Source organism: Lacibacter cauensis, assembly GCF_007830055.1.
Lineage (GTDB): Bacteria > Bacteroidota > Bacteroidia > Chitinophagales > Chitinophagaceae > Lacibacter > Lacibacter cauensis.
The window spans coordinates 1-57,671 of the sequence record NZ_VLLE01000002.1 but is presented as its reverse complement, the minus strand read 5'-3'; the positions used below and the strand labels follow the sequence as shown (position 1 = coordinate 57,671).

Below are 57,671 nucleotides of genomic sequence, written 5' to 3'. Positions count from 1 at the left end.
CTTTTACGATTTTTTCATCATCACCAATTGTCTTTACAAGACTTTGATACCACTCGTACTGTTCTTTTACGGTTTTAAAATAAGTGTAAGGAACGTCTTTTGGTTGAGCCGATTTACAAAGCACAAGAATATGTGGTGCATAATAGGTCAAGCCGGGTGCCGATGATTCTTGTTTAAACTTGGGAATATTATTCATCAAAAAAGTATAAACAGTTTCGCCGCTTTCCTGCGATACAGATTTGCGGATGTTATACTTGCCGAAATGATATTCTTTTATGTCAAGACTAACCCAGGCGGGTACGTATAGTTTAATTTCCTGTTCATTAATAGCATAGCCTTCCGTGAAAAAAATATTCGTAAAATACCTAGGGTCTTTGATTGTCTTTTTGAGGGTTACTTCTGATTTATTGCCAATCTTTGAAACAGGCAATGTAAAGTAGCAAACCTGCTCATCGGAGTAGAAAATGCCATCACGATTGTAATACTCATAAGCTGGTACAATACCATGGCGTTTCGAACCATCAACACGTATATCTACCTCATCGATCGTTTCAATGATATTAAAGAGCTCTACCACGGGTACATCCGTACGATACTTGTTACAGGTAAACATACGGCTATGCTCCTCTTTAATAACTACAGGATTATCAACCGTGCCTTTTACAAACCTGAATGAACGTATTGATTTTACTATGGAAATATTATCATCCTCCGTTTCCTGTGCTGCAGCAGATAACTGAAACATCAGTAAACAGGCAACAAACAAAAAATGAACTCGCATATTCACAGGGAATTGTTGTTTAGATTAGAGTGGTTATCGTGTTTGATTTCACCACAGGCTTTTAATGGGCGGTCAACCATGGTTTCCTGTCAAATATATTCCCAACCGATAAATAAAAAAAGGGAGTAATTGAAATTAGGCGATTCGGATTTATAACCGTGCAGATATAACGATATCTGATGCAGGAACATAAAAAAAGTCCCTCCAAATGGAGGGACTTTTAAAAATATGATCTTACAAAAATTAAGCTCTGAAGTGTGCGAAAGCTTTATTCGCTTCAGCCATACGGTGTGTATCTTCTTTCTTTTTGAAAGCACCACCTTCACCCTTGCTTGCGCTTACGATTTCGTTAGCTAATTTATCAGCCATGCTGCGACCGTTACGCTCACGGCTGTAACGAACCAGCCATTTGATGCTTAAAGAGATCTTTCTGTCGGCACGAACCTCAGAAGGAATCTGGAAAGTAGCACCACCGATACGACGGCTGCGTACTTCTACCGCAGGGGTAACATTTGCAATTGCTTTTTTCCAAACTTCATAACCGTCTTCGCCGGTTGTTTTTGCAACCTTATCAATTGCATCGTAGAAGATGGTGAAAGCAGTGCTTTTTTTACCCTGCCACATCAGGTTGTTTACAAAACGTGTTACCAGTGCATCGTTAAACTTTGGATCTGGCGCCAGCGCTATCTTTTTAGGTTTCGTCTTCCTCATTGTACTGTTATTTTAAGACTCTTAAAAGAGCCGAAGGATTATTTTTTAGCTTTTTCTTTCTTAGTACCGTACTTAGAACGGCTCTTCTTACGGTCTTTTACACCGGCAGTATCGAGCGAACCACGAACGATATGGTAACGTACACCAGGAAGATCCTTAACACGACCGCCACGCACCAATACGATTGAGTGCTCCTGCAGGTTGTGCCCTTCACCCGGGATGTAGGCAATTACCTCCACTTTGTTGGTTAAACGCACTTTTGCTACTTTACGCAGAGCCGAGTTTGGCTTTTTAGGCGTAGTTGTGTACACACGTGTACAAACACCTCTGCGGAACGGGCATGCATCCAACGCACGGGATTTACTTTTTGCCCTGATGATTTCTCTTCCTTTTCTTACTAATTGTTGTATTGTAGGCATTCCTTACCTTATTATTTTTCGGACGGCAAAGGTAGGAGTACACAATTAAACTACAAAAAACTTTCGCAGTTTTCTGTTCACATAAATGTAAATAACTAAACTTTTTTTTGAGATATGATTCCTCATGGTTTTGCGTTTATGAATAAACGGGCGTAAAAATCAAAACTAAATTCACGACCTGATTATTATAAAATACTGAAAATGAAAGCTATATTTGTTAGTACATACAGCTTTACTCCCAATATCGCACATTTCGATCAGTAAAGGCCGAATATTATATGACAAAACTCAAGGCTGACGTAACACCACCAAATTCAGGTGCAATCAAGCGGTTTATTGCACTATTCCTGCTGATTGTATCGGCTGCAGTTCCGGCATGGAGTCAATTAACCACAGCATTTAAAGCCTCCCCTACCAGCGGCTGTGCTCCCTTGCTCGTAAATTTTACCGATGAATCTACCGGAGGGCCAACAGGATGGCGATGGGATTTAGGTAACGGAACCATTTCAACCCAACAAAACCCCTCCACTACTTATTTAACTCCGGGCATTTATACCGTAAAACTGATTATTACCAATGCGGCAGGCAAGGATTCGCTTGTAAAAACAAATTATATTAATGTTTTGCAACCGCCGCAGGTTGCTTTTTCAACTTCCACCAGTTCTGTTGGCTGTTTTCCACTAAGGGTGCAGTTTACTGATAACTCTGTGGCAACATCCGGTGGCACCATTACCTCGTGGGAATGGGACTTCGGTGATGGTACCACCAGCACCGCACAAAATCCTTATCATGTATATTATAACAGCGGTAATTATAATGTTGCGTTGAAAGTAACCAACAGTAATGGTTGTTTTTCCTTATTGGTCAAATCTTCCTTTATCAGGGTGACAACAGGCGTTAAGGCCGATTTCAGTGCCAGCTCGCCCGTTAATTGTAAACCGCCAGAGGCGATCACGTTCACCAACCTAACCACCGGTCCCGGTACTGTAACTTATAAATGGGATTTCGGTGATGGTGGTAACTCAACCAGCACAAACCCGGTTCATACATATAATACAGCAGGCACGTTTAATGTTCGGTTAATTGCCGAAAGTGATCAAGGTTGTATTGATACCATTACCAAGAATAACCAAATGAGTATTGGTAATTTCAACTCCAACTTCAGTTTCAGAGATAGTGTTTGTATTGGCGACACGGTAAAATTCACCAATCAGTCAATGCCCCTATCAAATGCTGTTACCTGGTATTTTGGAGATGGAACAACTTCCATTGCGGCTAACCCAATAAAAATCTTCAACACAACTGGCACCTACACCGTTAAGCTTGTTAATAATTACGGCAACTGTATTGACTCAGCGATCAAAACCATTAACATCATTAATAATCCGGTACCAACAATTACTGTTAATGATTCAGTTTCGTGTAAAGCACCTTTTACTGTTAACTTTTCGAACAATACTCCGGGCGTTAAACAATGGTTCTGGGATTTTGGCGACGGCACAACTTCTACCTTGCAAAACCCCAGTCATACCTATACAGCCGAAGGAAACTATACTGTTCGGTTAAACATTACTTTGTCTGCTGGTTGCAGCGGCTCTGTAACAAAAACAGATTTCATACGGATACAAAAACCGGTGGTAGCCATTGCCAATATGCCGGGCGGAGGTTGTTTCCCGTATACATTCAGGCCAACGCCCATTGTTACTTCAATTGATTCGGTTGTAGCGTGGTTGTGGGATTTTGGTGATGGTGGCACCTCCACACAACAGTTCCCCAGTCATCTTTATCCCAATCAAGGCAGTTATACCGTTCGCTTAACAATCACCACAAGTTCAGGTTGTACCGAAACCATCAGTTATGTGAATGGTGTGAAGACAGGTACCAAACCAACGGCAAATTTTTCTGCGGCACCGCTTTCGAGTTGTGCAGGCCAACCCATTGTATTTACCGACCAAAGCACCGGCTCACCCGACGAATGGCGATGGGATTTTGGCGATAATGGTACCAGTACACAGCAAAACCCATCTTACGCTTATACAAAAGCAGGCCCAATGACGGTGCGGCTGATTGCCATTAAAAACGGTTGCCCCGATACCATTACAAAAACAAGCTACATCAATATTCTTCCGCCTATTGCAAACTTTACCGTTAACTACGATTGTACCAGCAGCTCAAGCGTTTCGTTTGTAGACAACTCAAACGGTGCAGTAACATACGCATGGAACTTTGGCGATGGTAATACGTCAAATGCAAGTAACCCAACGCATACCTATGCCGCACCCGGTGTTTATACGGCAACACTTACCGTTACAAACGGAGCTTGTACAAATTCAACCAGCCAAGCGATCAACTTCTACAATCTTGCTCCCGTTATAACAACCGATCAGAATGCAAGATGCCGTTTGCAATCATTTAATTTTTCTGCAGGCAACATTAATCCTGCAAATGTATCTGCATGGTCGTGGGATCTTGGTGATGGTTCGGTAAGAACAACTGCATCGTTTAGTTATGCGTATACAGCAATCGGAAACTATACAGTTAAGCTCGTTGTTACGGATATCAATGGTTGTAAAGACAGTGTTACAAAAGTGCTGAATGTGTATGGTCCTACTCCATCCTTTACTGCATTACCTAATCCGCAATGCGTTGGCCAGGCAGTTAATTTTACCAGCACAAGCATAACCGATGGCCTGCACCCGATTACAAGTTATAACTGGCAGTTTGGCGATGGCAACACATTAACAAGCCCCACTTCTCCTGTTCAGCACACATATACCACAGCATCAACTTATTTCCCGAAATTGATTGTAACGGATTCGTACGGGTGTGTAGATAGTACTTTAGGCGGACCAATCCTCGACATATTTGAATCGAAGATTAATTTTTATGCGGTTGATACCTTGTCTTGTCCCAACGGATCTGTACAATTCATCAATACATCATCTGGCAACAACCTGAGCTATACCTGGGATTTTGGCGATGGTACTACTTCAACCGCTTTAAACCCAACACACAGTTATACAGCAACCGGTAAGTACACGGTTAAACTCATCGGCCGTGAAGCAATTGGTTGTGTTGATTCCATTGTCAAAACAAACTACATCACGGTTGATGTACCGAAAGCTGATTTCATTGCCAGCGATACGTTTACAATTTGTCCGCCGTTGCAGGTACAGTTTACCAATACATCCACATTTTATAAAACCGTACTATGGGATTTTGGCGATGGCAACACATCTACCGCAGCAAATCCATCTTACTCTTATGCAATCCCCAACGATTACATTGTTACATTAACCGTAACATCGGCCGGTGGTTGTATCGACAGAAAGCAAATGCGCATTCGTGTATTATCGAACACAGTTGCCAATCTTACCTACACTCCAATTACAGGTTGTTTCCCGATGCAGGTAAACTTTGCTGTAACATCCAATAACGAAGTAAAATATCTTTGGGATTTTGGCGATGGCAATACCTTGTTTTCAACCGATTCAATTGTTGCCTTCAATTATCAATACCCGGGCTTTTATGTACCGAAAGTTTTGTTGCAGGATACACAAGGTTGTTTAACACCATTGATCGGCGTTGATACCATTAAAATATTCGGTTCAAAACCGGACTTTAGTTTTGACAAAACTGTTTTGTGCGATAACGGTACAGTTCAATTCAGAGATTCATCTGTTACAGCAGATATAGTCAGCAGCTATCTCTGGAATTTCGGCGATGGTACTACCAGCAACTTGCGTAACCCATCGCACAATTACAGCAGTACAGGTGTGTACGATGTTACGTTAACCATTAATACAGTAAATGGTTGTACCAACACTATTACCAAACCGCAACTGATAAAAGTGGTTGCAACACCACAACCAATCATTACCGGTACAACCACCTACTGTAGCCCGGCATTGGTTAATCTCAATGGCAGTATTGCAAATCCGGATACCTCTGCTGTCAGTTGGATGTGGAAGATCGATAACAGAATTATTACCACACAAAACCTGTCGAACTTCTCTATAACGACAGCTGGCTCTTATCCGGCATGGTTCATTACAACCAACAGCAGCGGTTGTACCGACAGTACATCAACAACAGTTATCGTTAATCAAACACCAACCATCGATGCAGGTAAAGACACCACCATTTGTCTGGGCAGCAGCTTTGTGTTAAACCCATCCGGCGCATCAACCTACTTGTGGAGTCCCGGAACCGATTTAAGTTGTACCAACTGTACCAATCCGGTTTCAACACCAACCAACAATATTGTGTACCGTGTTACAGGTTCTACCCCGCAAGGTTGCAGCAACAGCGATTCCATAGTTATTCGTGTACGCAAGCCGTTTAACATCACAGTTAGTGCAGGCGATACATTGTGTGTGGGCGAAAGTATCAGACTTACAGCAACTGGTGCCGAACTTTATAATTGGACTCCTCTAGCCGGGTTAAGCAGTACCACTGCAGCAAATCCGTTGGCAACACCAACAACAACGACTACCTATACGGTCACTGGTGCCGATACTGATAATTGTTTCACCGACACCAAAACTGTCACAGTATATGTGTACAATTACCCAACGGTTAATGCAGGTAACGATACAGTAATATTGGGTGGCACATCGGCACAGCTACTTGCAATCGGTTCTTCTGATGTTATTTCGTACAACTGGTCGCCATCAAATACATTAAGCTGTACAACCTGCGCCAACCCTGTAGCCACACCAAAAAACAATACTACGTATGCTGTTGAAGTAAGCAATATTGCAGGCTGCAAATCGATTGATAGTGTAACGGTGTTGGTGGGTTGTTTGGCCGGACGAATTTATATTCCGAACTCGTTTACACCCAACAACGACGGACGTAATGACCGCTTCTTTGTAATGGGTGATGGTGTAGATAAAATAAGACGCATCATTGTATACGATCGCTGGGGTAAACCAGTTTATACAAGAGAAAATATTCAAGGTAACAATCCTGCTGTTGGCTGGGATGGAACCATGAATGGTTATGAGCAAGGCCCGGGCGTGTATACCTATATTACGGATGTTATTTGTGGCGATGGTGCCGTGTTTAGAATGCAGGGAACAATTACATTGATCAGATAAAATAAGAAAGGCGACTTAGCAGTCGCCTTTCTATTTTCACAACATTATAGCTACTTTCCCAGCAACATCTCTCCATGCTATTAATTGCAATTTTATTAACCAGTTTGGGGAGGACGTTGCGTGTAAGTATATAAACATTTTATAACTCATCCTAACTATAAACTTCTTCTTCGTAGTACGCAACGTCCCAACTATCATAATACAAACAATCGGCTGCATCTATTGGCATACGTTGCCGGGAAGAAGGATATCAATAATTTGAAGTGATCCACTTTATTGAATCTGGCATTTCTAAATTTATTTTACGCCACCAGTAAGGGGAAACTAGCAGAACATTATTTTCCGGATTTGTACTATCAATTAACACGGGAAATTTATTATTTAATAGCCTAGATCTTATTCTATAGGAAAGCCATGAATCTAAACCTCCGTATATTTTTTTCCGTTATAGTCAAAATAATATTTAATTACAATTTTCCGACCTTTTAAAGAGCCTCGGTTAACAAGGTAAATATGGGCGTTACCTATATAACCATGTTTTTCTAAAGAGTTCTCATCTGAAGTTCTAAAGAATATTAATATGATTACTGCCAAGCCAATTATAGAAATAAAGGTGATTCTTATGTTCCGATCCTTTTTTCTTTTGTTCAGTTTGACCATTTGCTACTGCATTTAATTGCTGATATCCGATAATAATAGTCGTTGATTATAGAAAATGTAAAGTACTAAAAAGCCAAAAACAAAAAAGCGGCTTCTTCCAAAGCCGCTTTTCTCTTTCTATTACAGTACTGTTTAAATTTTATATAACCACTCATGTGTATCAGCTGCTCTTCCTTCACGAATATCAGTTAAGCGCTTCTTCACTTCGGGAGAAATAGTCCAGCTATCCGTATCAAAAGTCATTACATTGTCTTTGTAACATAATTCTTTGATCATGGAAATAGTTGCCGCTGTACCTGTACCAAACACTTCTTTCAATGTACCGTTCTGGTAAGCGTCCACCACTTCGTGAATGCTGATGGGTCTTTCTTCAACTGTTAAACCAATCTCTTTTAAAATGGTAATCACCGTATCTCTTGTAACACCGGCAAGTATGGTTCCTTCATCTAAGTTTGGTGTAATGGCAGTATTACCAATAATCACAAATCCATTCATCATACCAAACTCCTGTAAGTATTTGTGCTCTACCGCATCTGTCCACAACACCTGGTCGTAGCCTTTTTTCTTGGCTTCGTTGGTGGGGTACATCGATGAACCGTAGTTACCCGCTGCTTTTGCAAAGCCAACACCACCGGGCACTGCACGTACAAAATGTTCTTCTACATAAATCTTCATCGGTACAGCATAATAAGGACCGGTAGGACAAAGAATAACCATGAACTTATACTTATCGCTCGGCTTCACACCAATTACATCATCGTTCGCAAACATAAACGGACGGATGTACAACGAATGATCTTTCTTGGCAGGAATCCAGTCTTTATCAATCTCAATCAACTTACGCATGCCTTCAATAAAAATTTCTTCAGGCACTGCAGGCATCTGCATACGTTCTGCCGATTTATTGAACCGCTTATAATTATCAAATGGACGGAAGATATATGCTTCACCATTTTCATGGCGGTATGCTTTAATACCCTCGAAAATACTTTGTCCGTAATGGATGGCAGCATTTGCCGGTGAAATCGTAATCGGTGCGTAAGGTTGAATGGATACGTTTTTCCACTCACCATTTTCATAATCGGCAACCAACATGTGATCGGTAAAATATTTTCCAAAAGGAATATTGGCCAGATCAAGCGTGCCGAGTTTACTTGTTTCAGATTTTGTTATTGAAATATCCAATGCGCCAACCATAACTCGTTATTTTTGTTGCGCAAAGAAACGAAAAAAATAAACAAGGGTTTTGTTGCAAGCGAACTATGTCTTTTCAACAGATTCAACTTACTGACGATCAATTAGCCGATTTATACGGCAAACAACTCGTTGTTCTTGAAAACGACCTGCCTGCAAAAACAACGGCTACAGTGTCCGTTCAAGCAGAACCAGCGCCTGCACCGGTACAAACCGCAACCGTTTCTACACAAGGCATCACCGGCAAAAACAAAAAACAGTTTGTGTGGCTGGTAGAAGAACACCACTACCCTTACCTGGCCGATGCCGATTTCCAGTTTTTAAGTGATGTGCTCACAGCCTGTAAAATGAACATGGAAGACATTGCGCTGGTAAACGTTGCCAACAACCGTTCCGGCTTTGAACAATTGGTACAACAACTGCAACCCAAATACGTTATCGCCGCAGCGGTGCAGATAGATGCACTGCCCATTCAAACCGCCGATTACAAAGTACTGCAGCAACAAAACTATCAGCTGTGCTATACCGAATCGCTGGAAGCAATCCGCTTAGACAAAACAAAAAAATCAAAACTCTGGCTGGCATTAAAACAGATGCTGGGTCTTTAAGCAACTATGCAACAACTTATTTTCGCCAGCGGCAACAGGCATAAAGCCGAAGAAATTGAAGCCGCTCTCCCCAACGGTTTCCGGATTACGATTATGAAGGATGCAGGTATTACCGAAGAGATACCTGAACCTTTCGATACACTGGAAGCCAACTCCCGGCACAAAGCCGATTTCCTGTTTACCCGTTTGCAGCAGGATTGCTTTGCAGAAGACACAGGGCTTGAAGTGGAAGCACTGCATGGAGAGCCGGGTGTAAAATCGGCCCGTTATGCAGGCGACGGAAGAGATTTTGAAGCCAATATTGATAAACTGCTTACCCATCTCCAAGGCATTCACAATCGCAGGGCACGCTTTCGTACTGTTTTCTCACTCATCCGTAACGGAAAACTTTACCAGTTTGAAGGCATTTGTAACGGCACGATTTTAGAAAAAAGAACAGGAACAGGGGGATTTGGCTACGACCCTGTATTTTTACCCGACGGAAGTAACCGGTCTTTTGCCGAAATGACGATGGAAGAAAAGAACCAGTTCAGCCACCGGAAAAAAGGGCTGGACCAAATGATTCAGTTCCTTCAGCAATAATCAAAGAGAATTAAGCATGCAAAGCAACCAAACGTTCACCGATGCCGACTTAATACAGGGATGCATTCAAGGCGACCGACGTATGCAGAAAGCGCTATACGACAAGTACGCAGGAAAAATGTATGCCGTTTGCCTGCGTTATATGGGCAATGCCGATGATGCACAGGACATTTTGCAGGATGGTTTTATTAAGGTGTACAAAAACCTGGAACGGTTCCGGGGCGAAGGCTCTTTCGAAGGTTGGGTTCGACGCATTTTTGTAAACACAGCCATTGAACAAATCCGCAAAAAGAAAAACGACCTGTCGCTGACGGAAAAAGAAGAAAGTATCGAGCTGAAATCTGTAACCGCCATTGAAAACATCAATGAAAAAGATCTGATGAAAGTCATCAAGGAACTTTCGCCTGGCTACCGGGCTGTTTTTAACCTGTACGTGGTTGAAGGTTACAGCCATAAAGAAATTGGCGAACTGCTGGGCATCAGCGAAGGCACCAGCAAATCGCAACTGGCAAGGGCCAGGATGATTTTACAGGAAAAAATTAAACGCTGATCTGGTTTAAATAATATGAACGATTCCAATCTTCAACAAACACTGCTCAACGCAGAAGTTACCCCGCCGCAAAGCGTGTGGGAGAAGATTGCTGTTTCCCTTGATGAACAGGAAACAGACGAGCCATTGCGCAGGCATCTGCTGGCAATGGAAGCCGAAGCACCGGCAAATGCATGGCAGCAGATTGAACCGGCATTGGATGATCTTGCTGTGCAGCAAAAACTCCTTGCTGTTGAAGAAACTGTTCCACCGGCAATATGGAATGCAATTGATGCCGAACTCTCTGTAGATGCATTTGATGCAAAGGTTGCTGAAACATTGCAACTGGCAGAAGAGATGCCTCCCCCATCAAACTGGAATGCTATTGAACAGCAGTTACAGGAAACAGTACCGGCTAAAGTTATTTCCATCAATAAGAATACACGCTTTGTACGGATTGCTGTTGCAGCTGCTATAACAGGCATTCTTGCGTTTGGTGGCTACCGCATGCTTAACCCTACTGCATCAGAACAGGAAAACATAGCTGTAGTAGCCGATGCTTCTGTGAAAAATGAACCATCAGCAACAACAAACAGTTCTAAAACCGATTCAAATATTGTTGCCGCAGCCGATGAAGAAACTGCAGATACAGAAATTGTACGCCGTGCAGCCATTAAAGAACGCATCAAACAACGGTCATCGTTAAAAGATGCAGTTGCTTATGTTGATGTACCCGATCATAACTTACAAAATGTAGTTGCTTACCAAGGCATTCATCATCAAACAACAGATGTTGCTGCAAACGCAACCGGCTTCTCCGAAAACCAATATTACCTGGTGTTGAATGAAAACGGCGAACTGGTACGTGTGTCGAAAAAAATCAACAACCTTAAATGCGCTGTTACCAACGGCAGCGCACAGGTAGATGCAGCTGCTGCATTACAATCGAAAGAGTGCACCGAGCAGATCAAAAAATGGCGTGAGAAAATGGCCTTTGCTGCTGCGATCTCCGCATCTGCAGGTGATATTGATTTAAGTGAATTGGTAAACAGCACCGAACAACAATAAACGCTAACGCTAACAGCTTTTATGTCCCGCATTAAAATTGCTTTCCCCGAAACCTTTTCCTTTATTGCAACGATACCCGTACGCATTACCGATCTTAATTATGGCAACCATGTTGGTAACGATGCGGTGTTATCCATTATACATGAAGCGAGGGTGCAGTTTCTGTCCCACAACGGTTATGCCGAATTAAACTGTGGCGGCGTTGGCTTAATTATGAGCGATGTTGGTATTGAGTTTAAGAAAGAAATTTTTTATGGCGATGTATTAGCTGTGCAGATAGCAGCCATTAATTTTTCTTCGGTTGGTTTCGATTTATTCTACCGTATACTCAACAAAGAAAACGTTGTAGTTGCACTTGCAAAAACAGGAATGATCTGTTACAATTATGAGGTAAAAAAGATTGCCGCTGTACCTGCAGAAGTAAAAGCAAAACTGTCGGGCGAATAATTAATTCATTTCTTTAATTCCCTTCAACAATTCCGGTGCGTACGTACTGTTCAGCTGAACAAGCTCGTTGTATTTTTGAACTGCTTCCTGCTTCTTTTGCTTCTTAACGAAACACAACCCTAAGTAATAAACAGTGGTTTCGAAACCTGCTTTCAAACTGTTTGCCCGTTGCAAATGCACAATGGCTTCATCGTACCGGTTCAAGGAAAAGAGTGTAAACCCGAGTTCGCTGTGCGAAAGATAATTCTGCTCTTCGAAACTGATGGCTTTTTGTAAATAAGGCAACGCTTCGGTAAAGCGGCCAAGATCGTTATAACACCAGCCAATCCGGTAGTGCAGTTTCTTTTCTGTACTGTCGATTGAAAAAGCTTTGAGAAAATCAGTTAATGCGGCGTTGGTGTTTTTTTGTGCATCCTTGTACAAATCGCCTCTTGCAATATAGGCCTTTGTAAACGAAGCATTCATTTGCAATACCCTGTTGAATTGCTGCAAAGCCACTTCTGTTTTTCCCAGTTTGTATTGTGCAAATCCCGATTCGTAGATGATGCGAAAGTTGGTGGGATCGAGCTTCAGTGCGTTTTCTAAAACCGGCAAAGCCTGGTCGTACTGCTTCATTTCGTTATAGCACCATCCTAATTCGTAGTAAGCGGCAGCAAGTGTAGGTTTTGCATCAATCACCTTTTTAAACAAAGGCAGTGCTTCGGCGCATTTTCCTTCTTTACGAAGCTTGCGGGCCGTTTGCAGATAGTCCTCTGCCTTATCGGCCTGTGCAAAAACAGTTGCGGATGCAACTGCAAGCAAAACGAAAAGAAAAAATTTTCTGCGCATCATGTATCTATTACAATGATAACTATAGTTCCACAATAATCGTTAACTGTTCCAGATTTTCCAGCTCTCTTCTGCCTGGATTACCAGCATATCTGCGCCGTTTTTAATTGTTGCTCCCTGCTTTTCTGCAGCTTCCAGAAAAGCGGTTTTAGCCGGGTTGTACACCAGGTCGTAAAAGAGAAAATCTTCCGTTACACATTCGTAGGGTAATGATGGTTTTGCAAGCACATTCGGTTGCATGCCCAGGGGGGTTGTATTTATCACCAGCGGATAATTCTTCAATACCGCTGCAGTTATCTCCTCGTAGCTTAAAATGCCCTCGGCTTTTTTGCGGGAAACATAGCTGTACGCAATACCCAGCTGCTTCAATACCCAAACCACAGCCTTGGCAGCGCCACCGGTACCCAGTACCAATGCATTGCGATGATGTGTTTTCAATAAAGGCTCTATCGATTGACGGAAACCAACCACATCAGTATTAAAACCCGTAAGCTTACCATTACTGATGCGGATGCAGTTACAGGCTCCTATTTCCTGTACTGCAGCCGATTGGTCGTGCAGGTAAGGCAATACGGATTCTTTGTAAGGGATGGTCACATTCAGCCCTTCCAGGCCCTGTACATTCTGCAATAAAGAAGGCAGCAGATCGATTGATTCAATTGCATACAATTCGTAGTTGCAGCCGCTGATGTTTTCTGCTGCAAACTTCTCTGTAAAATATTTTTTCGAGAACGAATGGCTCAACGGATACCCGATCAATCCAAATTGCCGCATTATGCTTTTTGTTTATCGAGGAACATGTGGAAGGTGTCGCCACGCAAACCAATACGCATTGCTTCTAACGGAATAACTTCTGTTGGCGCAATGTTGCCCAGGTTTACATTATGACCGATCAGTTCAATGAAGTATAGCTGTTGGGCTTTTTGCGGAGCTTCCCAGATAATTTTTTCTTCAGGAATCTGGGTTAAGATTTCCTGCACCAAACCTTCACGCACCTCTCCACTGCCCCGGTAAATACCTACATTTCCTGCTTCACGTGCTTCGGCAATTACATAGCTCGAACCGGCTTCCAGTTCGGCACGCATTAATTCAATCCATTTATAAGGAGGAATGATATGTGCAGCATCTTTACTACCCACTTCACTCAACACCGTTCCGTGCTTGGTTAATTTTTCAATGTAACCGCATTTCTCGGCATGAGGTATTTCAATGGAACCATCACTCACTTCCATGTATGTAACGCCGTATTCTTTACAAACGCTGATATAATCTTCGAATTGATTACGGATGAGAAACGCTTCAAACAAAGTACCACCAAAATAAACGGGGATATTGTAAGATGCATATACTTCCAGCTTCTCTCTGAGCTTAGGGGTAACGAACGAAGTTCCGAAACCAAGCTTCACCACATCTACATGCGGCTCGGCAATACTCATAAAATTTTTAGCTTCCTCTATACTCAGCCCTTTATCCATCACCATTGTAATACCATGTGTACGGGGCTTCTTGTTGCGTTCCGGAATTTGCGTAAGATTAAAGTTCATCCAATTGCTTTTTGTTGAATCGTGGCAAATTTAGGGATACAGCCGCAACCTGCAATTAGTGATTTACTGACATTCGTCAGACGACAGCATGAGTTACAAAGAGTTCGACCGTTTGTACCGGGTAACCAGCTCTACCACCTGCGGATGTTGCAATAAGCGGGGCTGCAACTCGATGAGTTTTTTTATCAGCTTTGGCGCCTTGCTCATGGCATACTCCAGCTGTGTTATCGCCTGCTTGGTTTTGCCTAATGCAAAAAAGATGGCCACCCTGTAAAAGAGGAATACAGGTTTATCGCCGGTGGCCTCGTAGGCTGCAATTGCATACTCATCGGCATTGTCGAGCATATCGGCCTTTAGCATACATTCGAGTATAGCACTCCAGCCTTTCACATTCTTCGGTCTTGCTTTAATAACATGGCTGTAGTGTTCAATTGCCGATTTGTACTCGCCGATTTCCACCAGCGCCATGCCCATTGCCAGATTGTATTCAGGTTGCGTACGATGAATACGCAATGCCTGCTGCAATTGCTTTATTCCGCTTTCGTATTGCGCTTCGTTAATGTAGGTGCAGGCTATTTTGTAATACAATTTACTGTCGTCGGGGTTCATGTGCGAAGCCTTGCGGTAATGAAACCTCGCCTGGGCATATTGCTGCATACGATCGTAACAATACCCGATCGCTTCATGAATAACTTCTTCAGGTCTGCTTAACTCCAGCACCTTTTCCAACATTTCAATTGCATCTTTGTACTTGCGCAGACGGATATACGCATCGCCGATATTGCGATACGCATAATCGAACTTTTCATCAATGGCAATGCAGTACATGTATGCATCAATGGCTTTTTCGTAAAGCTTCAACCCCTGGTAGGCTGCTCCAAGATTAAACCATGCAAGTTCGCTATAGGGATTTTCGTTGATGATGTTGAGATGCAGCTTAATTGACTCTTCATTTCTGCCGGTAAAATCGGTCCAGAAACAAATTTTATACAAGGCCTCTTCGTTGGTTGGTTCCTCCTCTAATATCAGCTTGAGACAATCAAATACCTTTTCAAATTCTTCGTAATCGTCATACACATCCGATAATTCGAAGAGTAGCTCCAAACGCTCCTCACCTGTAAACAACTGCAAAGCTTCTTCCAATAGTTCAACCGCTTTTTCCTGCTGGTCTAAAGCCAGGTAGGCATCGGTACGAAGGATATACAGGTTAATGTCGTTACTATCCAGCAACTCTGCTTGTTCCAATATTTCCAACGCAGCTTTGTATTGACGGGTTGCCAGCAACAAATCGGCCTTTTTCACCAGAAGAATAGATGAATACGGGTAAATTTCAATACCCAATTCCGCTGCCTGTAAAGCCTGTGGCAAATCCTCTTTATCATCAAAATAGTCGATCAACTTCTCAAAGCTCTCCTCTTCAAGGAAGGAATGCGAACGGCCGTTCTTGAGGTTTTCGTACAAACGAAGTAATTCTCTGATTTCTTCTTTGTCGTTTCTTGAGGGGTTTTGTTTCATGTAGTTGCGGGTGGGTTACTGTAATTTAACCCGTATTTCAGAGAATTTACGTGAGCCATGTAACATTTAGTTATCAACATGCGTTAATATAATTATAAAAAAATGATAGGCGGATAACAGAATCCCATTATTCATCGTTAAATTTGTTATCAAATGACAGCCAAAACAACATATCGCCAAAATTATCTGCGGAACGGTTTGATGTTTGTAAGCTGTTTTGCCATCTTCTTTACTGCTTCATCTGCCTCTTTCTTTTCTGGCGGTGGTGGTAAAAAGAAAAACGAAACAACACTTAACCTCAAAAGCAGTCCTTTAACACTACAAAACGGTTTCCGCTTTAAGAGTGGATTCAGCTTCTCTTCAAACACTAACAATAATCTTGTTTTTAGTGGTAACACTGTTACCTATCAGAAAGGCAATAACCTGTATGTGTTACCGGTGAAGAAAAAGGCTGTGTTCAGCAAGTTTAAAACTCCGCAAAAAGAGATTAAATAAATGAAAAGCCCCGATAAAATCGGGGCTTTCTTTTGCTGCTATCTTTTTAATTCTTTCTTACTTTTTTAATTTCTTCGTAAGTCATTTCACGGTAGCCTGTTTTCGGCACATCGAACATCGCAGAAGGAACAGGATCGAACGTTACTTTATCTGCAATACAGGTTACTTTCATTTTTCCCAACTCCGATTCATATTCTAACGGAAAGCCGGGCAGGTTTTTAAACTGAGCACCATAATCTTTATTCTGGAAAGCAAGTTCTGTAGTGTAGTACACCCGAAAAGTTGTACCATCTTTCAACTTAGCAATAGCCAGCTTACAGTTATAGCCCATGATCTTTTTTGTTTCGGGCATCAGTTCAAATTGTACACCTGCATATTTGCCATTTCGATCATCGTAATCATCTTTCGTCATACGTATCAATATCTTCTGCTCGCCATATTCATTCATTACAACAGCAGCACCTGTCTTCGAATCGTGCAGCGTTACTGTTTTACCCAGAATGCTGGAAAGCTCAGTACGTGTATTAACGCCCTTAAACCATATTTTTTGCGTAGCACCATCTAACAGATCGGCCGCTTTGGGCTCGTTGTTGCCGGTATTTACAACAATGTTATACGTAACCATGCCCTCGCTGTAGGTTTGTTGTGCCTTTGCGGCACCAACTACAGCTGTAAACAAAAACAAAAAACCGGCTTTCATCATTTGGTTCATAGTAGATTCAATTCTATACGGTTAAAGATATAAAAATAGTAAGCCAAGTTGCATCAACAGGCAATAAAAAGCCCCGGAGAACTTCCGGGGCCTGTTAAACTTTGTTAAGATTATTTCTTATTCTGTGTTTTCTTCTGCATATCCTGCAGTTTCTGGTTACTTGCCTGCATTTGCTCTAAACGCTCCTGCCACTTCGATTTCGAAACCGGCTTTTTCTTATTCTCCTGCAGTTTTGCATGCAGTTTCTCTTCGTTAATGATGAACTTCTGAATGATCAACTGCAAGCCCAATGTTACAACGTTTGATACCGTATAATACCAGGTTAATGCCGATGGTAAGCTGTTAAAGATGAACAACAGCATGATCGGGAAGAAATAGATCATGTACTTCATTACCGGGTTATCCTGCGTTGGCGTCATCGACTGATTGTAAACCGAGATGAGCAAACTGGTTATAGTTGCTGTAATGGTAAACAAACTCACATGATCGCCATAGAAAGGAATGGTGAACGGCAGATTAGCGATGGTATCGTAGGCCGACAGATCTTTCGCCCACAGGAACGTTTCACCACGTAACGCAATATTTGAGTTAAAGAAACTGTACAAAGCAAAGAAGATTGGAATCTGTAATACTGCAGGGATACAACCTCCTAATGGATTAACACCAGCCTGGCGGAACAACTTCATCTGCTCCATACTCATTGCCTGCTGATCGCTGCCGTATTTCTTCTTCAGCTCTTCAATTTCAGGACGAAGTACTTTCATTTTGGCACCACTCAAATAACTCGTATATGTGAGCGGAGAAATGATCAAACGGATAAAGAATGTAAGCAGGAGAATTACAATACCCATGCTGCCGATGTTCTTGTTAAAGAAATCGAACACAGGCATTACCACAAAACGGTTGATGTATTTTACGAAAGCGAAAATACCATACCCGAGCTGCACATGGCTTTCAAGCTTATTATCAAACGACTTGAGAATATGATAATCATTTGGACCGAAGTACAATTGCATGGGAATTGTTGCAGCCGAAACACCTGCAAGGTTAAAGCGAAGTGTAGACTTTACATCCATTACTTTGTGCAACGAATCTTCTTCTTTACCGGGTACTGTCCAGTTGGTTTCTGCAGCAGCGAAATTGTTTACCGCAACAAGTGAAGTGTTGAAAAACTGCTGCTTTACGCCAATCCATTTTGTTTTATCGCCAAACTTTTTGCTATCGCCTGTACCCGCAGCCGTAAAATCGTAATCGCCATCTTCAACATACCCGATATTACTTTGTCCTTTTTCGTATTTCAAATCCTTTTCCTGTTGATTCGCTGTAATATCCCAGTTAAGATTAAGGATACCTTGCGTTAAAAGTTTTTCTGCTCCTTTGAGTTGAACAGTCCAGTCAATGAGGTAACTGTTGTTTTTAATTTTATACGTATGTTCGATCGCTTGGCCGGCTGCATTTGCTACGCTGAAAGTAATGGCCTGTCCATCGGCAGTAGTTGTAATTGCACCTGCTGCAAACTGCAGATCGCTTGTTTTAGCCGACTTGTTCGTACCGGCGTTTACCTGGTACACTAACTGATGTGTATTGCCACCCAACAGTACTTGTTTGCCGTCGAAACGTTTGTAATTTTTAAGTTCTATTGATTTGGGGTAACCACCTTTGCTGGTAAAGCTCACCTTCATCACTTCGTTTTCAACAACAGTTATCTGTTCTGCACCTCCTGTTTGAAACTCATCGGCAGCAATGGGTGCCTGCGCAGCTGTATCGGCAGGCTTTTGTGCAGCCAACGCCTTTGCTTTTTCTTCTGCTGCTTTACGCTTTACTGCTTCTATTTGCGCTATTGAATCAGCAATGCGCTTTTTATCTGCTTCCAATGCTCCCTGCTGACGTTGGGTAAAAAAGATATAACCAAACAGCAGCACCATCATCGCCACAAAACCAATAATCGTATTCCGGTCAAAATTCATTTGTGTAATTATTTTGGAGCGGCAAAGGTAGGCATTTGGCTTGAAGTACGAGGTACGAAAGAAAAGGCTCAAGGTACAAGGAGACAAGGCACAAGATTTAAAACCCAATGCCCAAAAACCAATATTCAAACGGTTTCAAATAATCTCACGACTCTTGGGTTTTGTGCCTTGCGCCTTGGATTTTCTTTGCCCGGCTTTACCATTTCTTTTGCAATAACTATTTTTACTGCTCGTTTTACTTCCAGCTTTAACCACTTCGCTGTTCCCGCTTTAACCAAGCTTAACATTTAAATCATTATTATGAGCCAACCGATTACGCCCTTGTACGAAAGGGAAACGTATGCCCCTACCCAAACCGATGAATTGCTTTGGTGGCTGGCAACAGCAGAAAAAGAACTGATTAAAGACTGTGTGGTCGATCGTAACCGTTATCGCATAGTCGGCATGAGCGTTTTAGCTACCTGGATCTTTGCCACACTCGCATGGACTTACTTCTTCTCAACCGTTATTGACAATGTATTCCTATATGTTGGCAGCGGTGTGTTTATGGGCTTTGTGATACTTAGTATCGACAGAGCATTGATCAAAGGCATCAATCAATTCAATAAACGGAAATTCACGCCGCTACTTTTCCGTGGATTGCTAGCGTTGACCATTGGTACGTTTATGGCACAGCCGGCCATTCTGTACATGTTCGATAAAGAAATTAAAATGCAGGTGTCCTTGGATAATGAAAAACGCAAACTCACCAAACGTACCGAACTGGATCTGTTGTACAAAAACCGAAAAGATGAGTTACTGAAAGAAAAGGCCGCACTGCAAAAAGACCTTGCAACAAAATATGCATTGGTGAACAATGCCCGGGAAAAGTTTATTGCTGAAACCGATGGAAGCGGCGGCAGCGGTAAAGTGGGCATGAAAGATATCGCCATGGCGAAACGCAACGAATACCAAAAGCTGGATGAAGAATACAAAGCAGTACAAACGCAACAGCAGCCACGCATCGATGCCATTGATGAAGAACTGAAGACAATGGAAGAAACCATTAAGAAACAGGAAACGGAGTTTCTTGCTTATCTCAATACAGGTTTTTTAACCCGTATTGAAGCGATGAATAACCTGTTGAAAGAAAACGGTGCTTTGCAGTTTCGCTATTATCTCATTCTTGTTATTCTGATGTTGATTGAACTGATGCCGGTTATTGCAAAAACCTTGTTGCCTGTAGGCGTATACGACGAAAAAGTAAAACAGCGTGAAGCACTGGAAAAACAAATGGCCGAAGAAAGTGTAGACTATGAACGGGAAATGAAACGGCTCTACAATAAACTATCGATGCAGCAGGATACAGAAACGATGGAAGAATTTTTCCGGATGCAGAAAGAAGAACAAAAAGCCAAGCTTTCACATTTTGGAAAAGACTGGAAACGCAACGATGAAAATGTGCAGGGCTTCTGGGAAAAGATCAAACAACAGATGATTGGACGACCGGAGAACTAATCAAATTGTCTGATGTAGGAGTTCGGATGTATGATTTAAGGGATTCAACTAAATCAGAAATCATACATCCGAAATCAGACATCATTTTATATCATCTCACTTTCCAGCAAAGGGTTCTTCACCGACTGCTGTTTTTCTGAATATTCTTTAGCAGCTTTAATAAAATGTACAAACAAAGGAGCCGGGCTTTCTACCGTACTCTTCAGTTCGGGATGATACTGTACACCAATAAAGAACGGATGCTTGGGGTTTTCAATGATCTCCACCAATCCTGTTTCAGGATTCTTACCGCTCGGGATCATACCTGCTTGTTCAAACGCATCAAGGTATTTGTTGTTGAACTCATAACGATGGCGATGACGTTCGTTGATGTGTAAGCTGCCGTAAATCTTTTCAGCCAATGTTCCCGGTTTAATTTCGCAAGGATATGAACCTAAGCGCATGGTACCACCTTTGCTGGTGATTTTCTTCTGCTCTTCCATCATATCAATGACCGGATCAGGCGTATCAGCATTCATTTCAAACGAGTGTGCATCTTTCAGATTCAGTACGTTTCTTGCAAACTCAACACAAGCCATTTGCATACCTAAGCAGATTCCAAAGAATGGCAATCCGTTTTCACGTGCATATTTAATGGCTGTAATCTTTCCTTCAATACCACGGTTACCAAAGCCGGGAGCAACGAGCAAGCCATCTAAGCCGGCTAACTTTTCACCTACATTCTGATCAGTAATAAATTCACTGTGCACATTCACCACATTTACTTTACACTCATTAATTGCACCGGCATGAATAAAGCTTTCGAGAATAGATTTATAAGCATCCTGCAGTTCAATATACTTTCCAATCAACCCAATGTTAACCTGGCCTTTGGGGTATTTTAATTTGTCGATGAACTTTTTCCAGTTTTCTAAATCCGGTTCGGGGAAGATGGTCACGTTGAGCTTCTTCAAGCAAATCACATCCAGCTTTTCCTTCAACATAAACAACGGCACTTCGTAAATGGTAGAAGCATCACTTGCTTCAATTACGGCTTCCGGTTTTACATTACAGAACAACGCAATCTTACGACGGATCTCTGTACTTAACGGACGTTCTGTACGGCAAACAATAATATCCGGATGTACACCTTCCTGGCTCAGTAAACGAACGCTGTGCTGGGTTGGTTTTGTTTTTAATTCTTTTGCAGCTTTCAAATATGGAATCAATGTAAGATGTACCACCAGGCAATCTTCTTCGGGTAATTCCCATTGTATCTGACGCACTGCTTCAACAAACGGCAACGATTCAATATCACCTACTGTTCCGCCAATTTCTGTAATCACAATATCATACTTGCCATCCTTACCCAACAGCAACATTCTACGTTTGATCTCATCAGTGATATGCGGTACAACCTGTACCGTTTTGCCGAGGTAAGCTCCTTCTCTTTCTTTATTGATTACAGTTTGATAAATACGACCTGTTGTAACGTTATTCGCCTGCGAAGTATGAATGTTGAGGAAACGCTCGTAGTGACCGAGATCGAGATCTGTTTCTGCACCATCTTCCGTTACAAAACATTCACCATGTTCGTAAGGATTGAGTGTTCCCGGATCGACATTGATGTAGGGATCGAATTTCTGAATGGTTACTTTAAATCCACGAGACTGTAATAATTTGGCCAATGATGCCGCAATAATACCTTTACCCAATGATGATGTAACGCCACCGGTTACAAAAATGTACTTGGCCATAAAATAGTTTTTTCGAGTTTACAGACCTGCCGTAATGTAAAATGGAAATAAATAGTGGAGGTCATGCAAACCTACAATGATTTTTTGGATTGAAAAAAATCAGTTGGCCTGCCTGTGGAAAAAACAAGGAAAGAAGAATTTGGAACTATTTGCCGATGCTGTCGTAACTCGTTTTAATTCCTTTAATTAACGAAGAACTGAAGCCCATGTGCTCCATTTCATTAAGCCCCGCAATGGTACAGCCTCGAGGTGTTGTTACCTTGTCAATTTCAGCTTCAGGGTGCGACCCTTTCTGAATGAGTAATTCAGCAGCACCGTTTACCGTTTGTGCAGCAATCAATGTGGCTGTTTTAGCATCAAAGCCAATTTCAATACCACCTTGTATGCTCGCCCGGATGTAACGTAACGCATATGCAATACCACAGGCGCCTAATACCGTAGCGGCATCCATCAGTTTTTCATCGATCATGGCGACACGTCCCAGCTGCGAAAACAGGTCGTGTACATAATCGAGCTGTTCCTGTACAGTGTTGATAGAACTGATACAGGTCATGCTTTCCTGGATAGCAATGGCCGTGTTGGGCATTGCACGGATCACAGGCATATTACTGCCCACCCATTCCTGCATATCTTTAATGGTAATGCCGGTAATGACACTCACCAGCACATGCCTGTTAGCGCTAAGCTCTTCCTTCATATCCAGCAACACATCTTTTATCTGGAAAGGCTTTACTGCAAGTATTACAAGATCGGCATAGCGAACGGCTTCTTTATTATCGCTCGATACCAGCACACCTTTGCTCTCAATATCGCTGAGTGTTTTAATATTTCGTTTGGTAATGATGATGTGACTTGGCAAACAAAAACCGCTCTTGATCAATCCTTCTGCAATAGCTACACCAAGGTTTCCTCCTCCGATAATGGCAATCTTCTTATTCATAACTGCGTATTTGATAAATAAAATGCCACAGCGATTTTTTCACTGTGGCATGCTTTCGTTACAGCTATAAAATTAACTAATAATAACGATGAGGAACAAGATAATTTTGAACGTAGTCGGTAACACCTTCTTCTAACGAAAAGAACGGTTGTTTGTAACCGGCTGCACGCAACTTGTTCATGTTTGCTTCAGTGAAGTATTGGTATTTATCACGGATGTCTTCGGGCATATCAATGAACTGAATCTTTGTTTCAAGATGCTGTGCCCGAAAAGTTGCCGCCACCAAATCGTGAAAGCTTCTTGCCTTGCCTGTACCCAGGTTATAAATAGCAGATGCCGGTTGTTCCTGCATCAGCCAGGCAATTACCTGCACTACATCTTTCACATATACAAAATCACGCAACTGTTCGCCATCCTTAAAGCCTTCTTTGTGCGAACGGAAGAGTTTCATCTCTCCGTTTTGCTTTATTTGATTAAAGGCATGGAAGATAACACTGGCCATACGAGCCTTGTGGTATTCGTTTGGACCATATACATTGAAGAACTTCAACCCCGCCCAAAAAGGTGGATGATCGTTCTGATGCAGGACCCATTTATCAAATTCATTCTTGGAAACGCCGTAGGGATTCAATGGTTGTAACTGATGACTCAGTTCATGTGCATCATCATAACCTAATTCACCATCACCGTAAGTTGCTGCAGATGATGCATAGATCAACGGCACATTGTTTACCGTACAGTAGTTCCAGATGTGTTGCGAATATTCAACGTTGAGGTGCTGATGAATAGCGTAATTGAACTCAGTTGTGTCTGTTCTTGCGCCAAGGTGAATCACAAAATCAATCACCGGCTTTTCGTTATACAACCAGGTGAATAATTCTTCCCGTTCAACCTTACGCACAAACTGTTTACCTGTTAAGTTGGGCTCTTTATCTGCACGGTTAAATTCATCAACCAAAATAAGATTAGTATAACCCAGCTGATTGAGATAACTCACCATGCAGCTGCCGATAAAACCGGCAGCACCGGTAACAATTATTGCCGCTTCTTTTTTCATTATAAAGCCGTTAATGCATGCTCACTCTCATGACCAGCTAATAATGCTTCAATTGCAGTATCGTATTTTTCTTTCCAGCTGAGAATCGTACCCCAATCTGCTCCATCAACAGCAATACTGCCGTTTGTAACTGCACCCAATTCACTGTAAGGATGATTGCCTAACTCTTGCTTAAACGCTTCCACCTGTTCTTTCTTCACGGTTACCACCACACGGCTTTGTCCTTCGCCAAACCAATATGCATCTTTGCGGATAGTGTTATCAGCTGCTGTAACATCAAAACCAAGGTTACGGTTGAAGCCTGCTTCCGTTAAGGTTACAAACAAACCACCTTCGCTTACATCGTGTGCAGAAGCAATCAGTTTTTTACCAATGAGTGCTGCGATCTTTTGTTGTAATGCAAATTCTTCTTCCAGTTCAAAATGAGGAACAGGACTGAATTCCACACCATGTATTTTATGCAAATATTCACTTGAGCTGAAATTGTCTGTTGCTTTACCAACAAGGAAGATCACATCGCCTTCTTCTTTAAAGTCGAGTGTCATTTTATCTGCAATGTTTTCCAGCAAACCCACCATACCAATCGTTGGTGTTGGATAAACTGCACCATCCGGACTTTGGTTATAGAAACTTACGTTACCACCTGTTACTGGCGTATCAAACTTCACGCACGCTTCGCCCATACCTTTGATGGCATGTACAAACTGGTAATACACCTGCGGATCGTAAGGATTACCGAAGTTCAAACAGTTGGTTACACCTAATGGCAAACCACCACTACACACAATGTTACGTGCAGCTTCACTTACCGCAATCATTGCACCTTTATACGGATCGGCAAACACATATTTGCTGTTACAATCGGTTGTAACAGCAATACCTTTTGTGGTACCTTTTACATGTACTACTGCGGCATCGGTTGGAGCATTGGTGCTCGAGTTACCGGTTCCCACCATGCTGTCGTACTGGTGATAAACTGTACGTTTGCTGGCAATGTTGGGTAGTTGAATCAATTGCTCAGCTGTTGCTTTCAGATCTTCAGGAACTGCAATACTGCTGGCATCAAAAGCTTTGATTTTTTCGAAGTAAGCAGGTTCGCTGTACTCTCTTGTATATTGAGGGGCACCACCACCCAACACTAAATCATGTGCAGGAAGTTCGGCATCCAGCTCACCATGCATATAAAAACGAAGCATACCATCGCCGGTTACTTCACCAATTTCAGAACAAGGCAAATCCCATTTTTCAAACACATCCAACACCAGTTGCTCTTTTCCTTTTTCTACCACCATGAGCATACGTTCCTGGCTTTCGCTCAGCAACAGTTCCCATGTTTTCATATTCTGCTGGCGGGTTGGCACTTTATCCAGATCGATACGCATACCTACGCCACCTTTTGCACTCATTTCTGCAGTAGAACAGATAATGCCCGCTGCACCCATATCCTGCATACCCACAACTGCACCGGTTTGAATTACTTCAAGGCAAGCTTCCAGTAATTTCTTTTCCTGGAAAGGATCACCTACCTGTACTGCAGGTAATTCTTCTGCACTTTCCGCAGTAATATCAGCGCTCGCAAAACTTGCACCACCAATACCATCTTTACCCGTAGCACTACCAACAAAAAATACAGGGTTACCCAAACCTTCAGCTGTTGCCGAAACAGTTTCACCTGCTTTTACAATACCCACGCTCATAGCGTTCACAAGCGGGTTGGTATGATAACAGTTTTCAAAATAGATTTCGCCGCCAACAGTTGGTACGCCAAAACAATTGCCGTAATGACCAATGCCGTGTACCACTCCACCCAACAGATGTTGTGTTTTAGCTTCCTTCAGATTTCCGAAACGAAGTGAGTTGAGCGCAGCAATGGGGCGTGCACCCATGGTGAAAATATCACGATGAATACCACCTACACCGGTAGCTGCACCTTGAAACGGTTCAATGGCCGACGGGTGGTTATGACTTTCAATTTTAAATACCACACCCAGATTGTCACCAATATCCATTAAGCCGGCATTCTCCTCTCCGGCCTTAACTAACATACGTCCGCCTTCACGGGGTAATGTTTTTAACCACTTGATCGAGTTCTTATAACTGCAATGTTCGCTCCACATACCACTAAAGGCGCAGAGTTCATTAAAGTTGGGAGTTCGGCCAAGTTTCTGTTTGATGAGTTCAAATTCTTCTTCGGTTAAACGAAGCTGCTGTGCGGTTTTAACTGTTACTTCCATGATGTGTAAGAAAGCGCAAAAGTACAAATGCAGCAGCAATGGTTTGAAACTGTGAAAAGAAATATTTTAATTTGCTGCACTAACGCATGACTTATTTCCTTTTTGCCGTTTACCTGGCCTTATTTAGCTGGCTCGTTACCCGTATTCAATTTATACGAAAGACTGAATTATCCGGTACGTGGATAGCAGGCCTTTTTATATTAAAAGTGATGGCCGGGGTTGCCTATGGCTACTTTTTTACTACAATACCTAATTACCAACAATCGGCCGACAGCTGGAAATTCTTTTTTGATGCTGAAAAGGATACCAGGATTCTATATCAAAACCCTGCCCGTTATTTTTTGAGCATCTTCGATAATCCTTACGGTCATGAGTATCGCCATTTATTTTCAAGCGTCAATTCGTACTGGAACGATTTGAAGCACACGTATATGGTTAAGATCGTTTCGCTGTTCAATGTTTTCAGTGGTTCGAGATACTATGTGAATGTCATTTTCTATTCCTTTCTTACGTTCTTTGGACCTATTGCATTCATTCGTGTAATGAACGATGTTTTCCCAGGCAAAAAATTACTGATAACCTGCAGTACGTTTTTGTTTCCATCGTTTTTGTTTTGGTCGAGTGGGATTCATAAGGATGGCCTGGTATTTACCTATCTGTCGTTGATTGTATTTGTGATGTACTTTGCAGTAAAGAACAGGCAACTCAACTTTCGCAATATTGCCATTGTGCTGTTGTTGTTACTGGCTATTTTTCCTGTACGTAATCATGTTGTGCTAGCCTGCGTACCGGGATTGTTTGCCTGGTGGGTGGCTGAACGATTTTTTACGAAAAACAAATGGATTGCCTTTGCACTGGTTACTGTTATCGGCACTACAGTTTTCTTTTCGGCGAAATATGTTCATCCCAAACTCGACCTACCGGTTTCCATTACACTGCGCAATAAAGAATTTATTAAGCTGGGCGGTAATTCATTCTTACCACAACGGAAACTGCATGCTAACTTTTCAAGCTTCATGCAAAATGCACCACAGGCATTAAACCATGCACTTGTTCGTCCATACATTACCGAGTTTCAATCACCTTTTTATATCATCTGTGCAATTGAAATCTTATTCATCTGGCTGCTGGTTTCTGTTTGGTTCTTCCGTTACAATGCCAATCCGTATAAACATACGGTTGTGATGTTTCTCTTTCTTGTATCGATGGTGCTGCTGCTGCTTACAGGTTATATTGTACCACAATTAGGAGCAATTGTACGTTACCGTGCCATCTTCTTTCCCTTCATCCTTGTGCCTATCATTGCGACCATCGACTGGAAGAAAACAAATTAAAATAAATTACATATTTACTTTTCCACACTAACTAACGTTTTAATTGGGGAATTATCTGAAAATTTTTAGATTTTAAACATTTTCAATCGTAAATTAGCAGCGCAATTAGCAATATTTATTGTTTTTTCAAACTAAATCAAAGCGGTAAAAAATGTCAGCAGCAAAACTTGAGTACATCTGGCTCGATGGTTACAAACCAACACAAAGCCTTCGCAGCAAAACAAAAATTGAAAAAGACTTCAGCGGTAAGTTAGAAGATTGCCCCATGTGGAGTTTCGATGGTTCTTCTACAGAACAGGCTCCCGGTGGTTCATCTGATTGCTTGTTAAAACCGGTTTATATTATTACCGATCCTCAGCGTAAGAATGGATACCTGGTAATGTGTGAAGTATTGAATGCTGATGGTACTCCGCATGAATCAAATGGCCGTGCACATATTGATGATGATGATAATGATTTCTGGTTTGGTTTCGAACAGGAGTATTTCCTTTGGAACCCTGAAACAAACAAACCGCTTGGTTTCCCTGCAGGTGGCTATCCTGCACCACAAGGTCCTTACTACTGCTCTGTAGGTGCCAACAACGCTTACGGTCGTGATATCATCGAAGAACATTTGGATGCTTGCTTAGAGGCAGGTTTGAATGTTGAAGGTATCAATGCTGAAGTAGCAGCAGGCCAGTGGGAATTCCAGATTTTCGCTAAAGGTGCAAAAGAGGCTGGCGATCAAATCTGGTTAGGTCGTTACCTCCTCGAAAGAATTGGGGAGAAATATGGTGTATCCATCAACTGGCATTGTAAGCCTCTCGGCGCATTAGACTGGAACGGTAGTGGTATGCACGCCAACTTCTCTAACACATTATTACGTACTGCAGGCAGCAAAGAAATCTTCGATAAAGTTTGTGAAGCTTTCCGTCCTGTAGTAAAAGAACATATTGAAGTTTACGGTGCAGATAACCACCTGCGTTTAACAGGTAAGCACGAAACTGCAAGCATTCACGATTTCAGCTATGGCGTTTCTGACCGTGGTGCTTCTATCCGTATCCCTGTTGTAGTTCCAAAATGGGGCTGGAAGGGCTACCTGGAAGATCGTCGTCCAAACTCAGCTGCAGATCCTTACAAAGTTGCTGCACGCATCATTAAAACAGTTAAGAGCGTACAAGCCTAAATCAACTGCGATATCTGATAGAAATCCCTCCGCTTCTACGGGGGGATTTTTTTATACATTATTTTCGGTAAGAAAACAGAAATTCGCACAGCGGTTGGCAGACCGTTGATACAGCAAACAAAACTTGCCATCGGCAAATAACATTCAAACCTATTTTATGTCGTTACGCTACCAGGCCATTAAAAATTTTTCGAAACAAAGAAGTACAGAAGTAAGTTCTCCAACCAAGATTACTGCTATCTTTTGTCAGAACGTTTTTACTTTGAAAACTGCCCGTGAATACTTAAGTGATGAAGCCTATAAAAGTCTTGTCTCATCTATCAAAGGAAATAAAAAAATTGACCGTGTAAATGCCAACCAGATTGCTGCCGGTATCCGTCAATGGGCCGAGAGCAAAGGTGTAACGCATTACACACACTGGTTCCAACCGTTAACAGGTACAACTGCTGAAAAACACGATTCGTTCTTTACACTCAAAGGCGATGGTACTGCTATTGAAGAGTTTGATGGCGGTGCATTGATTCAGCAGGAGCCCGATGCATCATCGTTTCCAAGTGGTGGCATTCGTGCAACATTTGAAGCACGTGGTTACACCGCATGGGATCCCTCCTCGCCTGCGTTTATTATGGAAATTGGTGAAGGCAAAACGCTGTGCATTCCTACTGTATTTGTTTCCTATACCGGTGAACTGCTCGATTACAAAGGACCTGTACTGAAAGCATTGGAAGCTGTGAACAAAGCTGCACTCGATGTTTGTCATTACTTCGATAAAAACATTTCGAAAGTTACGCCTACCCTTGGCTGGGAACAGGAATATTTTGTGGTTGATGAAGCCTTGTTTAATGCACGTCCCGACCTAGTGCTGAGCGGACGCACCGTGTTTGGTCATCTTTCCGCAAAAGGTCAACAATTAGAAGATCATTATTTTGGTTCTATCCCTGAGCGCATTTATGCCTTTATGCGTGACTTTGAAAATGAATCGTACAAACTGGGTATTCCTTTACGTACACGCCACAACGAAGTTGCACCTGCACAGTTTGAGTGTGCACCAATTTTTGAAGAAGTGGCTGTTGCCATTGATCACAACTCGTTGTTGATGGATATTATGGATCGTGTAGCACGCAGGCATAAGTTGCGTGTATTACTGCACGAAAAACCATTTGCCGGCATTAACGGAAGTGGCAAGCATAATAACTGGAGTTTATCTACCGATACAGGTGTGAACCTGCTTGCACCCGGTAAAACTCCCAAGACGAACTTAATGTTCCTTACCTTCTTTACCAATGTGATCCGTGCAGTAGATCAGTATGCCGATCTGTTGCGTGCATCCATCGCAAGTGCAGGTAACGATTATCGTTTAGGTGCAAACGAAGCGCCACCTGCAATTATCTCGGTATTTGTTGGTAAATACTTAACCGAAGTACTGGAAGCCGTTGAAAAACGTGTAACCACAAAATTCGATGAGCAGGATGAAGCTATTTTGAAACTCGATCTGCATAAAAGTATTCCTGAATTATTCTTAGATAATACAGACCGTAACCGTACATCGCCTTTTGCATTTACCGGAAACAAATTCGAATTCCGTGCAGTAGGCTCAAGTGCCAACTGCTCCAATGCTATGACGGTGCTGAACGCTATTATGGCGCAGACGCTCATCACTTTTAAAGAAGAAGTAGATACGTTGATTGAGAAAGGTGAGAAAAAAGAAATCGCCATTATGCATGTGCTGCAGCGTTATGTAAGCGAAAGCAAAAAGGTATTGTTTGAAGGAGATGGTTACAGCGAAGCATGGGAGAAAGAAGCAGCCAAACGAGGATTGCCGAACGTAAAAACAACACCACTTGCACTCGATGCAATGGTTACTTCAAAAGCAAAAGCATTGTTTGAAAATACCGGCGTATTTACACATGCAGAGCTGGAAGCACGCCATGAAATTGAACTGGAAAACTATATTAAGCGTGTGCAGATAGAGGGCCGTGTAATGGGCGAGCTTTGCACAAGCCATGTATTGCCTGCTGCCATTAAATACCAGAACGTTCTTATCAACAACATTAAAGGCTTAAAAGAAATTGGTATTGGTAAAGAAGGTTACGAAAACCAGTTACAGATTCTTGAAAAAATCTCCCTGCACATCAACAAAGGAAGCGACCTTGTTGAGCAAATGATTGAAGCACGTAAAAAAGCAAATGCCATTACCGATACACGGGAAAAAGCCATTGCTTACTGCGATGATGTAAAAGGTAAATTTTTTGATGAGATCCGCTACCATGTTGATAAGCTTGAACTGCTGGTAGATGATGCGAGCTGGTATTTACCGAAGTACAGGGAGTTGTTGTTCCTGCGTTAATACAACATCAGCACATAAAAAGAAAAGGCCGGAAAAACCGGCCTTTTCTTTTTATACATAATGTGTATACATCTTACTTCATCTGGAACGTTTCCAAAAACTTGGTAGTGAAATTTCCTTTGCGGAAGTTTTCATCTTTCATGAGTTGCTGATGGAATGGAATCGTTGTTTTCACTCCTTCAATTACATATTCACTTAATGCACGGCTCATGGTGTTAATAGCTTCCTCACGTGTACGTGCAACTGCAATAATTTTTGCAATCATAGAATCGTAGTAAGGAGGAATCACATAACCGGCATACACATGCGAATCGATACGGATACCATGACCACCAGGCTGATGCAATGTAGTAATCTTACCGGGTGATGGACGGAAATCATTGTAAGGATCTTCTGCATTGATACGGCACTCAATGGCATGCATCTCAGGTTCGTAATCCAAACCGCTGATCTTTTCGCCCATGGCAATCAGAATCTGCTCTTTAATTAAATCGAAATTGGTTACTTCTTCTGTAACGCAATGTTCTACCTGGATACGTGTGTTCATTTCCATGAAGTAGAAGTTGCGGTGTTTGTCAACAAGAAACTCGATGGTACCTACGCTTTCGTAATTAATAGCAGACGCAGCTTTCTTCGCCGCATCACCCATTGCTTTACGCAGTTCGGGAGTCATAAACGGAGAAGGAGATTCTTCTACCAATTTCTGGTGACGACGTTGGATAGAACAATCACGCTCACTCAGGTGACAAACAGTTCCATAACGATCGCCGGCTACCTGGATTTCTATATGGCGGGGTTCTTCTACGAACTTCTCCATATAAATACCATCATTCTTAAATGAAGCAGCAGCTTCATTCTTCGCCATATCGTAGTTACGCTCCAGGTCTTCTTCGGCCCACACAACACGCATACCTTTACCACCACCACCTGCAGTTGCTTTTAAGATAATAGGGTAACCAATTTCTTTTGCAATACGCTTGGCTTCTTCGAGGCTCGGCAACAAACCTTGTCCACCAGGCACAACAGGAACACCTGCTTTGATCATGGTTTCCTTAGCTGTTACTTTATCACCCATTAAACGGATTTGCTCAGGAGTTGGACCAATGAACTTGATGCCGTTCTGTCCGCATATTTCAGCAAACTTTGCATTCTCAGCTAAAAAACCGTAGCCGGGATGAATTGCATCGGCATTGGTAATTTCAGCAGCAGCAATAATGTTGGGTACGTTGAGGTACGATTCTGCACCTGCAGGCTTACCAATACAAACTGCTTCATCGGCAAATTTTACATGAAGACTTTCACGATCTGCAGTTGAATAAACAGCAACCGTTTTGATGCCCATTTCACGGCAGGTACGTATAATACGTAACGCAATCTCACCACGGTTGGCAATTAATATCTTTTTAAACATGGAGTTAATTTGAAAATTTGAGAATTGAATAATTTGAAAATTGAAAACCTGAAAATGCCGGGCTGCTTTTACAGAAACGCCCTTTCCATTTTCAAATTTGCAAATTGAATCATTTTCAAATTAGCTGGGATCTACCAGGAATAAAGGCTGATCGTATTCAACAGGTGACTGATCTTCTACCAGAATCTTCACGATTTTACCTTTTACTTCACTTTCAATTTCGTTGAACAACTTCATGGCTTCGATAATGCAAACAACCTTGCCGGGTGTTACTTCTGTACCAACTTCAACAAACAATGGCTTGTCGGGTGCAGGTTTACGGTAGAAAGTACCGATCATCGGGCTCTTAATTGTTACATACTTGCTGGTATCTTCTCCGCCGCCGGCTTTAGGTGCTGCGGGAGCCGCACTTGCAGCAGCAGGAATTGCAGCTGGTGCCGTTGCAGTAGGCAGCGCCTGAGGTGCAGCCTGGAACTGTCCTGAAATAACAGTTTGCTGAATGATTTCGTCTTTTTGTTTTATAGTAACCTTAAAGTCTTTCTCTTCGATGGTGAGTTCACTGAGGTTGGATTTGTTAACCAATTTAATAAGTTCCTGAATTTGTTTAAAATCCATGATAGTGAGGTTTAAAAGTTGATAAATATTGGGCGGCTAAGATAAGGGAATAAACACCCAGAAAATTCATATTTAATAAAAAACGAGGTAAAAACACCCTTGTTTTGCCTAAAAACCCGCAAAAAACAATAAAAAAAGGCGATTTTTAAAGAATCGCCTTTTCGCAAAATATTTCCTTGATTATTCTTTTACACGCTCCACATAATCACCAGTTTTGGTGTTAATGCGGATCAATTCGCCTTCGTTTACAAACAAAGGCACCATTACAGTTGCACCTGTTTCAATGGTAGCTGCCTTTAACGTACGGGTAGCCGTATCGCCTTTTACACCAGGTTCGCTGTAAGTAACTTTCACCACAATTTTGTCGGGCAACTCAATGCTCATCGGCATTTCGGTTTCTGTATTGATGAGAGCCGATACGGTATCACCTTCTTTCAAAAACTGGGGAGCATCAATCACCGCTTCCTGAACAGCAATCTGCTCAAAGCTTTCATTGTTCATGAAGTTATAGCCGGTATCGTCTTTATACAAGAACTGGAAATCGTGGCGTTCTACACGAACCGGGTAAATGGTTTCACCACTGTTCCATGTAACTTCTATGGAGCGATTATTATCAACACCTTTTAATTTAGCCCAAACTTTTGCGGCTGCACGGGCTGTTTTGTTTTCGCCAAACTCCACAATTTTATACAAGCTGCCGTCTTGCTTGATGATCATACCACGACTGATGTCTGATGTAGTTGCCATAAAAACTCGTTGAATATTAATTTAAGGCTGCAAATATAAGGTAACAGGTTGGCTCAGCAAACTTGCAGCAAAATACCTGTAAAGGCAGATTTTGCTAAATTGCAGGTATGAAAAAGTTCATCGTTGCTGCACTTGTTTTTTTATTTACATATCCCGTTACAGCCCAGGTTAAAGTTGATACCATTCCGTCGCACTTACAGAATCTGCGCCTCCCCGATTTTAAACTGTTACTTACCGACAGCAGCAGTAGCTTTTACACCGAACAGCTGAACAAAAAGAAAACCACCATTCTCATGAGCTTCAGCCCCGATTGCGATCATTGCAAAAACCAAACAAAGGAACTCATCGAAAATATTGAAAAGCTGAAATCGGTACAGATTGTAATGGCTACCACCTACCCTTTTGAAATGATGAAACAGTTTTACAACGACTACCAGATTTCAAAATACAAGAACATCATTATGGGACGGGATGTGTTGTATTTCTTTCCCAAATATTACCGCAACCACTACCTGCCACTGATTACCATTTACAGTAAGAAAGGTGAACTGCTGCACTATTTCGATGGAGGATTACCAACAGCACAATTAATACAACTGGCAACCAAATAAAAAAGCGAAACAAATTAATTGTTTCGCTGAGAATAAGGTTTAATAATAACGGTAACAGAATCCTAATCTGCACAACCGGTAGTTTCCGGCTGCAACGGACAGGCAGAAAAGCACACGTAGTTATTTCTTTTTTGTTTTAATGATAATTACTCCGTTCTTTCCTTTTTCACCATACAGTTTTACGGCATTATCATCTTTTAAAACAGAAATACTTTCAATGGTATTTGGATCAAGGCCATTGATATCCTCGGACGTTGCTTCTTTACCATCCAATATATACAAAACGTTATCAATACCTTTTTTAAGCTTTATGTTTCCAGACTCTTTGGTCGATTTGCCATAACCCACTACAGTAACCACACCCGGTTCTGCAGCTGTGGTGGTTTTAACATCGGTATCTATTGTGGCGGTACCTACTACTTTTTTATATCCGGTAACTGTTACTTCTTTTACAGGAGATGTTGCTTCTGTAACAGTAATCGTTGCAGGCTTGCCCTCTACAGTAATAGCTGCGGGAGAAGATACAGGTGATGGATAACCTACTACGGTTACCGGAGCAGATGGAGCCGGTGGTGGAGGGGGAGGAATTTCGCCATACTTCGCTTCGTATTTTGCTTCAGCTGCATTCCAGTCTGTTAACTTTAATGCCTCTATAATTTTTTTATTCTTGTCTTTTACAATTACTACACACTCACCCATATCATCGGCAATGCTTACATAATATCCTTTCTTGTTTAGCTTTACCGTTTCTTTTGCAGGCTTTACAGTTATAGCCAGGTTTTTATTGCCAGATGAATTTGTTGATGAAGAAGACCCAGCTGTACTAAATTTATATTTTGTACGCAATGTTTCTTTATCCTTTTCATTGTTTAAATCGAAGGTTTCTACAGTGCCGTTTTTTAAACGGATGCGGATAATGCCTTTACCGTTTGCTTTGGTCACATCTACCCTTTCTACTTCATCCGATTGAATGACTGCCGGGGGCGGTGGCGGAGGTGGCGCAAGTTGATCAACTTTGCCATACTTCTTTTCAAACGCTTCTTTTTGTTTCGGATCGTTCAGGTTATAGGTATCCGTTGTTCCGTTTTTTAGAATAATGGTAATTGTTTTTTCATCGCCATTCTTATTCACATTTACAGATGCAATTTCGCTGGCAGGTATGGTATCGCTCAACAGTAATTGCTGTTGAAAATCTTTACGCTGTTCTTTTTGTCTTACTTCTCTAAAGGCCAGTAACAATACTGCCACCAGCGGCAGTATAAACAAGAAACGAATGACCTGCACGCGGGCAGATTTGATTTGATTCATCATGATGATTCGGTTTTTAAGTGATGAGAAATTAAAGTTGGATGCAATGCTGTAATGATTGTAGCCTACTACTTTCAGCAATAGGTATTGGTATTGCTTTTTATCAACACCATCCTGTAATACTTTTTCGTCGGCAATAAATTCAAGGTTCTGACGGATTGCTTTACGGATAAGCCATGCTGCGGGATGAAACCATAACAGCATACACAGTAATTCGGCAAATAAAATATCAATGCTGTGCTTTTGTTTTACATGCACAAACTCGTGGCGGATGATCTCTTGCAGCTCAGCTTCTGTATGCAGTTTACTGTTAATGTAAATGCCATTGCTGAAAGAAAAGGGCATAATGTTATCCTCAACATCAAAGAGTCTGATGTCTCCTTCGTTCAGCAACTTTGCTTTCGCCTTCATCTTGCGCAAACTGAAAAACTGTAACAGCATACGCAGCCCCATCACCAACATACCGGCAAGTAAAATCACAATGGCAATATTCCAGCTGTTCCATTCAAAGCCTGCGCCCGTTGCAGTGAGATTTAAATGATAAACAGGCACCATTTGCACAAACTGTGCTTCATCCAGTTCGTGCTTGAACAGGAAATCGGTAATGTTCATAAAGGGTATCACAAAACTCAACACCGAATATCCGATCAGGTACCACCTGTTCCAGTTATAAAAAGTTAGCCTGCGCAGCACCAATTGATAAAATAAATACACCAGTGCAAGTGCAATCGAAACTTTCAGCAGGTATTCAATTAAAAAAGGCATCTTAATTTGAAAATTTGAAAATTTGGAAATTGAACATCAGTAACTCATCACTGATCATTCATTACTCATTATTCATTACTTCTTCCCTTCAATCATTTCTACAATTTCTTTCAGCTCTTTGGGCGATAACTTTTTCTGCTCCACAAAAAAATTCACCAGCTCCTTGTACGAGTTTTCGAAATACTCTTTTACAAAACCGCTCATAAACTTCTTCTTGTATTCTTCTTCTGTAATAGCCGGTTTATAGAGATACGCATTACCTACTAACCTGCTTTCGAGATAACCTTTCTTCTCCAGGTTTTTAATGGTAGATGCAAGTGTGGTGTACGGAATCTCTTCATCCAAAAATTCAAGAAAGGATTTAATATTCCCTTCGCCTTTTCGCCAAACGGCCTGCATGGCTTCTTCTTCCTGGTGTGTAAGTTTCTCTAACATCTCTACGAAATTTTCGTAAATCTACGAATTTATCGTAACCCTCCAAATTTATTTTACTCCTTTCCTGTTAAAAAAATAAAAAAGCCAGTCGGGCAGACTGGCTTGTAAAACAGATATTGTTATTGTTACTTCTCACACATTTCTTTCAGGTTCTGCAATCCTTCTTCAAACTGTTTGTTCAGCTGTTTGGTAATGGATGGCCCCATTAAACGAGCAACAGGAAACGCTAAAGCACCACTGTTGCGCCAAACCACTTTTGTTCCGCCTTCCACTTCTGTAAAATCCCACGCATCAATCGCTTCCGATTTAAACGGCTTTAAAAATACCAGGTCGAAGTTGATGGCTTTACTTGGCACAGCAGAACGTACTGTTAAGCTTCCCTCGCCTACCTTCTTTCCATTCCAGTAATACTTATGTCCCACATGCATCGGATCGCCGGTAATGGTTGATTGTGCATCAGGATCCATTCTAGCCCAAGGATTCCAATCACGGTAATGATGCAGATCTGCAATTTTGTTATACACTTCTGCCGAAGGCCGGCCAATGATCGTTGATTTTTCTACAAGGTATTTGCCGGGCATTACTGCGGCTGCCAGCAAAGCAAGTGCGATTATGCCGAGAAAGACATAAAGAATGATAAGAATCATGCGGTTTTAATTTTGGTATGACTAAAGATAGTAATTCCTTCTTTTGACTTTTCAGCTTTCCTCCAATACCTTTGCGGCACAATTTTCTTCACTTAAAAAATACGTTTGTCCATGAAAGTTACTGTAGTAGGTGCCGGTGCCGTTGGAGCTACCTGTGCTGATAATATTGCCCGCAAAGAACTGTGTTCTGAATTAGTGTTACTCGATATTAAAGAAGGTATTGCCGAAGGTAAGGCCCAGGATATGATGCAGACTGCTGCTCTCCTCGGTTTCGACACCAAAATTGTTGGCAGCACAAACGACTACAGCAAAACAGCCGACAGTGATGTAGTGGTAATTACTTCGGGCTTACCCCGCAAACCCGGCATGACCCGTGAAGAACTGATTGGTGTAAATGCAGGTATTGTAAAATCTGTTTGCGAAAACATTTTAAAATATTCTCCTAATGCCATCATCATCATCATCAGTAACCCGATGGATACGATGACTTACCTGGCATTAACTTCTACCGGCTTACCAAAGAACCGCATTATTGGTATGGGTGGTACACTCGACAGCAGCCGCTTTAAATATCAACTGAGCCAGCACTTAAATTGCTCACCTGCTGATTTGAATGCAGTAGTAGTTGGTGGCCACGGCGATACCACCATGATTCCTTTGATTCGTTTGGCTACCTGGAACAGTGTTCCTGTAACAAAATTCTTATCTGCTGAACAGCAAGAGCAGATTGTAAAAGATACCATGGTGGGTGGTGCTACGCTTACTGCGTTAATTGGTACTTCTGCATGGTATGCACCAGGTGCATCTGGAGCAGCTCTGGTAGAAAGCATTTTGCGTGATGAAAAGAAACTCTTTACTTGTTGCGTAGCGTTAGATGGCGAATACGGACAGAAAGATATTTGCTTAGGCGTTCCTGTAACAATTGGTCGCAATGGTTGGGAAAAAATCATCGACTTTGAATTGAATGCTGATGAGCAAGCTGCTTTCGATAAAAGTGCAGCAGCTGTACGCGGCATGAACGATGTGTTGAAAACATTGTAATTTGAAAAATTGAAAATCAGATAATTTGAAAATGAAAACGGTTGCAAATTTTGCAACCGTTTTTTATTACCGTAATTCTTTTGCCCAAGCTTGTGCAGTTGCTGCTATTGCTTCTACATCTTGCAGCTGCATACATTTGAAATGTTTTTTCGGGCATTTGTCATGACCGATTTTAGAACAAGGTCTGCAGCCAAGATCATCTACTTCGAATTGTACATGCCGCACTTGCTTATTGCCGTAATACGGCGTCATACCAAATGCAGGAACCGTGTTGCCCCATACGCTGATGATGGGTTTGTGTAAGGCAGCTGCAATATGCATTAAGCCGGTATCGTGTGTAATGATGAGTTTAGCTTTACGCACCAGGTCGGCACTTTCGTTAATTGAAAATTTACCGCAGGCATTGTAAATCTTCACCGGATCAACAGCTGCTATTTCATCACCGGTTGCTTTGTCTTCGGGTCCGCCCAGTAAGATGATGGGATGATGTAATAACGAACAGAGTTTCTTTAACTGTTGGGCAGGTAAGCGTTTGGTTGCATGTGCAGCACCAATCACTAAGCCAACATAACCTAAGTAATGCGAATGCGGCAGATCGCTTTGTTTGGTTTCTTCTTCCTGCGGAATAAAATAATCCAATCCCTTACCATCGTTCTTGATGCCAAATGATTTTACTGTATCGAGATAACGATCCACAATATGCACAGCCGGCATACGGTTGATCTTTAAATTCGTAAGCAGCCACTTCTGCACATTCAGTTTGTTGAAAGCAAATGCTTTTACTTTCAACTCCCGTTTAATTTTTAAGGTGCGGATGTTGTTGTGCAGATCAATGATGTAGTCGTAGTTCTCTTCTTTCAATTCATGCATTAGCAGCTCCCAATCGTTGTTGAGATAATAACACTTATCGATGTACGGATTTGATGCAACTACTTTCTGAAAACTGAACTTGGTAAGAAAATGTACTTCAGCACCAATTCCCTGCTGTTTTAAACAACGCACAACAGGCGTGGTTAACACAATATCGCCGATGGAACTGAAACGGATGATTAGAAATTTCATGCGCTATAAAATTAGACGGAAAGTAGATAGTCGGGAAGTCCGAAAGTATGTTTCCGAAAGTGAAACAGGTTTATAATTTTCAGTGTCTTTCTTTCCGACTTGCGGACTTCGGTCCTGCCGACTATTAAGGAAACACCTCTTCTCCCTCCACATAATTCAAATCCTTATGGAAGGTTTCTTCGGTAAAGTACGCTGCAACAAGTGTAATAACCATTACAACAACACCGGTTACAATACCACTCTTGGTTAAACCCCAGCCCCAGCTTTTTTGAAACAGTCCGAGAAACATCATATTGATCAACGGCAATGCACCACGCACCATGTTGGGAATAGTGGTTGCGGCTGTTGCACGTAGGTTGGTGCCAAACTGCTCGGCACCCATTGTTACAAATATGGCCCAGAAACCGGTACTGAAACCCAGCCATGCACAAATGAGATACATGGCCGTATCGCTGTTGTTCAATGGTGAAAAGAAGATGAGTAAGCCAACTATTGTAAATGCGTAAAACAGGTACAATGCTTTTTTGCGGCTTTTAAAATACTGGCTGATGAGACCTACTGCAATATCGCCTGTAGCAATTGCAGCATAAGCAAACATAATGGCACGGCCACTGTCTACTTTGTTCTCACCATAAAAATCAGTAGCAAAACGGTTACTAAGGTTTACCAGAATACCAATGACATACCAGGTAGGTAAGCCAATTAAAATTGCCAGGACGTATTTTTTGAAGCGGTTGCCGCTGCTGAAAAACATAAAAAAATTACCACGACTTACCTTGGTTTCTTTTACTGTTTTAAACATACCGCTTTCGGCAACACTTACCCGCAACAACAGCAAGCCTATTCCTAAACCGCCACCAATTTTGTAACAAAGACGCCAGTCGTTGGTGAGTTTAAATGTAAAGTAGGCAAATACAGCTCCAAACAAACCAATACCCGCTACCAGCGAAGTACCAACACCCCGTTTATTTTTTGGAAGCAACTCACTTACTAATGTAATACCTGCACCTAACTCTCCTGCTAAGCCAAGCCCAGCTACAAAACGTGCATAGGCATAATGATCCACTGTTTGTACAAACCCTGTAACAAAATTGGCAACACTGTATAAAAGAATAGAACCAAACAATACACTTAAGCGTCCTTTCTTATCACCAATGGTGCCCCAAAGAATTCCACCAATCAACAACCCCACCATTTGCCAGTTGATGATTTTAGTACTGGCTGCAATCATTGCAGCTGTATCTGCTTTATCGATACCTACACCAACAATACTGGGTTCCCGTACAATGGTAAACAGCAGCAGATCATAAATATCAACAAAGTAACCAAGCGCTGCTACAATAACAGCAAGGGAAAAAATGGAATGTTCTTTTTGGTTGGTCATAAGCAAGATTAGTGAGTCGGATTACACATTTGGCTTTTCAGCTTTCTTACCAAAGATGAGCTTCCAGAAAACCGGTGCTGTCGTAACAGCGATAATGATGATTACAATCAACTCCAGTTTATCTTTCAGTTCAATACCAAACTGTTTCTTTACCCATATCTGTAAAAAGTGTCCGGCAAAAATCATACTCACTACCCAAGCCACACAGCCCACTACATTAAAGAAAACAAACTTCTTACGATCCATATCTACAATACCTGCAATGATGGGTGCAAATGTGCGGATGAAAGGCAGGAAACGTGCAAACACAATCGCACCACCACCATGCTTCTCATAGAAATCATGTGCTTCGTGCAGATAGCGTTTTTTAAATAAGAGATTATCGTTCCAGTTATACATAGCCGGGCCAATTTTACGACCGGTCCAGTAACCAATCCAGTTACCCAATATACCTGCCAACGATATCAATGTGCAGAGCACCAATAACTCAAACCATTCGTTTTGTACGCCACCTAATCCGACTATTTTTAAGAACTCACGTGCAAGATTACCGCTGTAAATACCGGCAACAAATAACAAACTGTCGCCGGGTAAAAAGAAACCAAACAACAAACCCGTTTCTGCAAAAATGATGAAGAGCAGCAACCATAGTCCACCATATTTAATGTAGAACATGGGATTGAGCAGATCTTTCCAGGTAAACTGTTTATGTAATTCAACAGTAATACCTTCTTTTAAATCTGCAACTGCATACTTTTTTGCATCGTATTCGTTGCCGGCAAACGTAACAGAATCGGTTGCGTTAATGTTTATTGTAATGGTACCATCTTTTGTGGTGGCATATTCAACCCCATCTACTGTAAACTTATCGGCCGGTGCCTCGTATTGGTTAAACACCCGCACATTTACCTGCTTTTGTGCATGTAGCTGCGAAATACCCAACAGCATTACAACCATCAATACTATCTGAATCGATCTTTTCTTCATGTTCGTTATCCCGTTTAATCTATTATTCTTGTTCGTTTGAAATTATGCTGTATGCGAATGATCGTGATGTACATGATGGTGCCCATCACTCAACTCACCCTCCCACTTACTTACAACTGAAGTTGCCAATGCATTACCAACTACATTGGTTGCACTACGGAACATATCGCAGAAATGATCGATGGGCAGAATCAACGCCACACCTTCGGGCGGAATATTGAACATGGCACATGTTGCCAGAACAACCACCAACGATGCACGTGGTACACCGGCGATACCTTTACTTGTAAGCATCAACACCAGTAACATCACCAGCTGTGTTCCGAGGTCGAGATGGATACCATAAGCCTGTGCAATGGCTAAACTTGCAAAGGTCATATACATCATACTGCCATCGAGGTTAAACGAATAACCAAGCGGTAATACAAACGATACAATTCTGTCTCTGCAGCCAAAACGTTCCAGCTCTTCGGTAAGTTTGGGGAAAACGGCTTCACTGCTGGTTGTACTGAAAGCAATAAGTAATGGTCCGCCGATACGACGCAACAACACTTTCATTCTGCTGCCCAGTATCAAAAAGCCAATGCCGATTAAGATTATCCAGAGAACAGCAATGCCGATTAAGAAATAAATAAAGTAAACAAGATAGAACTGGAAAATACCCAAGCCTTTTGCTGCAACCACTGCTGCCAATGCACCAAATACACCAATGGGCGCAAAGTTCATCACATAGTTCACCATTTTAAGAATGATGTGTGAAACTACATCGAGCGCTTTGATCAATGGCTTGGTGTAATCGCCAATGGCTGCTGCAGCCACACCAAAGAAAATAGAGAAGATCACGATCTGCAGAATTTCGTTTGAAGCCATCGCTTCAAATAAGCTCTTCGGAATAATGTGCTCCACAAAATTCTGTAAAGAGAACGTGGATGTTTTATTCATCAGGTCTTTTACACCTTCTGTATCGGCCTGCGCTAAATTAATATGTGTACCCGGTTTAAACAGGTTCACCAACATCAAACCCAATAACAGGGAAATGAGTGAGGCCGTAACAAACCAAAGCAATGCTTTACCACCTACACGGCCTACTGCTTTTAAATCGCCCAGTTTGGCAATACCAACCACCAATGTTGAAAACACCAATGGAGCAATAATCATTTGTACCAAACGGATGAAAATATTGCTGAGCAGTTTAATATTTTTCGAAAAACTCTGGATGAACTCGGCGGGTGCACTTACATGAACAATGTATCCAACAATAATACCCAACGCCATGGCCAGCAAAATGTAAAGCGTTAACTTGTTTCCCTTACCCATGCTTTTTAATTATAGTGCCGCAATATACGGTATTCGGGTTGCACAGCATCTGCCCAAACCGTTAATAAATCTTTTGATGGTTATTTGCAATAAATCTCTATTTTTCCAGCTTATTATTGTTAGTAATCGTAAATCTATAACCAATCTAGTATGAGTTTATTTGCAAAGAAACCACTTGACCAGCTGCTTGCGCAGGCCGAAGGAAAAGGCTTGAAGCGTACCTTGGGAGCAGGCAACCTGGTGGCCTTAGGTATCGGGGCTATTATCGGTGCCGGTCTTTTTGTTAGAACTGCTGCGGCTGCCGGACAAGCTGCCGGTCCCGGTGTTACATTATCATTTATCGTTGCTGCTGTTGGCTGTGCATTTGCAGGTTTGTGTTATGCAGAATTTGCAGCTATGATTCCGATTGCAGGTAGTGCGTATGCCTACAGTTACACCACCATGGGCGAGTTAGTTGCATGGATTATTGGTTGGGCTTTAATTATGGAATATGCATTGGGTGCTGCCACTGTATCTATTGCATGGAGTGAATATTTAAACAAGCTGTTAGGAGGAGCCATTCCCTATGAGTGGAGCCACTCGCCGTTTGAAAGCTTTACCGATTCGGCAGGTGTGCATCATTCAGGTATAATGAATGCACCTGCACTCATCATTTTATTATTGCTCACCTTGCTGCTTATTAAAGGCACACAGGAAAGCGCTATTGTAAACATGGTGATTGTGTTTATTAAAGTAGGTATTGTATTACTGTTTATTGCATTAGGCTGGCAGTTTATTAAACCCGAAAATCATACACCTTACCTCATTCCTGAAGGAACAGCTCCGGTTGTTGACCAGGCAGGTAAAGTAATTGCCGATTACAGTGGCTGGAACAAACATGGTTTTGGTGGCGTACTGGGTGGTGCAGCGATTGTGTTCTTTGCATTTATTGGATTTGATGCCGTTAGTACAGCCGCACAGGAAGCAAAGAATCCGAAGCGTGATATGCCCATCGGTATTCTTGGTTCGCTCGTGGTTTGTACCATTCTTTACATTTTGTTCGGACATGTATTAACCGGTGTTGCCAACTGGAAAGATTTTGTTGATCCTGAAAAAGGTCGTGAAGCTTCTGTTGCTTATGCTATTTCGCAATACATGACGGGGTATGGCTGGTTAGCAACGGCGGTTACTGTTGCTATTCTTGCCGGTTTCTCGTCTGTAATCCTGGTGATGTTGATGGGCCAAAGCCGTATTTTCTATACCATGAGTAACGACGGGTTAATACCAAAAGCGTTTGGCGAATTGCACCCGAAATACAAAACGCCCTACAAAGCAAACTGGATATTATTCATATTCGTTGGTTTGTTTGCAGCGTTTGTACCTGGCCACGTGGCAGGCGATCTTACATCGTTTGGTACACTCTTCGCCTTTGTACTGGTAAGTGCCGGTGTTTGGATTTTGCGGGTGAAAGAACCGAACATTCAACGTCCGTTTAAAACACCTATCTATCCGGTTGTATCAACTTTAGGTGTTCTTATTTGTACGGCGATGATCATTGGTTTAGATGCACAAACACTAAAAGTTGCTTTTGCATGGATGGCCATTGGTTTAGTTGTTTACTTCCTTTACAGCCGTAAAAACAGTAAACTGCACAATCCATCTGAAATATTACCGCATGCCTCCGATTTTGAGCGGCATTAATGAATTGATCTTTTTTACACAAACCGTTCTGCAGCCTTGCAGAACGGTTTTTTGTTTACGGTCATTCCACTAAATTTGCGCCCTAATCAATATTTAAAATGGGACGGATTTTTGAAGTAAGAAAGAGTACCATGTTTGCCCGCTGGGATCGCATGGCCAAGCAGTTTACACGTATTGGTAAAGAGATTGCCATTGCTGTGAAAGCAGGTGGTCCCGATCCTTCTACCAACCCTGCCCTGCGTCGCTGTATGCAAAACGCCAAGAGCGTAAACATGCCGAAAGACCGTGTGGAAGCCGCTATTAAGCGTGCACAGGGTAAGGAAATGGAGAACTACGACGAAATCCTGTACGAAGGATATGCACCACACGGTGTTGCCATCCTGGTTGAAACAGCTACCGATAACCATGTACGTACTGTAGCCAATGTAAAAAGTCATTTCAACAAAGGTGGCGGTGCACTAGGCAATAGTGGTTCTGTAGCTTTTCAGTTTAAAAAAATGGGTGTGTTTAAATTAAACCCTGCCGGCTTAAATGCGGAAGACATGGAACTGGAGCTGATTGATTTTGGTCTTGAGGAATTGGGTGAAAGCACCGGTGAAAATGGAGAAGATATTTTAGTGGTGCGTTGTGCGTTTACCGATTTTGGGAACATGCAAAAAGCACTGGAAGATAAAGGCATTACTCCGTTAAGTGCCGAGCTGGAATGGATTCCTACTACGACCGTTCCTGTTACCGATGCGCAGGCTGAAGATGTAAGTAAATTAATTGAACGTTTGGAGCAGGATGATGATGTGCAGAAGGTGTTCCATAACATGGGATAAGCACAAGTACAGACTACGAAGTTGAAAGTACAAAGTATAAAAAATGAAAGGCTGCAAATTGCAGCCTTTCGTTTTTCAACAATCATCCAATATCTTTAAAGTATGGAACAACCCGACCGTTTGGTTTTGTTTGATGGTGTTTGCAACTTCTGCAATTTCTGGATTCAGTTTGCACTGAAAAGAGATAAAAAAGGCAAGTTGAAATTCGGTTCATTACAAGGAACTACTGCACAGGAAATTTTACCAAAGTACAATATTGATCCGACCGTTCTTACTTCGGTCATTTTTATTGAAGATGGAGTTGCCTATCGTGAATCTACAGCCGCACTCAAAGTATGCAGACATTTAGATGGTGGCTGGAAGTTATTATATGTACTCATCATCATCCCTGCATTCATCAGAGATGGTATTTATAAATGGGTTGGGCGTAACCGTTACAAATGGTTTGGTAAACAGGAAAGCTGTATGTTGCCTACACCCGAACAACGTGCACGATTTGTGGAGTGAGCAAGACGACGGACGATAGACCATAGTCGACGGCTCACTCACTACTCACAACTCACCATTCACTAAATCTCAAACTCCCCTTTCATATAAAACACGCATTCGCCTCCCATCATTACACGTTCGGCACTTTTTTGCTCGCACACTAAATCGCCGCCACGTTTACTTAGTTGTTTGGCAGTCATCCTTTTCTTATCGAGCTTTTCGCTCCAGAAAGGAATTAATTGCGAATGAGCAGATCCTGTTACAGGATCTTCATCAATACCTGCCGAAGGTGCGAAGAAGCGTGAAACAAAATCAACTGATTTTCCTTTGGCAGTGAGAATAAGCATTTCGCCGGTTTTCTTTAATGCTGTAAAATCGGGTTTGGCGTTGAGTACTTCTTCTTCTGTAGCAACTTCAATTAACAGATCACGATACTTGTAAGCACCGACTACTTCTTTTACACCAAGTATCTCTGCAATGCCATCGGGATAATCGGTGATGCGTTCTGGTTTCCATGAAGGAAAATCCATTTCGTAATTGAATCCGTTTTTTTCAACAGTCAGCAAGCCACTTTTTGAGTTGAATACGATTGAAGGTCTTGTAAATCCGAGTTGCGTATATAAAACAAAGGCACTGGCCAATGTAGCATGGCCACATAAGTTAATTTCCACTTCCGGCGTAAACCAACGGATGTCAAAATCGGCTCCTTCTTTTTCGGAAGGAACAAAGAAAACTGTTTCAGCAAGGTTGTTTTCCATAGCCAGCTGTTGCATCAATGCATCATCGATCCATTTCTCCAATGGTACAACTGCAGCCGGGTTACCTTTAAATAATGTTGATGTAAATGCATCTACCTGGCATAAATTGAGTTTCATCTGTTTTTAGTTTGAATGAAGTTAGGAAAGGAATAAACACCCTTCGTGTACACAAACATGTGATTTTTCAGGGAAGCCTCAATAAAACTTAGGCAAGGCAAGTTTATACCGCACAACAATTATGCGAAACACCACGATAAATAAAATAGAAATGATAGTAGCAAGATGCGATAACATATCTACCTGCAATAAGAACAGATACAATACTCCACCTAGAATTGAAACCGATGCGTAAATTTCCTTGCGAAATACCAACGGTACATTGTTGAGCAATACATCTCTTGTTACTCCGCCAAACGAACCGGTAATGGTTCCCAAGGCAACACAAATACCCGGACTCAATTGTAACTCCAAACCTTTTTCAACTCCAATCAATGTAAACAGCCCTAACCCAAAAGCATCGAACAAAAACAACGTACTCGTAAAGCGTTTAAGATATTTACCAAACAACATTGTGCCGATTGCTGCTACAATAATAACAATGGTTGTAGTACCATTGCGCAGCCAGGCAACAGGTGTATCACCAATCAATACATCACGCAACGTTCCTCCACCGATAGCAGTAACAAATGAGAGAATGATTACGCCAAACGGATCGAGTTTTTTCTCCATAGCAGAGAAAGCACCTGAAACAGCAAAAGCAAATGTGCCGAGTATGTCGATGATAGAAAGGAAAGACATTCTTGTTAAGCTGAATAGTCAATGTAAAATACGCAACGAGTTAAATGAATAGCACGCACCCGGATAATAAACGTTCTTGTTCACCATGCACAAACATCACTCTGCCATCATCTCCTGCAGTACAGTTACAATTTCTTCTGCATTCGGCTTACTGAAGTAATCTCCGTCGCTGCCGTAAGAAGGTCTGTGCGCTTTACCTGTAATGGTACGTGGAGCCACATCAAGATATCGATAGCCGCCCTGCTCTTCCATTACTTTATTAAACATGTAGCCTGCAGCACCACCCGGAACATCTTCATCAACAAATACGATGCGGTTTGTTTTCTTAAGCGATTCAAGAATAATATGGTTTACATCAAAAGGCAACAACGTCTGTACATCAATAATTTCACAACTGATATTCATTGCTTCCAGCGTTTGTGCAGCCTCCGCAATAATGCGCAAGGTAGAACCATACGAAACAACAGTGATATCGGTACCTTCTTTGATTACTTCAGGCACACCCATTGGAACAGTAAATTCTAAAAGATTTGTTGGCAGTTTTTCTTTTAAGCGATAGCCATTTAAACATTCAATCACCAATCCGGGTTCATTGCTCGCTAACAAAGTATTGTACATACCTGCAGCCTGTACCATGTTACGTGGCACACAAACATACATACCACGCAGGCTGTTAATGATCATGCCCATTGGAGAACCACTGTGCCAGATACCCTCTAAACGATGTCCTCGTGAACGTACAATAATTGGCGCACTTTGACGGCCTGCTGTACGGAACTGCAGTGTAGCAACATCATCGGTTAACGGTTGCAATCCGTAAACAAGATAGTCGAGGTATTGAATCTCAGCAATTGGTCGTAAGCCACGCATAGCTAAACCAACACCCTGCCCCATGATTGTTAATTCACGGATACCTGTATCAAAAATTCTGTTTTCACCATATTTCAATTGTAAACCCGCAAAGCCCTGGTTCACATCACCAATAAAACCTAAGTCTTCGCCAAAAGCCACAACTTTGGAGTTATGCGCAAATAACTGATCGAAGTAACGGTTCAATACTTCATAGCCATTAAGGATCACAGGTTCCTCGTTGTACTCTGCTTTTACTTCTTTAACAAGCATGGCACTACCTGCACCTTCGTTATAAAGATGCGAATTGTAAAGTGCCTTGTTTTCTTTTTGTAAACGATTGTATAAGGAATGAGCTGGCGATTGTTTCAAACCACTGATGGTGATTCCTTTAAACAAAGTGCTCATAATATCTCTACGGCTCGGCTCCCTGTTGGTGGCAAGCGCCTGCACCACTTCTTCCATTTCATCGGCTTTGGCTGTAGCTGCACCCGTATTACGTAAAGCCTCTGTTACTTCGTGTACCTGGATTTTTATCGGCTGTTCATACTCCGCCCAGGCAGCATTCTTTTCACTGCGAACAAAGTTTTTTACTTCACGTTCAACTTCAAGCAAATCATTTTCATCCCACAGATTATTTTCAATAATCCATTCTTTCATTTTCTTGTTACAATCCCATGCACGCTCCCATTGTAAACGCTCTGTTGTTTTATAACGTTCATGGCTACCCGAAGTTGAATGTCCTTGAGGTTGTGTAACTTCTTCCACATGAAATAAAGCCGGTGTATGTGTTTGACGGATCTTTTCAATACCCGCTTCAAACACTTCGCACATGCCGGCGTAATCCCATGCTTTTACTTTATAAATTTCAATACCATTTGTTCCGTCTTTCTTCTGAAATCCTTTTAACGCTTCCGATACAGAACCTTTAGTTGTTTGATATTTTTTAGGAACAGAAATACCATAACCATCGTCCCACACAAAAACAGCCAATGGAATTTGTTGTACGGCAGCGGCATTGATGGTTTCCCAAAAGTGGCCTTCACTGGTTGATGCGTCGCCGATAGTTGCAAAACAAACTTCATTTCCATTTTGGGAAAGACTGCCATATTCCTGCAAAACATCCGAATGCCGGAATAGCTTGGATGCTAATGCCAATCCTACAGAACGGGGCATCTGAGCAGCAGTTGGAGCCATACCGGATGTAAGATTCTTTCGGTTCACAAGGTCAAGAACCTGACCATCTTTATCTACAAAGGCTGATGCAAAGTGAGAATTCATCTGACGGCCTGCACTATGCGGATCGTTAGCTGTATCAGGATCGGCATACAGTTGAGCAAAGAACTCCTTTACTGTTGCCACACCAGTTGCAAACGCAAACGTCTGATCACGATAGTAACCACTGTAGAAATCACCTTTACGGAAAAACTTCGCCATGGCTATTTGCGGTATTTCCTTACCATCACCAAAAATGCCAAACTTAGCTTTACCGGTAAGTACTTCTTTACGTCCAAGCAAGCTGGCTTCACGGCTGATACATGCCATGCGGTAATCCTGCAACACCTCCCGTTTAAAATTCTCGAAGGAGAGTTCCTGCAGTTGGAGGCTTTCGTTAGTGGTAGATTCCATGCGGCAAAAATAACAGTTTTGTTCCCACATTAACACTTGTAAGCCCTATTTGGTGATAACAATAAAGCTGTTGTGAAAAACCGCAAAATTTGAGAAAAAACAAATACGCAGCTATCCTTAAGAAAAATTTATGAAAGGCAACCCTTAAAGGCTATTAACTGTCTGTAGTAATACTTACTTTTACGAAAGAATCTACTTTTTTATGAAAAAACAAATGATCACCCTTTTCGCTGCGACTCTTCTTACAATTGCAGGCTTTTCACAGAACCACGATAATCATAATCATGCCACAACCGGCAATACGACGCCTGTTGTTGTAACAGAAACAATCAAGTTTCCGGAAACAACCCACGATTTTGGAAAAATTCCTCAAGGTAAACCAGTTACGTACATTTTCACTTTTGAAAATACAGGCAAAGATTCGCTGAAGCTTGACAATGTGCAAGCCTCCTGCGGTTGTACAACACCCGAATGGAATAAAACTCCTGTTGCGCCTGGCATTAAATCAACCATCAAAGTTGGTTACAATGCAGCAGCTGAAGGCCCGTTCGAAAAAACAATTACTGTGTACTACAACGGCGGTCAGACAAAAGTACTGGTTATAAAAGGTGCGGTTTGGAAAACCCCCGATCAATCAGCCCCAACCAACCAGGCATTGAATATTTTTAAACAATAACACTATAAAGAAAAATACATGAAACATTTAATTATTGCATTTGTTGCGATGTTCGCTTTTACAGCTGTAAAATCACAGGCAAAAAAACCAACAGACATTACAAAGTTTGCAACTGAAACAGTTGATTTGGGCAAACCCAAAGTAGGCAATCCTGTTACTGCAACTTTTACATTTACAAATACAAGTAAAGAGGATGTGGTTATTGAAACAGTAACACCTGGTTGCGGTTGTACAAAATCAGATTACACAAAAGAACCAATTAAGCCCGGTAAAACAGGTACCATTACAGCCACTTACAATGCAGCGACTGTTGGTAATTTTACAAAACAGGTAAGAGTTAAATTTCTGGGTATAGACCAGGAACAGGTATTAACCATTACAGGTCAGGTTCAACAGTAACAATCTTTTGCAATACCCTCACTAGAGGCTTATATCTATATTATTTCCCGGTAGCAATTTTGTTACCGGGATTTTTTATTTATCAATACCAAGAACACATAGTAGTAACTAATTAGCTATTCGTCATTCGTTTGTTATGATAATATTCAGAACGGTATGGCATTGTCGTATACAAAACAGCTGCCTGCCATTTTACAGACTTTAAAACAAATCCATATACAAAGAAAAAAATAAGTACTTAAACCTGCCAAGTAAGTAGAAGAAGTCACCTTAACTAGTGAAGATAACACGCCGCATTCAACCAATTTTTAGGGATAGGTTAGCAAGGTCTGTACTGAGGGCTGATATAGGTACATAAAAAAACCCCTTCATGATATTGAAGGGGTTTAGAATAAATATGGCAGCTACCTACTCTCCCGCATTGTAGTGCAGTACCATCGGCCATGAGGGGCTTAACTTCTCTGTTCGGTATGGGAAGAGGTGAACACCCTCGGAAAAACCACCATAAACTCTTAAATAAGATCATATTGGGAAAAGTTGTAATTGCAGTTGGCAATTAAAAAAAATTAAAGCTTACGGGTAATTAGTACTACTCGACTTTACTGTTACCAGTTTTACATCTGTAGCCTATCAACGTCATCGTCTTTGACGGCCCTTAAAAGTAAACTCATCTTGTAGAAGGTTTCACGCTTAGATGCTTTCAGCGTTTATCCTTTCCGTACATAGCTACTCTGCACTGCACCTGGCGGCACAACAGATACACCAGCGGTACGTACGACCCGGTCCTCTCGTACTAAGGTCATGCCTACTCAATTTACTAACGCCCACCACAGATAGGGACCGAACTGTCTTGCGACGTTCTGAACCCAGTTCACGTGCCACTTTAATCGGCGAACAGCCGAACCCTTGGGACCTTCTCCAGCCCCAGGATGTGACGAACCGACATCGAGGTGCCAAACCTCCCCGTCGATATGAGCTCTTGGGGGAGATCAGCCTGTTATCCCCGGAGTACCTTTTATCCTTTGAGCGACGGCCCTTCCATGCAGAACCGCCGGATCACTTTAGCCAGCTTTCGCTCCTGCTCGACCTGTATGTCTCACAGTCAAGCACCCTTATACTAATGCGCTCTACGTACGATTACCAACCGTACTGAGGGTACCTTTGCGAGCCTCCGTTACTTTTTAGGAGGCGACCACCCCAGTCAAACTACCCACCATGCACTGTCACCCGTCAGGGTTTAGATTCTAAATCAAAGAAGGTTGGTATTTCAACGACCGCTCCACAACTGCTGGCGCAGCTGCTTCAAAGCGTCCCAACTATGCTACACATCCGTAATTCAAAATCAATGCAAAGTTGTAGTGAAGGTTCACGGGGTCTTTCCGTCCCGTGGCGGGTAACCGGCATCTTCACCGATACTACAATTTCACCGGGCTCGTGGAGGAGACAGTGTTCAACTCATTAGACCATTCGTGCAGGTCGGAACTTACCCGACAAGGAATTTCGCTACCTTAGGACCGTTATAGTTACGGCCGCCGTTTACTGGGGCTTCAGTCAGAAGCTTTGGCTTGCGCCGAACATCCTTCCTTAACCTTCCAGCACCGGGCAGGTATCAGGCTCTATACGTCATCTTTCGATTTTGCAGGGCCCTGTGTTTTTGCTAAACAGTTGGTTGAACCATTTTACTGAGACCATCCGAAGATGGTACGCTTTATCCCGAAGTTACAGCGTCAATTTGCCTAGTTCCTTCTCCACGGCTCACCCGAGCGCCTGAGAATATTCATCCCGTCCACCTGTGTCGGTTTACGGTACGGGTTGTTTATGCCTAGCCTTAGAGGTTTTTCTCGGAGGTCTGATTAGGATCACTATCCACGCTGCCGAAGCTTTGCGGTACTATCACGTTCGACATCTCTTGCGGATTTACCTGCAAAAAATATATCTACACGCTTTAACCTGGTATTCCGTAACCAGGCGGATCTTTCACTACCCCGTCACCCCATCGAAACATAAACAAGTGTTGGAATATTAACCAACTTGCCATCAGGTGCGCCTTTCGGCTTTCCCTAAGGACCCGACTAACCCTGATCTGATTAACATTGATCAGGAAACCTTGGACTTACGGCGAAGTAGTTTTTCACTACTTTTATCGCTACTCATTCCTACATTTTCTTTTGAAATCGCTCCAGCATCCATCACCAGACACCTTCGCAGCAGATTTCAATGCTCCCCTACCAATTGTACAAGTACAATTTTAGAACTTCGGTTCGTAGTTTGATGCCCGATCATTTTCCGTGCAAGACCTCTCGACCAGTGAGCTGTTACGCACTCTTTAAATGAATTGCTGCTTCCAAGCAAACATCCTGGCTGTTATAGAAGTCTCACCTCGTTTGTTCAACTTAACTACGTATTAGGGACCTTAGTTGCTAATCTGGGTTATTTCCCTCTCGGCCACGGACCTTAGCGCCCGCAGCCTCACTCCCGGAGATATGTATAAGCATTCGGAGTTTGTCAGGGTTTGGTAGGCGGTGAAGCCCCCTAGCCCAATCAGTAGCTCTACCTCTTATACACTTCTTAAATCCGAGGCTGTTCCTAAAAACATTTCGGGGAGAACGAGCTATCTCTCAGTTTGATTGGCCTTTCACCCCTATCCACAGGTCATCCCATAACTTTTCAACGTTAATGAGTTCGGTCCTCCATTCTGTGTTACCAGAACTTCAACCTGCCCATGGATAGATCACAAAGTTTCGCGTCTACCCCCACTGACTAAGCGCCCTGTTCGGACTCGCTTTCGCTTCGGCTCCGTTACTGAAGAACTTAACCTCGCCAGTGAGGAGTAACTCGTAGGATCATTATGCAAAAGGCACGCCGTCATCCATTGCTGGACTCCGACCGCTTGTAGGCGCACGGTTTCAGGTACTATTTCACTCCCCTGTTTCGGGGTACTTTTCACCTTTCCCTTACGGTACTGGTTCACTATCGGTGTCTGAGGAGTATTTAGCCTTACCGGATGGTGCCGGCAGATTCAGGCAGGATTCCTCCGGTCCCGCCTTACTCAGGATACTGCTCGTCCATCTCAATTTCTATCTACAGGGCTATCACCTGCTATGGCCCAACTTTCCAGAAGGTTCAATTTGATGAGATTTTCTAAATGCAGTCCTACAACCCCTAAGCGGCACGCCGCTTAAGTTTGGGCTCTTCCCGTTTCGCTCGCCACTACTCAGGGAATCATTGTTATTTTCTTTTCCTCTCCCTACTTAGATGTTTCAGTTCAGGAGGTTGGCTTCCTTTCGGATAACACACCTTCAGTGTGCTGGGTTGTCCCATTCGGAAATCTTCGGATATAATGCTTGTGTGCAGCTCCCCGAAGCTTATCGCAGCTTACCACGTCCTTCTTCGCCTCTCAGACCCAAGGCATCCACCATGCGCCCTTATTCGCTTTAAAAGAGTTATTATACTTAAATCGCCTTACTAAACAATTACAACTTGTTACATCCCAATATGTCAAAGAACTTTAACCCCCATCCCCTAAAGGGGAGTAAGAATTATGTTTGATAACACGGTTACGAACCGACAGGCCTTAAGCCATTATCAAAGAAGTAAAGAACTAATTTTCGTGGAGGATATCGGAGTCGAACCGATGACCCTCTGCGTGCAAGGCAGATGCTCTAGCCAACTGAGCTAACCCCCCGAGGTTATTTGTAGACCCGCCCAGATTTGAACTGGGGACCCCTACATTATCAGTGTAGTGCTCTAACCAGGCTGAGCTACGGATCTATTTAATCTTTAGCCTAGTGGCCTCAACAATCCATAGCAACTGGCCAACTAACCATTTATAAGAACTTATTTCTTGAAAGTGGAAAAGCAACAGCATGTAAATCTAAGCATGCTCTAAAAAGGAGGTATTCCAGCCGCACCTTCCGGTACGGCTACCTTGTTACGACTTAGCCCCAGTCACTAGTTTTACCCTAGGCGGCTCCTTGCGGTTACCGACTTTAGGTACACCCAGCTTCCATGGCTTGACGGGCGGTGTGTGCAAGGTCCGGGAACGTATTCACCGTATCATTGCTGATATACGATTACTAGTGATTCCAGCTTCATGGAGTCGAGTTGCAGACTCCAATCTGAACTGAGAGAGGGTTTTTGGGATTAGCTCCTTATCGCTAAGTGGCAGCCCTTTGTCCCCCCCATTGTAGCACGTGTGTAGCCCTGGGCATAAAGGCCATGATGACTTGACATCATCCCCTCCTTCCTCACGTCTTACGACGGCAGTTTCTTTAGAGTTCCCAGCATTACCTGATGGCAACTAAAGATAGGGGTTGCGCTCGTTGCGGGACTTAACCCAACACCTCACGGCACGAGCTGACGACAGCCATGCAGCACCTTACTGGCAGTGTATTGCTACAAAACAGGCTTTCACCTGCGGTCTCCCAGCATTCTAGCCCAGGTAAGGTTCCTCGCGTATCATCGAATTAAACCACATGCTCCACCACTTGTGCGGACCCCCGCCAATTCCTTTGAGTTTCAACCTTGCGGTCGTACTTCCCAGGTGGATTACTTAATGCTTTCGCTTAGACACTAACTGTAATATCGCTAATGTCGAGTAATCATCGTTTAGGGCGTGGACTACCAGGGTATCTAATCCTGTTTGATCCCCACGCTTTCGAGCCTCAGTGTCAATGTCTCCGTAGTAAGCTGCCTTCGCAATGGGTGTTCTATGTCATATCTAAGCATTTCACCGCTACATGACATATTCCGCTTACCTCCAGAGAATTCAAGACTAATAGTATCAATGGCAGTTTTCGGGTTAAGCCCAAAGATTTCACCACTGACTTAAAAGCCCACCTACGCTCCCTTTAAACCCAGTGAATCCGGATAACGCTTGCACCCTCCGTATTACCGCGGCTGCTGGCACGGAGTTAGCCGGTGCTTATTCCTCTGGTACCGTCAGTCCCCGTAGAAACAGGGGTTTCGTCCCAAAGAAAAGAAGTTTACAACCCAGAGGGCCTTCATCCTCCACGCGGCATGGCTGGTTCAGACTTGCGTCCATTGACCAATATTCCTTACTGCTGCCTCCCGTAGGAGTCGGGCCCGTGTCTCAGTGCCCGTGTGGCTGATCATGCTCTCACATCAGCTACTGATCGTGGGCTTGGTGGGCCGTTACCCCGCCAACTACCTAATCAGACGCACGCCCATCTTTAACCGCCGGAGCTTTAATATCTAAGTGATGCCACTCAAATATACTATGGGATATTAATCCACCTTTCGGTGGGCTATCTCCCAGTTAAAGGAAGGTTGCGTACGTGTTCCGCACCCGTTTGCCGGTCGCCAGCCCCTGTATTGCTACAAAGCTGCTGCCCCTCGACTTGCATGTATTAAGCCTGCCGCTAGCGTTCATCCTGAGCCAGGATCAAACTCTCCATTGTAAATGAAGTTTGATACTGACTATTAATTCTCAAGAATTAACAGTTCAAAATCGAATTTTATTACGCTTAAAATTTACCCGTTCTATTTTCATAAAACGTTGCTGTTGCTTCCATTCTTTCAAAGATCTTTTGTTTTTCTTTCTACCCGTTTTTCGAACGGAGTGCAAAGGTAAGGGCCTCGCTTATTCTAACCAAACTTTTTTCAATTTATTTTTTAAGATATCTCCTAACTAACTCATTGAATATCACACCCTCTAACCTCATAAAGAACTACCGCTTTTGTCTTGCGGGTTGCAAAGGTAAGGAGTTAACACCTTTCAATCCAAAGCTTTTTAAAAGTATTTTTAAAT

46 protein-coding genes, 2 tRNA genes and 3 rRNA genes (1 of these 51 running past the window's edge) are annotated in these 57,671 nt (G+C 42.3%); 18 read left to right on the top strand and 33 right to left on the bottom strand.

What is annotated here, in order from left to right:
* The 3 genes from IQ13_RS00260 to rpsL all read right to left on the bottom strand — a co-directional run.
* Positions 1-781, bottom strand: partial view of a transglutaminase-like domain-containing protein gene (locus tag IQ13_RS00260; RefSeq protein ID WP_144883360.1) — the 5' end (the start) only. Its footprint begins 1,091 nt before the window's first position; the window shows 781 of its 1,872 coding nt (coding positions 1-781); its start codon is at positions 779-781; its stop codon lies beyond the left edge, outside the window.
* Positions 782-1,024: 243 nt separating this feature from the next.
* Positions 1,025-1,492: a 30S ribosomal protein S7 gene (rpsG, locus tag IQ13_RS00255; RefSeq protein WP_144883358.1), complete on the bottom strand. Its 468-nt coding sequence runs from the start codon at positions 1,490-1,492 to the stop codon at positions 1,025-1,027.
* A gap of 38 nt (positions 1,493-1,530) precedes the next feature.
* Positions 1,531-1,911 carry a 30S ribosomal protein S12 gene (gene rpsL / locus IQ13_RS00250; RefSeq protein ID WP_129131820.1) on the bottom strand — a complete coding sequence of 127 codons (381 nt, stop codon included), beginning with the start codon at positions 1,909-1,911 and terminating at the stop codon, positions 1,531-1,533.
* Between the two features lie 278 nt (positions 1,912-2,189).
* Here rpsL and IQ13_RS21670 point away from each other — a divergent pair, with 278 nt between their 5' ends.
* Entirely contained in the window at positions 2,190-7,013 is a 4,824-nt protein-coding gene (locus IQ13_RS21670) for a PKD domain-containing protein (RefSeq protein ID WP_144883356.1), read from the top strand.
* Positions 7,014-7,805: 792 nt separating this feature from the next.
* Here IQ13_RS21670 and IQ13_RS00240 read toward each other — a convergent pair.
* Positions 7,806-8,870, bottom strand: coding sequence for a branched-chain amino acid aminotransferase (locus IQ13_RS00240; RefSeq protein WP_144883354.1), 1,065 nt, complete (start codon positions 8,868-8,870; stop codon positions 7,806-7,808).
* Between the two features lie 65 nt (positions 8,871-8,935).
* Here IQ13_RS00240 and IQ13_RS00235 point away from each other — a divergent pair, with 65 nt between their 5' ends.
* The 5 genes from IQ13_RS00235 to IQ13_RS00215 are packed head-to-tail and all read left to right on the top strand — an operon-like array spanning position 8,936 to position 12,101.
* Positions 8,936-9,475, top strand: coding sequence for a hypothetical protein (locus tag IQ13_RS00235; protein ID WP_144883352.1), 540 nt, complete (start codon positions 8,936-8,938; stop codon positions 9,473-9,475).
* Between the two features lie 6 nt (positions 9,476-9,481).
* Positions 9,482-10,057: an RdgB/HAM1 family non-canonical purine NTP pyrophosphatase gene (rdgB, locus tag IQ13_RS00230; protein ID WP_144883350.1), complete on the top strand. Its 576-nt coding sequence runs from the start codon at positions 9,482-9,484 to the stop codon at positions 10,055-10,057.
* Between the two features lie 16 nt (positions 10,058-10,073).
* Positions 10,074-10,607, top strand: coding sequence for an RNA polymerase sigma factor (locus IQ13_RS00225; RefSeq protein WP_242009439.1), 534 nt, complete (start codon positions 10,074-10,076; stop codon positions 10,605-10,607).
* A 15-nt stretch (positions 10,608-10,622) separates the two neighbouring features.
* Positions 10,623-11,654, top strand: coding sequence for a hypothetical protein (locus IQ13_RS00220; protein WP_144883348.1), 1,032 nt, complete (start codon positions 10,623-10,625; stop codon positions 11,652-11,654).
* Between the two features lie 21 nt (positions 11,655-11,675).
* The gene (locus IQ13_RS00215; RefSeq protein ID WP_144883346.1) at positions 11,676-12,101 is read left to right on the top strand and encodes a thioesterase family protein; all 426 of its coding nucleotides are present in this window, start codon (positions 11,676-11,678) and stop codon (positions 12,099-12,101) included.
* Here IQ13_RS00215 and IQ13_RS00210 read toward each other — a convergent pair whose 3' ends face one another.
* The 4 genes from IQ13_RS00210 to IQ13_RS00195 form a co-directional block, all read right to left on the bottom strand.
* The gene (locus IQ13_RS00210) at positions 12,102-12,932 is read right to left on the bottom strand and encodes a tetratricopeptide repeat protein (protein WP_144883344.1); all 831 of its coding nucleotides are present in this window, start codon (positions 12,930-12,932) and stop codon (positions 12,102-12,104) included.
* Positions 12,933-12,971: 39 nt separating this feature from the next.
* Positions 12,972-13,703, bottom strand: a complete 732-nt coding sequence (locus IQ13_RS00205; RefSeq protein WP_144883342.1) for a shikimate dehydrogenase family protein — start codon at positions 13,701-13,703, stop codon at positions 12,972-12,974.
* Positions 13,703-14,473 carry a phosphosulfolactate synthase gene (locus IQ13_RS00200; protein WP_144883340.1) on the bottom strand — a complete coding sequence of 257 codons (771 nt, stop codon included), beginning with the start codon at positions 14,471-14,473 and terminating at the stop codon, positions 13,703-13,705. The genes IQ13_RS00205 and IQ13_RS00200 overlap by 1 nt, the downstream gene beginning before the upstream one ends.
* Before the next feature lie 93 nt (positions 14,474-14,566).
* On the bottom strand, positions 14,567-15,988 hold the full coding sequence (locus IQ13_RS00195; RefSeq protein WP_144883338.1) for a tetratricopeptide repeat protein: 1,422 nt from the start codon (positions 15,986-15,988) through the stop codon (positions 14,567-14,569).
* Positions 15,989-16,141: 153 nt separating this feature from the next.
* On the opposite strand from IQ13_RS00195, the gene IQ13_RS00190 reads away from it, so the two are divergent.
* Positions 16,142-16,483, top strand: coding sequence for a hypothetical protein (locus IQ13_RS00190; RefSeq protein ID WP_144883336.1), 342 nt, complete (start codon positions 16,142-16,144; stop codon positions 16,481-16,483).
* 46 nt (positions 16,484-16,529) lie between these two features.
* Here the strand turns inward: IQ13_RS00190 and IQ13_RS00185 are convergent, their stop codons facing one another.
* From IQ13_RS00185 to IQ13_RS21290, 3 genes are all read right to left on the bottom strand, one after another.
* Positions 16,530-17,195, bottom strand: coding sequence for a hypothetical protein (locus tag IQ13_RS00185; RefSeq protein ID WP_144883334.1), 666 nt, complete (start codon positions 17,193-17,195; stop codon positions 16,530-16,532).
* 110 nt (positions 17,196-17,305) lie between these two features.
* The gene (gene yidC, locus IQ13_RS00180; protein WP_144883332.1) at positions 17,306-19,162 is read right to left on the bottom strand and encodes a membrane protein insertase YidC; all 1,857 of its coding nucleotides are present in this window, start codon (positions 19,160-19,162) and stop codon (positions 17,306-17,308) included.
* Positions 19,163-19,287: 125 nt separating this feature from the next.
* A complete protein-coding gene (locus IQ13_RS21290; protein WP_158637267.1) occupies positions 19,288-19,449 on the bottom strand; it encodes a hypothetical protein in 162 nt (53 codons plus the stop codon).
* 13 nt (positions 19,450-19,462) lie between these two features.
* On the opposite strand from IQ13_RS21290, the gene IQ13_RS00175 reads away from it, so the two are divergent.
* Positions 19,463-20,659 (top strand): DUF4407 domain-containing protein, encoded by a 1,197-nt coding sequence (locus tag IQ13_RS00175; protein WP_144883330.1) that lies wholly within the window; start codon positions 19,463-19,465, stop codon positions 20,657-20,659.
* An 86-nt stretch (positions 20,660-20,745) separates the two neighbouring features.
* Here the strand turns inward: IQ13_RS00175 and pyrG are convergent, their stop codons facing one another.
* The 4 genes from pyrG to purL all read right to left on the bottom strand — a co-directional run bounded on the left by pyrG (position 20,746) and on the right by purL (position 26,626).
* Positions 20,746-22,395: a CTP synthase gene (gene pyrG / locus IQ13_RS00170; RefSeq protein ID WP_144883328.1), complete on the bottom strand. Its 1,650-nt coding sequence runs from the start codon at positions 22,393-22,395 to the stop codon at positions 20,746-20,748.
* Between the two features lie 145 nt (positions 22,396-22,540).
* The gene (proC, locus tag IQ13_RS00165; protein ID WP_144883326.1) at positions 22,541-23,335 is read right to left on the bottom strand and encodes a pyrroline-5-carboxylate reductase; all 795 of its coding nucleotides are present in this window, start codon (positions 23,333-23,335) and stop codon (positions 22,541-22,543) included.
* A gap of 76 nt (positions 23,336-23,411) precedes the next feature.
* Positions 23,412-24,392 carry an ADP-glyceromanno-heptose 6-epimerase gene (rfaD, locus tag IQ13_RS00160; protein WP_144883324.1) on the bottom strand — a complete coding sequence of 327 codons (981 nt, stop codon included), beginning with the start codon at positions 24,390-24,392 and terminating at the stop codon, positions 23,412-23,414.
* Positions 24,392-26,626, bottom strand: a complete 2,235-nt coding sequence (purL, locus tag IQ13_RS00155) for a phosphoribosylformylglycinamidine synthase subunit PurL (protein WP_144883322.1) — start codon at positions 26,624-26,626, stop codon at positions 24,392-24,394. The genes rfaD and purL overlap by 1 nt, the downstream gene beginning before the upstream one ends.
* A gap of 86 nt (positions 26,627-26,712) precedes the next feature.
* Between purL and IQ13_RS00150 the strand changes: the two genes are divergently transcribed.
* The 3 genes from IQ13_RS00150 to IQ13_RS00140 all read left to right on the top strand — a co-directional run bounded on the left by IQ13_RS00150 (position 26,713) and on the right by IQ13_RS00140 (position 31,472).
* Positions 26,713-27,960 (top strand): hypothetical protein, encoded by a 1,248-nt coding sequence (locus IQ13_RS00150; RefSeq protein WP_144883320.1) that lies wholly within the window; start codon positions 26,713-26,715, stop codon positions 27,958-27,960.
* A 151-nt stretch (positions 27,961-28,111) separates the two neighbouring features.
* Entirely contained in the window at positions 28,112-29,125 is a 1,014-nt protein-coding gene (locus IQ13_RS00145; protein ID WP_144883318.1) for a glutamine synthetase beta-grasp domain-containing protein, read from the top strand.
* A gap of 157 nt (positions 29,126-29,282) precedes the next feature.
* A complete protein-coding gene (locus IQ13_RS00140) occupies positions 29,283-31,472 on the top strand; it encodes a glutamine synthetase III family protein (RefSeq protein ID WP_144883316.1) in 2,190 nt (729 codons plus the stop codon).
* Between the two features lie 73 nt (positions 31,473-31,545).
* On the opposite strand, the gene accC is transcribed toward IQ13_RS00140, so the two are convergent.
* From accC to efp, 3 genes are all read right to left on the bottom strand, one after another.
* Complete coding sequence (gene accC / locus IQ13_RS00135; RefSeq protein WP_144883314.1) at positions 31,546-32,883, bottom strand: acetyl-CoA carboxylase biotin carboxylase subunit; 1,338 nt, start codon at positions 32,881-32,883, stop codon at positions 31,546-31,548.
* A 120-nt stretch (positions 32,884-33,003) separates the two neighbouring features.
* Positions 33,004-33,498, bottom strand: coding sequence for an acetyl-CoA carboxylase biotin carboxyl carrier protein (accB, locus tag IQ13_RS00130; RefSeq protein ID WP_144883311.1), 495 nt, complete (start codon positions 33,496-33,498; stop codon positions 33,004-33,006).
* Positions 33,499-33,678: 180 nt separating this feature from the next.
* Complete coding sequence (gene efp, locus IQ13_RS00125; protein WP_144883309.1) at positions 33,679-34,245, bottom strand: elongation factor P; 567 nt, start codon at positions 34,243-34,245, stop codon at positions 33,679-33,681.
* A 107-nt stretch (positions 34,246-34,352) separates the two neighbouring features.
* On the opposite strand from efp, the gene IQ13_RS00120 reads away from it, so the two are divergent.
* Entirely contained in the window at positions 34,353-34,856 is a 504-nt protein-coding gene (locus IQ13_RS00120; RefSeq protein WP_144883308.1) for a TlpA family protein disulfide reductase, read from the top strand.
* A gap of 120 nt (positions 34,857-34,976) precedes the next feature.
* Here the strand turns inward: IQ13_RS00120 and IQ13_RS00115 are convergent, their stop codons facing one another.
* From IQ13_RS00115 to IQ13_RS00105, 3 genes are all read right to left on the bottom strand, one after another.
* On the bottom strand, positions 34,977-36,929 hold the full coding sequence (locus tag IQ13_RS00115) for a M56 family metallopeptidase (RefSeq protein ID WP_144883306.1): 1,953 nt from the start codon (positions 36,927-36,929) through the stop codon (positions 34,977-34,979).
* Between the two features lie 75 nt (positions 36,930-37,004).
* Positions 37,005-37,364: a BlaI/MecI/CopY family transcriptional regulator gene (locus IQ13_RS00110; RefSeq protein WP_144883304.1), complete on the bottom strand. Its 360-nt coding sequence runs from the start codon at positions 37,362-37,364 to the stop codon at positions 37,005-37,007.
* A 125-nt stretch (positions 37,365-37,489) separates the two neighbouring features.
* Positions 37,490-38,011 (bottom strand): SRPBCC family protein, encoded by a 522-nt coding sequence (locus IQ13_RS00105; protein ID WP_144883302.1) that lies wholly within the window; start codon positions 38,009-38,011, stop codon positions 37,490-37,492.
* A gap of 111 nt (positions 38,012-38,122) precedes the next feature.
* Here IQ13_RS00105 and mdh point away from each other — a divergent pair, with 111 nt between their 5' ends.
* Complete coding sequence (mdh, locus tag IQ13_RS00100; protein WP_144883300.1) at positions 38,123-39,052, top strand: malate dehydrogenase; 930 nt, start codon at positions 38,123-38,125, stop codon at positions 39,050-39,052.
* Between the two features lie 66 nt (positions 39,053-39,118).
* On the opposite strand, the gene IQ13_RS00095 is transcribed toward mdh, so the two are convergent.
* From IQ13_RS00095 to IQ13_RS00080, 4 genes are all read right to left on the bottom strand, one after another.
* Positions 39,119-40,114 carry a glycosyltransferase family 9 protein gene (locus IQ13_RS00095; RefSeq protein ID WP_144883298.1) on the bottom strand — a complete coding sequence of 332 codons (996 nt, stop codon included), beginning with the start codon at positions 40,112-40,114 and terminating at the stop codon, positions 39,119-39,121.
* Between the two features lie 124 nt (positions 40,115-40,238).
* On the bottom strand, positions 40,239-41,498 hold the full coding sequence (locus IQ13_RS00090) for an MFS transporter (RefSeq protein ID WP_144883296.1): 1,260 nt from the start codon (positions 41,496-41,498) through the stop codon (positions 40,239-40,241).
* 21 nt (positions 41,499-41,519) lie between these two features.
* A complete protein-coding gene (locus IQ13_RS00085; protein ID WP_144883294.1) occupies positions 41,520-42,485 on the bottom strand; it encodes a DedA family protein in 966 nt (321 codons plus the stop codon).
* Positions 42,486-42,527: 42 nt separating this feature from the next.
* On the bottom strand, positions 42,528-43,802 hold the full coding sequence (locus tag IQ13_RS00080) for a dicarboxylate/amino acid:cation symporter (RefSeq protein ID WP_144883291.1): 1,275 nt from the start codon (positions 43,800-43,802) through the stop codon (positions 42,528-42,530).
* A 150-nt stretch (positions 43,803-43,952) separates the two neighbouring features.
* On the opposite strand from IQ13_RS00080, the gene IQ13_RS00075 reads away from it, so the two are divergent.
* From IQ13_RS00075 to IQ13_RS00065, 3 genes are all read left to right on the top strand, one after another.
* Complete coding sequence (locus tag IQ13_RS00075) at positions 43,953-45,482, top strand: amino acid permease (RefSeq protein ID WP_144883289.1); 1,530 nt, start codon at positions 43,953-43,955, stop codon at positions 45,480-45,482.
* Positions 45,483-45,580: 98 nt separating this feature from the next.
* Entirely contained in the window at positions 45,581-46,303 is a 723-nt protein-coding gene (locus IQ13_RS00070; protein WP_144883287.1) for a YebC/PmpR family DNA-binding transcriptional regulator, read from the top strand.
* A gap of 102 nt (positions 46,304-46,405) precedes the next feature.
* Positions 46,406-46,810: a thiol-disulfide oxidoreductase DCC family protein gene (locus IQ13_RS00065; RefSeq protein ID WP_144883285.1), complete on the top strand. Its 405-nt coding sequence runs from the start codon at positions 46,406-46,408 to the stop codon at positions 46,808-46,810.
* A gap of 62 nt (positions 46,811-46,872) precedes the next feature.
* Here the strand turns inward: IQ13_RS00065 and IQ13_RS00060 are convergent, their stop codons facing one another.
* The 3 genes from IQ13_RS00060 to IQ13_RS00050 all read right to left on the bottom strand — a co-directional run bounded on the left by IQ13_RS00060 (position 46,873) and on the right by IQ13_RS00050 (position 50,826).
* Positions 46,873-47,667 (bottom strand): PhzF family protein, encoded by a 795-nt coding sequence (locus IQ13_RS00060; RefSeq protein ID WP_144883283.1) that lies wholly within the window; start codon positions 47,665-47,667, stop codon positions 46,873-46,875.
* A gap of 78 nt (positions 47,668-47,745) precedes the next feature.
* Positions 47,746-48,348: a trimeric intracellular cation channel family protein gene (locus IQ13_RS00055; protein WP_144883281.1), complete on the bottom strand. Its 603-nt coding sequence runs from the start codon at positions 48,346-48,348 to the stop codon at positions 47,746-47,748.
* Positions 48,349-48,444: 96 nt separating this feature from the next.
* Positions 48,445-50,826 (bottom strand): alpha-ketoacid dehydrogenase subunit alpha/beta, encoded by a 2,382-nt coding sequence (locus IQ13_RS00050; protein WP_144883279.1) that lies wholly within the window; start codon positions 50,824-50,826, stop codon positions 48,445-48,447.
* Positions 50,827-51,028: 202 nt separating this feature from the next.
* On the opposite strand from IQ13_RS00050, the gene IQ13_RS00045 reads away from it, so the two are divergent.
* Together IQ13_RS00045 and IQ13_RS00040 are read left to right on the top strand one after the other, a co-directional pair.
* Entirely contained in the window at positions 51,029-51,502 is a 474-nt protein-coding gene (locus IQ13_RS00045) for a DUF1573 domain-containing protein (protein WP_144883277.1), read from the top strand.
* 18 nt (positions 51,503-51,520) lie between these two features.
* Positions 51,521-51,901, top strand: coding sequence for a DUF1573 domain-containing protein (locus IQ13_RS00040; protein WP_144883275.1), 381 nt, complete (start codon positions 51,521-51,523; stop codon positions 51,899-51,901).
* Positions 51,902-52,296: 395 nt separating this feature from the next.
* Here the strand turns inward: IQ13_RS00040 and rrf are convergent.
* From rrf to IQ13_RS00015, 5 genes are all read right to left on the bottom strand, one after another.
* A 5S ribosomal RNA gene (gene rrf, locus IQ13_RS00035) occupies positions 52,297-52,408 on the bottom strand.
* A gap of 56 nt (positions 52,409-52,464) precedes the next feature.
* Positions 52,465-55,340 (bottom strand): 23S ribosomal RNA (locus tag IQ13_RS00030).
* Between the two features lie 172 nt (positions 55,341-55,512).
* A tRNA-Ala gene (locus IQ13_RS00025) sits at positions 55,513-55,586 on the bottom strand.
* An 11-nt stretch (positions 55,587-55,597) separates the two neighbouring features.
* Positions 55,598-55,672, bottom strand: a tRNA-Ile gene (locus IQ13_RS00020).
* Between the two features lie 118 nt (positions 55,673-55,790).
* Positions 55,791-57,321 (bottom strand): 16S ribosomal RNA (locus IQ13_RS00015).
* Together the 16S, 23S and 5S rRNA genes with 2 tRNA genes alongside form the textbook arrangement of a ribosomal RNA operon.
* Positions 57,322-57,671: the final 350 nt, after the last annotated feature.

Bases quoted from the DNA above. Each gene is read 5' to 3' on its own strand.
- rpsG (WP_144883358.1), bottom strand. From the start codon at position 1,492: ATGAGGAAGACGAAACCTAAAAAGATAGCGCTGGCGCCAGATCCAAAG.
- rpsL (WP_129131820.1), bottom strand. From the start codon at position 1,911: ATGCCTACAATACAACAATTAGTAAGAAAAGGAAGAGAAATCATCAGG.
- IQ13_RS21670 (WP_144883356.1), top strand. From the start codon at position 2,190: ATGACAAAACTCAAGGCTGACGTAACACCACCAAATTCAGGTGCAATC.
- IQ13_RS00240 (WP_144883354.1), bottom strand. From the start codon at position 8,870: ATGGTTGGCGCATTGGATATTTCAATAACAAAATCTGAAACAAGTAAA.
- IQ13_RS00235 (WP_144883352.1), top strand. From the start codon at position 8,936: ATGTCTTTTCAACAGATTCAACTTACTGACGATCAATTAGCCGATTTA.
- rdgB (WP_144883350.1), top strand. From the start codon at position 9,482: ATGCAACAACTTATTTTCGCCAGCGGCAACAGGCATAAAGCCGAAGAA.
- IQ13_RS00225 (WP_242009439.1), top strand. From the start codon at position 10,074: ATGCAAAGCAACCAAACGTTCACCGATGCCGACTTAATACAGGGATGC.
- IQ13_RS00220 (WP_144883348.1), top strand. From the start codon at position 10,623: ATGAACGATTCCAATCTTCAACAAACACTGCTCAACGCAGAAGTTACC.
- IQ13_RS00215 (WP_144883346.1), top strand. From the start codon at position 11,676: ATGTCCCGCATTAAAATTGCTTTCCCCGAAACCTTTTCCTTTATTGCA.
- IQ13_RS00210 (WP_144883344.1), bottom strand. From the start codon at position 12,932: ATGATGCGCAGAAAATTTTTTCTTTTCGTTTTGCTTGCAGTTGCATCC.
- IQ13_RS00205 (WP_144883342.1), bottom strand. From the start codon at position 13,703: ATGCGGCAATTTGGATTGATCGGGTATCCGTTGAGCCATTCGTTCTCG.
- IQ13_RS00200 (WP_144883340.1), bottom strand. From the start codon at position 14,473: ATGAACTTTAATCTTACGCAAATTCCGGAACGCAACAAGAAGCCCCGT.
- IQ13_RS00195 (WP_144883338.1), bottom strand. From the start codon at position 15,988: ATGAAACAAAACCCCTCAAGAAACGACAAAGAAGAAATCAGAGAATTA.
- IQ13_RS00190 (WP_144883336.1), top strand. From the start codon at position 16,142: ATGACAGCCAAAACAACATATCGCCAAAATTATCTGCGGAACGGTTTG.
- IQ13_RS00185 (WP_144883334.1), bottom strand. From the start codon at position 17,195: ATGAACCAAATGATGAAAGCCGGTTTTTTGTTTTTGTTTACAGCTGTA.
- yidC (WP_144883332.1), bottom strand. From the start codon at position 19,162: ATGAATTTTGACCGGAATACGATTATTGGTTTTGTGGCGATGATGGTG.
- IQ13_RS21290 (WP_158637267.1), bottom strand. From the start codon at position 19,449: ATGTTAAGCTTGGTTAAAGCGGGAACAGCGAAGTGGTTAAAGCTGGAA.
- IQ13_RS00175 (WP_144883330.1), top strand. From the start codon at position 19,463: ATGAGCCAACCGATTACGCCCTTGTACGAAAGGGAAACGTATGCCCCT.
- pyrG (WP_144883328.1), bottom strand. From the start codon at position 22,395: ATGGCCAAGTACATTTTTGTAACCGGTGGCGTTACATCATCATTGGGT.
- proC (WP_144883326.1), bottom strand. From the start codon at position 23,335: ATGAATAAGAAGATTGCCATTATCGGAGGAGGAAACCTTGGTGTAGCT.
- rfaD (WP_144883324.1), bottom strand. From the start codon at position 24,392: ATGAAAAAAGAAGCGGCAATAATTGTTACCGGTGCTGCCGGTTTTATC.
- purL (WP_144883322.1), bottom strand. From the start codon at position 26,626: ATGGAAGTAACAGTTAAAACCGCACAGCAGCTTCGTTTAACCGAAGAA.
- IQ13_RS00150 (WP_144883320.1), top strand. From the start codon at position 26,713: ATGACTTATTTCCTTTTTGCCGTTTACCTGGCCTTATTTAGCTGGCTC.
- IQ13_RS00145 (WP_144883318.1), top strand. From the start codon at position 28,112: ATGTCAGCAGCAAAACTTGAGTACATCTGGCTCGATGGTTACAAACCA.
- IQ13_RS00140 (WP_144883316.1), top strand. From the start codon at position 29,283: ATGTCGTTACGCTACCAGGCCATTAAAAATTTTTCGAAACAAAGAAGT.
- accC (WP_144883314.1), bottom strand. From the start codon at position 32,883: ATGTTTAAAAAGATATTAATTGCCAACCGTGGTGAGATTGCGTTACGT.
- accB (WP_144883311.1), bottom strand. From the start codon at position 33,498: ATGGATTTTAAACAAATTCAGGAACTTATTAAATTGGTTAACAAATCC.
- efp (WP_144883309.1), bottom strand. From the start codon at position 34,245: ATGGCAACTACATCAGACATCAGTCGTGGTATGATCATCAAGCAAGAC.
- IQ13_RS00120 (WP_144883308.1), top strand. From the start codon at position 34,353: ATGAAAAAGTTCATCGTTGCTGCACTTGTTTTTTTATTTACATATCCC.
- IQ13_RS00115 (WP_144883306.1), bottom strand. From the start codon at position 36,929: ATGCCTTTTTTAATTGAATACCTGCTGAAAGTTTCGATTGCACTTGCA.
- IQ13_RS00110 (WP_144883304.1), bottom strand. From the start codon at position 37,364: ATGTTAGAGAAACTTACACACCAGGAAGAAGAAGCCATGCAGGCCGTT.
- IQ13_RS00105 (WP_144883302.1), bottom strand. From the start codon at position 38,011: ATGATTCTTATCATTCTTTATGTCTTTCTCGGCATAATCGCACTTGCT.
- mdh (WP_144883300.1), top strand. From the start codon at position 38,123: ATGAAAGTTACTGTAGTAGGTGCCGGTGCCGTTGGAGCTACCTGTGCT.
- IQ13_RS00095 (WP_144883298.1), bottom strand. From the start codon at position 40,114: ATGAAATTTCTAATCATCCGTTTCAGTTCCATCGGCGATATTGTGTTA.
- IQ13_RS00090 (WP_144883296.1), bottom strand. From the start codon at position 41,498: ATGACCAACCAAAAAGAACATTCCATTTTTTCCCTTGCTGTTATTGTA.
- IQ13_RS00085 (WP_144883294.1), bottom strand. From the start codon at position 42,485: ATGAAGAAAAGATCGATTCAGATAGTATTGATGGTTGTAATGCTGTTG.
- IQ13_RS00080 (WP_144883291.1), bottom strand. From the start codon at position 43,802: ATGGGTAAGGGAAACAAGTTAACGCTTTACATTTTGCTGGCCATGGCG.
- IQ13_RS00075 (WP_144883289.1), top strand. From the start codon at position 43,953: ATGAGTTTATTTGCAAAGAAACCACTTGACCAGCTGCTTGCGCAGGCC.
- IQ13_RS00070 (WP_144883287.1), top strand. From the start codon at position 45,581: ATGGGACGGATTTTTGAAGTAAGAAAGAGTACCATGTTTGCCCGCTGG.
- IQ13_RS00065 (WP_144883285.1), top strand. From the start codon at position 46,406: ATGGAACAACCCGACCGTTTGGTTTTGTTTGATGGTGTTTGCAACTTC.
- IQ13_RS00060 (WP_144883283.1), bottom strand. From the start codon at position 47,667: ATGAAACTCAATTTATGCCAGGTAGATGCATTTACATCAACATTATTT.
- IQ13_RS00055 (WP_144883281.1), bottom strand. From the start codon at position 48,348: ATGTCTTTCCTTTCTATCATCGACATACTCGGCACATTTGCTTTTGCT.
- IQ13_RS00050 (WP_144883279.1), bottom strand. From the start codon at position 50,826: ATGGAATCTACCACTAACGAAAGCCTCCAACTGCAGGAACTCTCCTTC.
- IQ13_RS00045 (WP_144883277.1), top strand. From the start codon at position 51,029: ATGAAAAAACAAATGATCACCCTTTTCGCTGCGACTCTTCTTACAATT.
- IQ13_RS00040 (WP_144883275.1), top strand. From the start codon at position 51,521: ATGAAACATTTAATTATTGCATTTGTTGCGATGTTCGCTTTTACAGCT.